Source organism: Marinomonas sp. 5E14-1 (assembly GCF_039939215.1).
Taxonomy (GTDB): Bacteria; Pseudomonadota; Gammaproteobacteria; order Pseudomonadales; family Marinomonadaceae; genus Marinomonas.
Map to the genome: position 1 here is coordinate 115,344 of NZ_JBDXMW010000008.1, position 57,671 is coordinate 173,014.

Sequence of the window (57,671 nt, forward strand, 5' to 3'; positions counted from 1 at the left end):
ATTCCACAACTTAAAAACCTAATTGAAGGCTTTACAAACGCGCTGGAAAAAGCGAAAGCAGAAGAAGCAGAACTTGCGGCGGAACAAGCAGCTAAATCAGCTCGTGCTGAAGAAATTGCAGAGCTAATCGCAAGCAGCGGTTTAACAATGGAAGAAGTAGCACTACTAAGTGTTCCAAAAGCAAAGAAAGCAGGCGCTACAAAAGGTAAAACTGTTGCACCTAAATACCGTCTTGTTGTTGGTGGCGAAACACACGAATGGACTGGGCGTGGCCGCACACCTAAAGTATTCCAAGAATACTTTAACGCAGGTAATAGCCGTAAAAGTGTTGAAATCAAATAATTCACAATTTTATTGTTCATATAAAAAATGGCGCATTTTAAATGCGCCATTTTTTATCTCTCGATCTATTCTTAATTCGGATTTTTTGTATAAATTAAATCCCAAACACCGTGCCCTAAACGCTCACCACGCTGCTCAAACTTTGTCAATGGTCGCCATTCCGGGCGAGGGTGATATTCTCCCTTCTCTGCTGCGTTTGTGTAATTAGCTTGTGCCTCCATGACTTCCATCATGTGCTCGGCATAAGGCTGCCAATCGGTTGCCATATGAAAACTGCCACCTTCTTTCAATACATTCGCCACTTGTTGAGCAAACAATGGCTGAACGATTCGACGCTTATTGTGCTTTTTCTTATGCCAAGGATCTGGAAAAAATAACTGAAAGCCGCTAGCCGTTTTTTCAGGTAAACATTTTGCCATTACTTCAATGGCATCATCACAATAAACTCGAAGATTAGTCACACCTTCTTCGGCGGCCAACATCATTAATTTGGCAACACCAGGAGGGTGCACTTCGATTCCGATAAAATCTTTCTCCGGGGCATTTTTCGCCATTTCGACCAAAGACGCCCCCATACCAAAGCCAACTTCGATCACCACATCAGATTCACGCCCAAAGACGTCTAGATAATCAACTCGACCACTTTCAAGCTCTAAACCATAGACGGCCCAATTCGCGTCATAGTTTTTTTGCTGCCCTTCTGTCATACGACCACCGCGCACAACAAAACTACGGATAGTACGTTTCTTAAAAGGTTCTTTTTCGGTCGTTTCTTGGATTTCTATTTTTTGCTCTGACATGTTTTTGTATCGCTTCGTTTGTTCTCTATTAATAAGCTAAGCAATTAACTGCTTATTAGGCCTAGTCGATGGTTGTTCATTTACATTGTTTAAATAATTGGCGCGCTATCCTACCTGAAAAACCGAATCCTGTCCTTCTTCTTTGCCTACATCACATTTACCATAAGAAGGTTAAACACCTTCTACGGCTTTTTATAACGCCATAGACTCCAGCCTAAGTAAAACCAAGCAATCAAATAGCCGGTTCCACCCAAAGGGGTGACAGCACCCAATATACGAAAATCGGTTAGCGACATGATGTATAAGCTTCCTGCGAATAAAATATTACCCACAAAGAAGAAGCGTAAAATTGTTTTGAGGGAAGGTAAATAATGTAGCAGAGAGGAAGCGATTAAACCTGCTAAGGCGTGATACATAAGATATTGGCTGCCTGTATGCCACCAGCCCAATGCGCTAGCATCCAAAGCATCTGCTAGAGCATGAGCGCCGAAAGCGCCTGCGGCGACAGAAATAGCGGCTTGGAAGGCAAATGCCGCAGACCATTTTGTATAAGAAGTAGCGGTATGTTTTTCTACAGACGAATAATCAGGCGCCGACATAGATTATTCCAAAACATTGAGATAGCCATTGCTGCCTATCGCGTAATATCGATTACCCAGAGCATAAGCAAGCGCCAAAACATTGGTGCCAGATGGTCGTTTTTTCGCAGCGTAAAGATCCCATTCTTTTTGCACAACACCCGTACTGGTCTGAATAAGTGACACTCGGCCATTGGCTTCACCCACTAAGATACTTCGATCCTTAGTTGAAAATACCGCTTGGCTAATTGTTACGTTACGGTACTTCAAAGAACCGGTATCAATGGTAGACAGCTCTACGCCGGTTAAAGTAGACCATATTTTGGCAGTCCCAAGATGCGCAGCGCCAAAAGCGTATTTTCCATCAGCTGATAATGCGACAGTGGAGATTTTATTCCCTAAATTCCATTGATGTTTCTGTTCGCCTGTTAAGATATCCCACAAAATCACATTGCCGTTGTCATCGCCAGTTAAAGCAAATGTCACATCAGGTGTTACATCCACGGCACGAACGGTCGAATTAGTTCTGAAAGTTTGTTTGATGCCACCTCTTTTAATATCAAAGAAGCGAGCTGTTTGGTCGTTTAAACCGAGTAAAGCGTAATCACCATTTTGAGTGAGCTTTACTGATTGAATATCGCCAGGTGTTGTCCAAAAGCCATCTAACTTTCCTGTTAGTGCGCTCCACAATACAAGGGTGCGCGCACTGCCTGTCGCAGCAAACTCACCACTTGGATCGATATCCACACTGGTTAATGTAGTATATTCGCCTGACGCATGATTCCAATTAAAGCTACGCTCGTTTCTGGCGTTTTTCCAATAGCTTCCACCATGTTGAATAGAACCGACAACTGAAGAAGATCCGTCATCGCTCAATGCGGCCGAGTGCAAACCTTGCACTGCATATTGCGCAGTACGCACAGGTGCTTCCACGGAACAAGACAATAACGTCACCGCAGAAGTAATTAGCAAGCCAAATTTAAGCGCTTTTTTCACTGTGCGCTTCATGCAATTCCTCAATCAATTGATCTTCATATTGGAACCTTTCTGCCATCACAAGCATTAATGCCTGCAACGAAAAAGGCAGAGCTTCTAACTGAGCATTACAGTGCTCTTTTGTGTCGTATTTGTCGTTGAATTCTATGGCAATTTCGGTAGTGCTTTCAATCTGTGGCAGTAGTTCACCTAATAAGATAACCGCGCTATCGTCATGAAATTCTTTTGCTTCTAATGCTAATTGCTCATAAACAGTAAAATGGCCAGCAGAAACATAGTCCACCAACATTTCACAGGCCGATTGAATTTTTGGTGTATCCGTCGGGGTAAGGTCGCCACGTTCCCGTATATAAACCAGGGATTCGATTAGCTGGCGGCGCTGCTCTAACCAACGGTCAATGATGTCATGTACACCACCCCATCTTTCTTGTGCTGTTTTACAACCTTCTAGCATTATACAAACTCCCATTAGAGTTAGGCGATAATTGTTATTGAATACCTAGTTCAAGCATATTCCGTTAACTTATCACCTGCAAGGCAATCACCTATGAGGATTTGTAACCGTTCTTTTTGAAACGTTATTCCGAGGCATCGCCCTTAATACTATCGAAATATATGTTTTCGTTTCTTAGAACGTAAAGCAATAATCACATTAATAATGGCCATAAAAACAAACACAACCAATGTCCAACCAGGAATACTCAGCCCTAAAAAAGTCCAGACTACATCGCCACATTCCCCTGTCCCCATAATCATAGCTTGCATAATTTCCTGCCATGGAAAAACTTCAAACATGTAACTCAACCCTGGCAAACAAGCAGGAAGTTGATCCGCTGGAATATTCTGTAAATACAAGTGACGTACCGCCAAAGCAGCGCCAGATAAAGATAAGATCACCACTATCCAAGCAATAAAGCGACGAACACCTAGAGAGCCAGTTAAAGCAGATAGTAGAGACACCACGCCGATGCAGAAAAGCACAATGCGCTGAAGCATACATAACGGGCAAGGCTCTAGCCCCATTTGATACTCCATATAAAACGCCACAACAAGCAATGCAAAAGAAGCCACAGCAACAAGTCCATGGAAACGACGAGCAGTTAACAAAGAGAACATATTTAAAAATTCCTAAACGAAATAAGTTAAATGTAAAGCACGATCAATTAACAGATATATAAGAAAGTACAAATTCCTACTGACAGCAGGCTTTAATGGCAGTTAGTATACTGTTTATTGGAATAAATATGAGAGTCTAACATGTCATTGATGGTACCTTTACGCAATAAGCTATTGCTGTTTTTTTTATTCTTATTTAGCAGCCTAATGAATTCCCATGTTTTTGCAGAAGATGTTGATCCTGCATCAACCGCTTATATTGAGCTAACACCAAGTTTCATTGTCAATAATATAAGCGATGGCTCTAAGCTAACTTATATCAAAACCAACATCAGCCTTAGAACCAGCGAGGCACAACGAGCTTTAATCGAGGCGAATATGCCATTAGTACAAGACGCTTTGGTGATGTTTTTAAGCTCTCGCACCAATGCACAAGTAACAGGCGCTATCGCAAGAGAAGCAACTAGAGCCGCGGGTGCAGTTGCCGTCAATGAAGCGCTACAAGCAGAAACAGGGACTTCACCCATTCAAGACATTTTATTTTCGAGCTTTGTCACCCAATAAAGTTCACCAAGCACCAACAAAAACGCCCTCTGCAAGAGGGCGTTTTTGTTGGAAACTCTATAACCTAGAGTTCAACCATATCATCAGGACTCACGTAGCCAGAGAGTTTATCTGTCGCTTCGTTATTGAAGAACTTCTCCATTTGCTCCATCACATACTTTCGAGATTCTGGCAGCATCAGGTTTAGCTGCTTTTCATTAATCATCATAGTTTGCAGAAGCTGCCATTCTTGCCATGCCTGTTTAGAGACAGTTTGAAGAATCTCTTGGCCTTTAGCTCCTGGCAAAGGAGCACACTCTAATGCTTCCATGTCTTTCTGGTATTTCTTACAAAAAACAGTATTCGACATAATAAAGGTCGTTCTCAATTCAAAAAGGATGTTGTCATAATGGCGCCAATGTAACAGAAATCAAGCCCCAACACTCCCGACAAATATAAATGCAACAATCAGCCAGAAAATGGATGGCTTTTTATACTTTAGCCAAGCAACCCCCGCCACCACCAATATAAGATCCAAAACACTTAGCAGACTCGAGGTACCAATAGGATGATATAAAGCTGCCAACAATATACCTACAACCGCCGCATTCAAGCTGCCGACAATGGAACGAAAACGTGCATTATTAGAAAGCTTTTGCCAAAGACTTTGCGCGCCCAACATAAGCAATAGGCCTGATAAAAAAACACCCAAAGTCGCGACACCTGCCCACACCCAAAGATTCTCTCCTGCTGGCATCGCCGACGCGCCAAGGAAACTCGCCATAGTAAACATAGGACCAGGCACAGCTTGTGCCGCTGCATAACCCAATAACAAGTTGGATTCAGAAACGCTCTCCGATACAAAAGCCGACAACATTGGCAAGACAACATGACCACCGCCAAATACCAAGGCACCAGCTTGGTAAAAATTAGCAAACAAGCCACTCAGCCCATCGGTTAACAAGAAGCTCGCTCCAAATAAAACAAGTGCGATAAGCAAATACACACCAGAGCTTCGCACTTTAGGTAAGGTTTCATTGTTTTTTGACTCAGTACTTGGAAGCATAAGGCCAACGCCTGCCACCAGACATAAAACAATCAAGCTAGACGTACCAAAGGGACTAAGCACAATAAAAAATGCACTGAAAAGCGCAATACAAGCCGTGGTTTTACTTTTACAAAACGAGCGCCACATACCAAAACAAGCATCAGCAACAACGACGACGGCTAGAAGTTTCAACCCATGAACCACACCATCAAACCACACGCTCCCTTGCCAAGCCTCACCAAACATGGCTAGCAAAACCATGAAGACAAACGACGGCAAGGTAAAACCAACAAACGCCGCTAAGCCACCAATAATCCCTGCTCTATGATACCCAATGGCAAAACCAACCTGACTCGACCCAGGCCCTGGGACAATTTGGCTTAATGCAACCCACTGAGCGTATTGGGACTCTGTTGCCCACTTTTTCAGTTTGATGAATTCTTGATTAAAATAGCCTAAATGCGCAGCAGGGCCGCCAAAGCTAGTAAAGCCTAAAAGGAAGAAAGCCACAAAGACTTCACCAAGACGTTTTAAATAAGAAAGTGCACTGCTCTGCAACATGTTTTTTCCAGCTCACGCGATTCATTTAGTTTATGAGTTGATACTTTCTAAGATACTCCGAACAGGGGCTGGCAAGCCGAGCGTCAAAGCATCTTGCGGACCAAACCATTGATATTTCTCAACTTCCATCACAACACTAAGAGCATCGATTGCGATATAGCTTGGAGAGATATCCAAATGGTAGTGACTAAAAGTATGTCGAAAAGATGACAAGGGTGTGACAGTTTGTACCTGCGTAGCAAATCTTTGTTCAACATGCATCACAATGGAATCATCCGAGGCCAGCTCAGGTAAACTCCATAACCCTCCCCAAATACCAGTTTGCGGGCGTTTTTCTAATAACAACTGACCTTGAGGATTCACCAACACCAAAAGCTGAATACTCTTCTCTGGTTTGGCGGCTTTTTTCGGTTTTCGAATAGGGAATTGAGTTGGGTCTGGTGTACGACGAGCTTGGCAATCGCTTTCTAATGGACAAATCAAACACTGAGGTTTTGAACGAGTACAAAGTGTCGCGCCCAAATCCATTATGGCTTGAGTATAATCACCACAACGCTCACTTGGCATATAATATTCCGCTAAATCCCAAAGTGCGCTTTCGGTTTTTTTCTCACCCGGCCAAGTCGGTACAGCATGAAAACGACCTAATACTCGCTTCACATTACCGTCCAAGATGGCAGCTTGAACACCTCGAGAGATAGACAAAATAGCAGCTGCCGTAGAGCGCCCTATCCCAGGCAATTCACACACACCTTCTACGGTTTGAGGAAATTCGCAGTCAAATTCGTCCACCAACATTTTTGCCGCTTTGTGCATGTTTCTGGCTCTGGCGTAATAACCCAGTCCGCTCCAGTGAGCCAACACGTCATCTTGCTCTGCATTGGCTAACGCTTCGGCACAGGGAAACGATGTCATGAACTTGTGGTAATACGGGATCACTGTCGTCACTTGTGTTTGCTGCAACATGATTTCAGAGATCCATACTCGATAAGGGGTTTTGTTCTCTTGCCAAGGCAAGCTCTTACGCCCATGTTCGTCAAACCATGCTAAAACACGGGGCGCAAAATTCTCTACTGGCTGCATGTATGTCTCGCATTTACCACCTGCTGATTCTGAATAATTAAAACAGGTCTTTTAGTTTATTTTTCAACTTTTCTTTCAGAGCCTCTTCTTCCGCTTCTTTCTTGGCTTCTAGTTCAGCTTTAAAACGCGCTTTCTCTGTGGCTACCTTTGCTTCCAGCTCAGCCTTCAACTTAGCTTTTTCTGCTTCAAGTCTTGCTTTCTCGGCAGCCACTTTGGCTTCCAATTCAGCTTTTAACTTGGCTTTCTCTTCCTCTGCTTTTAACTTCAATTCAGCCGACGCCAGATCCAAGAACAAATTACCAAAACCTTTTAGATCCGGGCGACATAAGCTAGCTGGGTCATCACTGAATTGCCCTCGACAGATAATAGGAAAGGTCAATTCCGCAACTTTCTCATTCACCTGGCAAGCATCATCCAAAGTACTGCCAGGGAAACCTACGTTAGTTTGGTAGTTTAAAGAAGAGTCCGTTAAAGAAATAACACCGTCACCTGTCACTTCTATGCCCACTGAGCGAATTTTCAGACCAGGCGTAGACACTTGGCCATTCACGATATGAGCAGGAAAAGTCATGGCTTCAAAAGGTGTATCTTCACCAAATTTCGAACCATCTAGCACGTCTTTTCGAACAGAAGCAATGCCTTCACAAACGGACTTGGTCAGATTGGTTCCAATTAGTGCTCCGTCTTTAATCTCAACCAATAAATCGCCTTGCAATGATGCCATCAGGTCATCAATACGGTTCCCTTGCATCATAAGATCACCGTTTAAATAGGTCGCACCCGCAACTTTATCCATATCCATGAAGTCAATTAACAATGGCTGAATTTGAATAGCATCAATCGAGGGCACAAGCGTAATGACCGGCGTACTGCCCTGAACATTAAGGTTCGCCGTTGTTGAAAAAGTCCCTTCATATAACAAAGCCTCCAATGGGACTACTTTTACAATGCCATTCGATTGAGTAGAATCCAATTCAATTCGGTCGACTTTTAGCTTCTTCACGGTCAGATCGTCAAACACAAAACCTACATGGCCATTTAATTGGCGAATAAGCTCAACAGGAATCAAATCACTTGCTTCGCTTTCAATCGCTTGTTCTGTATTTGCTGGCGCCTCTTCACTTTCCTCTTCAACAGGTGCTGGCAAATAACGATCAAGGTCTAAATTCGCGCCAGCAATACGTAAATCCCAATATAGTGGAGATAAGTCTAGTGCAGCATTGGCTTCTATTTTTGTTTCGTCCAATTGAAGGGACATAGGTTTCACAACTAGGCTATCTAAGCTTCCTTCTACCGACATATTCAGTTGTGCGCTGGTAAGAGCGGTATCGTCAGACATTTCAGGCAATTCAACATTGAGAGCCGATATGACGTCTCTCGGATTGAACTCTCCTACAGAAAAACTCGCCGTAAATTGTGGGTCGCTTAATACTTGATAGGCTTCTAACTTAGCATCTACATTGACACCCAAAGTACTTAACGTCATGCCCTCTAATAGGACGTTTTCCTGCGGCAAGTCAAAATCAATTCGAATGGCATTTAGCTTGGCTTCTAACGGGCTGGCTGGTAATAAATCACTTTCCATTTTTGCCGACAAGGCCAAAGCATCTACAGAAAAGGCTTCACGCTCCGGGAAAACAGATAAGTTGGCGCTTAATTGTACGTTTGCCTTGATTGGAGAATTGCCCTGTAGATCACTTTGCGTCAATGCCACATCCATCGCCATTGGCCAAGCTTTGTCCCACCGAACATCGTTGATTTGTACATTTAACGTTGCGTTAACTAATTGATTCGTTTGTTCATCTCGATATTGAAGCTGCGCATTTTCAATGCGTAATTCGTCCAGTTGTATTTCAGGAATAATAAAAGATTTCGCTTCGGTAGCATCACCTCCCACGATCGTTGCAAGGCTTGTCGCCCCGTCTTCAGATGTTGTTTGAGCCGTTTCAGTGCTGCTTTCTGGAATATCGAGTTCCCAGTTACCTTGACCGTTCTTGTCTTTATTTAAGCTAGCTTTTAAGTTCACAAGGTTGACCTTGTTCACTTCAATTTTTTGCTGAAACAAAGGTTTGATGGCTAAACCAAACTCAGCACGGTCGAACTGTAGAATTTCCGCATCCGAGCCTAACGCGACACCAATGTCTTCCAACTCAAGTCCCAGCCAAGGAAAAAACGACCAACTGATGTCGCCATCCAAACGTAGATTAACATTCGCTTTTTCTAGGGCTACAGTTTTCAGTTCGTCTTTAAAATTATTTGGATTGACAAATAAAATCACTGACGCCAATAACAGTGTCACAAGAACCAATAGGCCACCGATCAAAATGGATAAACGCTTAAGCCAAACCATGTAAAACTCCTTATAAAAACATTGCCCTGCAAACTCTTCTCTTGAGCGAGGAAAACAGCAAATAGATGGACATATCATAACACCCGAAGAGGGTGATTATCGATCCAATAGAAACAACTCATTAAAAAACACTCGGTCAAAGCATAGAAGCCTGAGAGCCCACGTTCTATAATGGGGAACTTATGTCATAAAAGTGACGATCTTTTAACGTCGCAACCACTGTGGAGAAACCAATCAATGTCCGATCGCATTGCTAGCGTAGAGCGAAATACGCTTGAAACTCAGATCAAGGTATCAATTAACTTAGATGGTACAGGTAAATTCAACTGTTTTACTGGCGTGCCTTTCCTTGACCATATGCTAGAGCAAGTGGCTCGCCATGGTTTAATTGACCTAGACATTCATGCGGTTGGCGATCTTCACATTGACGCTCATCACACTGTGGAAGATTTGGGTATTACATTGGGTCAAGCCTTTGATCAAGCCGTTGGCGACAAAAAAGGCATCAAGCGTTACGGGCACGCATATGTTCCTTTAGACGAATCTTTGTCTCGCGTAGTAATCGACTTTTCAGGTCGCCCAGGACTAGAAATGCACGTGCCTTTCACTCGTGGTTCTGTTGGCGGCTTTGACGTGGATTTATTCTCTGAGTTTTTCCACGGTTTCATCAATCACTCAAAGACAACGCTTCACTTAGACAATCTTCGTGGTAAAAACACACACCACCAAGCGGAGACTATCTTCAAAGCATTTGGTCGTGCTTTACGCATGGCATTAGAAGTAGACGAACGCATGGCAGGGCAAATGCCTTCCACTAAAGGTTGTCTGTAGCACTCTCAAACAATTAAGTGAAGCGAATAACTATGAGCGAAGTTAAAAAATCCACCGTTGCAGTCGTCGACTATGGCATGGGTAATCTGCATTCGGTTGCCAAAGCACTTGAACACGTCGCTGATGGCAATACGACTGTTACCGTGACAAGCGATCCTGCTGTTATTGATGCGGCAGACCGCGTGTTACTTCCTGGTGTGGGCGCGATTCGCGACTGTATCGGTGAAATGCATAAAACAGGTTTAGTACCAAGCATCCGTAAAGCCATGGCCGAAAAACCTTTCTTGGCAATTTGTGTCGGCATCCAATCATTGATGTCACACAGTGAAGAAAGCAATGGCGTAGAATGTTTGAATCATTTCCAAGGCAACGCGCTTTTCTTTGGCGAACAACACAAAGACCATGACGGCAGTAAATTAAAAGTGCCTCACATGGGGTGGAATCAGGTCAAACAAACCATCAAACACCCTCTTTGGAAAGGCATTCCAGACAATGCACGTTTCTATTTTGTTCACAGCTTTTACGTTGTGCCAGAACACAAAAAAGAAGTCGCTGGCACCTGTGATTATGGCTTAGATTTTTGCGTCGCCTTGGCTCGGGGTAATGTTTTTGCGGTGCAATTTCACCCAGAAAAAAGCCACAAAGACGGCCTTCAGCTTTACAAGAACTTCATCCACTGGGATGGCAAGCCTTAAAGCGCGCACAACAACCGATATTTGGAGTCATTATGGGCTTAGCAAAACGAATTATTCCTTGTCTTGATGTAGACAACGGACGCGTTGTAAAAGGCGTTCAATTTGTCGACATTCGTGACGCTGGCGACCCTGTTGAAGTAGCCAAACGCTATGACGAGCAAGGCGCAGACGAAATTACTTTTCTTGATATCACCGCAAGCTCTGATGACAGAGCTACAACAGTTCACATGGTCGAAGCCATTGCTAGCCAAGTGTTTATCCCTTTAACCGTTGGCGGCGGTATTCGTACCTGTGACGACATTCGTCGCATGCTAAACGCTGGTGCCGACAAAGTAGGCATTAACACAGCCGCCGTCTTTAACCCTGAATTCGTCCGTGAAGCCGCAGAACGTTTTGGTTCACAATGTATTGTTGTTGCCATTGATGCGAAGAAAGTCAGCGCAGAAGGTGAAACCGACAAATGGGAAATTTTCACTCACGGCGGTCGTAAACCAACCGGTTTAGACGCCGTTGAATGGGCGAAGAAAATGGTCGAGTACGGTGCTGGTGAAATTCTTTTAACCAGTATGGATCGTGACGGTACGAAGAACGGTTTCGACCTTGGTGTCACCTCCGCTATCAGCGAAGCCGTTCATGTGCCAGTGATTGCGTCTGGTGGCGTTGGTAATTTGGATCACCTTGTTGAAGGTGTGACCAAAGGCAAAGCCGATGCGGTATTAGCGGCCAGTATTTTTCATTTTGGGGAATATAGTGTCCAAGAAGCGAAACAACGGATGGCAGATGCCGGTATAGAAATGCGCTTATGATCCAAATAATGTAGGTCGTTTTTTTTGAGGCAAAAAGAAATACATCACCACAAATAACGACCTACAAGTCACTGTGGAACTCTGCATATTTTGTGCATACGCATTCTCTCACTTGCTGTTATTAAGCTCTGCCGAGTACAATCCTGTCTAATTATACTTTGCCTTATCCAACAGAAGGATGACTCTTTTTGACTACTTTAACTCATGCGTTACAAGCGTTAACAGAGCATTACCAGCGAGATTCGTCTTCGTCTGCATTAACCTTTCACCGAGGCGTTGAGCGAGAAGCGTTGAGAGTGAGCCGATCTGACGGTCGCATTTCCCACCTTAGTCACCCTAAAACGTTAGGCTCACCACTCACTCATAGCTCAATCACAACGGATTACTCTGAATCCTTGATGGAATTTATTACCCAAGTTCATCCGACTGTTGAAGGCGTCGTAAAAGAGTTAGAAGACATCCATAATTTAGTGAATCATGAGCTCTACAAACAAGACGAATGTTTGTGGCCAGCCAGTATGCCTTGTTATCTGAATGGTAACGAAGATGTTCCCATTGCCGATTATGGAGAGTCCAATACAGGTCAATTAAAACGCATTTATCGTGAAGGCTTATCGAATCGTTATGGTCGCATCATGCAATGTATTGCGGGCATGCATTATAACTTTTCTTTCGATAAAGACTTTTGGCAATTCCTTGAAAGCTATAAAGGACAGAAGCAGTTAAACACAGAACAGAAACAGGCTTTTCAATCCAATAGTTACTTCGCCCTTATTCGTAACTTCCGTCGCAGCTCGTGGATGTTATCGTTATTGTTCGGGGCTTCGCCTGCCATAGATGAAAGCTTTTTGTCTAAGAAGCCAGACAGTTTAACCACACTGGAAAAGCAAACTTGGTTTGGCGAAAAATCCACCTCCCTTCGTATGAGCGATCTGGGTTATCAAAACAAAGCTCAAGCAGATCTATTTGTTTGTTATAACGAAGTTGATACTTACATCCAAACTGTCAAAAAAGCACTTCAAACACCGTATCAGCGTTACCAAGACATAGGTGTAAAGGTGGATGGAAAATACCGCCAGCTCAACAGTAACCTATTACAAATTGAAAATGAGTATTACAGCGATATTCGTCCGAAGCGAGTGACTCAACCGGGCGAACACCCAAGTGCGGCCTTACAAGCACGCGGCGTAGAATACATTGAGGTACGCATCATGGATTTAGACCCAACGTCATCCATTGGTATGCAATCTTCCACCTTGTACTTTATTGATGTGTTTTTATTGTATTGCATGTTACGTGGAGACGAGCGTCTCGACAGTCCAGAATGCGATCAGTTACGTAAAGTTCAACAAGAAATTGCGTCTCACGGTCGCGAATTGGATCAGGACTTCGATTTTGGCCAAGGCCCTGTAAAACTTCGAAACAAAGCAGAAAACCTTTTGAGCGAATTATCAGAAGTAGCTTCTTTCTTATCGGCTAAAACAGGTAATCCTGCTTATACGCAAGCCATTGAGATGCAAATAGAGAAACTGAAAGATGAGTCTCAACTGCCTTCTGCAAAATTATTGGATCAGTGCAAAACGGAACAAGGTTTTCAAAATGCGATGCTAGGGGTTTCAAAAGCACAGCAAGCGGATTGGATGTCTCGCCCACTTCCAGACGAGATCATTGCGGAGTTTACAGAAAAAGCAGCTCAGTCGCTAATCGATCAAAAAGCCATTGAAGACGCTGATACTGTGGATTTCGATACCTTTTTAGCGGATTACTTACAGCCTCAATAAACAAACCAAATAGCGTAATATTCCGCTCTTTGTTTCAATAAAAAAGCGCCTCATTGAAGGCGCTTTTTTATGTCTATATTTTCAGTAATTAAGCGTTAGGCGAGACAGGAATTTGTTCTAAATTATCGAATACTAGCCACTCTGCTAATTTGATACGAAGGTCGTCCACACCGTCGCCGTTTAGTGACGAAAAAGTTTGAACAGAACCATCAATGCCTTGCGCTTTAATGTTTTTTTGCACGGACAGCATAGTTGATTTTGCTGGGCCACGCTTTATCTTGTCGGACTTAGTCAACAACACATGAACTTTCATACGATTGGATTTCGCCCAATCTAACATCATTTCATCAAACTCTTTTAGTGGGTGACGAATATCCATAACCAAAATAACGCCTGCTAATGAACGACGATTCATCAAATAATCTTGCATGTGGGCTTGCCACACTTTTTTCATTTCAATCGGTACTTTAGCAAAACCATAACCTGGTAAGTCAATCAAACGACGGTCTTCAAGGTTCAAGCCAAAACAATTAATCAATTGGGTTCGACCAGGGGTTTTTGAAGTACGAGCCAATTTTTTTTGGTTGGTGAGCGTATTTAACGCGGTAGATTTTCCGGCATTAGAACGGCCAGCGAAAGCAACTTCGACACCTTGATCTAGAGGGCATTGTGAAAGTTTTTCGGCACTTTTAATAAAGTGTGCAGACTGAAAGATAGAGTCAAAAGGTGTCATAAGTTGATATTCGTCAATAGATTGGAGTAAGCGGTTATTTGGTTTCATTCATTAACTGTCTATAATGCCAGTAAATAGGATTTTTTACCACGCTAAACCTTAAGCGAGTAAAGAATAAGTCCCTAATAACTGCTCGTGAAAGCCTTACAAATAGATTGCAGAAAGTTTATTTAGCAAAGGCAATGAGTTAGCAGCTCATATTAATCTTGAGAAAAAGCGCTAAATAAAAACTTTTGATGTAAACTTTATGTAAAATTGCAGGAAACACGGAACATTCACACTATTAGATAATCGTATTCTATAGCGATTCTGTGCATGATGTACGGATACCTGTTATTTATATTATTAGGAGCAATTCATGATCAAGCTGTTCTCAGCCGTGGTACTTTCTTTCTTTATGTCACTTTCTGCTTTTGCAGCAGAATACAGTGATGGTAATGGTTACACGACAATTAAAACCCCAGTTCGCACAAGTGATCCAAGTAAAATAGAAGTCACCGAAATTTTTTGGTATGGCTGCCCACATTGCAACGCCCTTGAACCTTATGTAAAGGCTTGGAAAAAAGGCCTAACTGATGATGTGGATTTTAAATACCTTCCAGCTGTATTTGGTCGTAACTGGTTAGCTCATGCAAAAGCGTTTTACGTTGCTGATTTATTAGGCATTGAAGGAAAAATGCGTGCCGATATCTTTAATACTATTCATGTTGAGCGTCGCGGTCTAAACTCAGAAGATGCACTAGCAAACTTCTTTGAAAACTACGGAGTTAGTGAAGATGAATTCCGTAAGCAGTTCAACTCCTTTGCAGTGAACAGCCGTTTAAGCCAAGCCGATGCAAAAATCCGTGCTTATGGCGCTCGTGGCGTACCAGGCATCATAGTAAATGGTAAATATCTAGTGTCTGCTCAAACAGCAAATGGTAACCAAAACATTTTTAATGTCGTAAACTTCTTAATAGAAAAAGAAAGACAAAATTAACAAATGAGGCAATATGACGGAATCATCTAATGAAAAACTGATCGAAGCACTAAGGAAAGCAGTCTCCAGAACTAGCATGTTGGCTGAGGGAAATGACCCAGAACTGGACCCTGTTGTCCGTCATATTCGCCATATTATTGCCAAGGGCGCCAATACCGAAGAGATTCTTGGCGCCCTTAGTAATGCAGAACCTCTGCTCATAAAAATTGATGCAGCTCAGCATAATAGAGCAAAACAAGTCAGAAGCTCTCTACAAGATTTAATCGACCTACTTGAAAGACAAGATAACCGACTTGTTCCTCAAAATGAAAAAAAACAGCTAGAAGCACAGATTCGCTCACACTGGAGCTCACCTTCTAAATGGCCAGAACTTTTAAAAGCTTTCCAAGCTCTTGCTGAGCAAACCTTTAACGTTCCTATTGATGAAGCCAGCCAAGCTAAAAGCTCTTTCTTTCAACGCTTACTGAATCAAAAGCGACCAACGGTTCAACAAGCCAATGACAGAGAGCTCATGCTGCAAATTAGCCATGCTCTTTCAGGGTTAATGAATAACTTACAACTACCCAGCCATTACGATGAAGAAGTTGCTCTCCTTAAAAAAGCATTGCTTAAGAATGACAACTTACAAAGGCTCCCAGAGTTGCTAGATGAAGTCATTCACTTCATCATGATTATTATTGGTAAAACTCAAGAGAACTTGACTAACTACCTCAGCCAACTGAACAAGCAACTGGCCAGCATTAACGCGACAGTCGTGACAAGTTATCAATCTCAGAAGTCACTTTCTGAAAGTCGAGAAGGCTTGAACACCAAACTTCAACTACAAGTAGAAGACACTTCTAAAGCCGTTCAAGGCGCAAACAACTTAGACAGCTTAAAAGACTTAATTAACGATCGCCTTACCACCATTTCTGACACTATGACGGAATACCGAACCGGTATGTTGGAAAAGGAGAAGCAAGCGGCTCAATCCATTACCATGCTAAAAAACAAAGTTACAAGGATGGAAAAAGACACCACCTCTTTGCGCTCACTTTTGCAGGAAAGATTGGCTCAAGCCATGACAGATTCTTTAACGGACTTACCGAATCGCACTGCTTACCAAGACACCATTTTGCCGCTTTGTAAGCTCATGCAAAAAAAGCAGCAGCCACTTTGCCTAGCTGTGTGCGATATAGATCACTTTAAACGAGTGAATGATACTTGGGGGCATTTGGCGGGTGACAAAGTATTACGCCTAGTCCCAAAACAAATCCGCACAGTATTAGCAAAAGAGGATTTATTCTTTCGCTATGGCGGGGAAGAGTTTGTGCTGGTGTTTCCAAACACCACCAGCGAACAAGCCATGAAGCGAGCAGAGACAATTCGCCAAGCCGTGGAAAAGACACCTTTTAACATGCAAGGCGAGCCCGTTTCCATTTCTGTTTCTATCGGTGTTGCTCAGCTTGCTCCCGAAGAAGACCCTGAATCTTTATTTTCACGCGCAGACAAGCAACTTTATTTGGCAAAAGAGTCAGGCCGAAATAAAGTTTTAATAGAAAGATAGAAGCAATAAAAAGCGGTACCCGTACTTCACTGTCACGGTTACAATAGCTATTCACATAAAAGCAGTGTTGTTATTTATACACTGCTCTATACCGTCATATAGGATAAAGAAGTAGTTTATGCAAGACGATCAGAATAAAACCACCCACTTTGGCTTTAAAGAAATCCCCACGGATGAAAAAGCCCAAGCCGTTGCACAAGTCTTTCATTCGGTCGCTGCCAAATACGACATCATGAACGATCTTATGTCTGGTGGTGTTCATCGTCTTTGGAAACGTCACACCATTAGCCAATCTGGTGTTCGCGCAGGCAATCAAGTCTTAGACATTGCAGGCGGAACCGGCGACTTAACCCTAAAGTTCTCTCGTTTAGTTGGCAGTGAAGGTCAAGTAATTCTGGCTGATATTAACGATTCCATGCTGAAAGTAGGTCGCGATAAATTGGCCAACCAAGGTGTGGTTAGTAACGTAAAATTCGTTCAAGCTAACGCTGAAGCGCTGCCTTTTCCTGATAACACATTCGACTGCATCACCATTGCTTTTGGTCTCAGAAACGTAACTGACAAATCAAAAGCATTGGCTTCTATGTACCGCGTATTAAAACCTGGCGGCAGATTATTGGTCTTGGAGTTTTCCAAGCCGAAATCAGAGGCTCTGTCTCAGATTTATGACCAATACTCTTTCCGCTTATTGCCAGCAATGGGTAAGTTGATTGCCAATGATTCAGAAAGCTATCGTTACTTAGCAGAATCTATCCGAATGCACCCAGATCAAGAAACCTTAAAAGGCATGATGGATGAAGTTGGCTTCGAGCGCACAAGCTACCAAAACTTAACTGGCGGTATTGTGGCGCTGCATAAAGGGTTTAAATTCTAATTATGTTGACCAGTGTTTTTCGTCTATTGCGGATTATCTTCACTGTAATTCGCTTTCGCCTTGATGTGTTTATTCCATTTTCATTCTTACCTTGGTATATACGCTGCACTTTAGGTGTGATTTGCTCTATCGGCCGTAAAAACGCCAGTAAAAACAAAGGCGAACGCTTGCGCTTAGCACTGGAATCGCTCGGCCCTATTTTTGTGAAGTTCGGACAAATCTTGTCTACTCGTCGGGATTTATTAGATGACGACATTGCTGATGAGCTGGCTAAGCTACAAGACAAAGTCCCTGCGTTTTCAGGGAAAGTGGCTCAAGGAATCATTGAGCGCGATCTAAAAGCGCCAGTATCTGAATTATTTACTGAGTTTTCTGTTGAGCCTTTGGCATCCGCTTCTATTGCTCAAGTACACACAGCCAAACTTCATTCTGGTGAAGATGTTGTTGTAAAAGTCATTCGTCCAAACATCGCAAAGACCATCGGCAAAGACATCAAACTGCTTTATACATTGGCGCATTTAGTAAATAAAATAAGCGAAGATGGCCGTCGTTTACGCCCTGTTGAAGTGGTTACAGATTACGAATACACCATTCTTGATGAATTAGATTTAGCCAAAGAAGCAGCAAATACAGGTCTTTTGCAACGTAATTTCACTGACTCGGATTTACTGTATGTGCCTCAGGTTTATTGGGATTATAGTCATCGCAATGTGATGGTAATGGAGCGCATCTCTGGTATTCCTGTTGCCGATATTCCAGCACTAACTAAAGCCAACGTTAATATGAAATGTTTGGCTGAACGCGGTGTAGAAATCTTCTTCACTCAGGTTTTTTCTCACAGTTTTTTCCATGCAGACATGCACCCTGGTAACATTTTTGTTGATGTAACCAACCCTGAAAGACCGAAGTACATTGCTCTGGATTGCGCCATCATGGGAAGTCTAGATGATGAAGATAAAAACTATTTAGCACGTAATCTTTTGGCTTTTTTCCAACGAGATTATCGCTTAGTAGCAGAGCTACATATCGAAAGTGGTTGGGTACCTAAAGGCACTCCGGTTCATGCGTTTGAATCGGCTATTCGTAGTGTTTGTGAACCCATGTTTGCCAAACCACTCAAAGACATTTCTTTCGGCCAAGTCTTAATTGGCCTATTCCAAACTGCTCGTCGATTCAATATGGAAGTTCAGCCGCAGCTAGTTCTTTTGGAAAAAACCCTCTTAAACATTGAAGGATTAGGCCGCCAACTTTACCCTGACTTGGATCTTTGGGTAACAGCGAAACCCTTCTTAGAACGCTGGATGCGAGAGCAAATGGGATCTAAACGCGTGATGGAAGAAGTCCGTAAACAAGCACCGCAATGGGCCGGGCAGCTTCCTCAAATTCCAAACTTGATCTTCTCTGCTTTGTCGCAAATATCTCAGCAAGAAGGACGCATACAAGCTCAGACTGACGCTATTCATCAGCTTGGTGTTGAAATGAAAAAAAACCGTACCCGTTTACCATTAAGGCTGTTAGGTTTATTGAGTTTAGGAGGCGCTTGGGGCATCACAGATCCAAGCTCACTATCCCATTTACAAGCCGCCGACCTAACCAGTTTCGGGTTAGTTTTACTTGGCTTATATTTAATTGTATTAAAACCGTAACATTTGAGAGACTATAATGAAAAGCGATGTATTGGCTGAATTAGCGGCAACTCTAGAACAACGTAAAAAGGCTGCAGCAGACTCTTCTTATGTAGCAAGCCTACATGCGAAAGGATTAAATAAAATCCTAGAAAAAGTAGGCGAAGAAAGCGTTGAAACCATTATTGCAGCAAAAGATGCAGCGGTTTCGGGTGATAAGTCTGACTTAGTGTATGAAACAGCCGACCTTTGGTTCCATACTCTCGTTATGTTATCTCATTTGGATATTGGCCCTGATGCCATATTGGATGAATTAGCACGCCGGTTTAACTTGTCTGGTTTGGAAGAAAAAGCCAATCGCACAAACTAATCCATGAAAGAACAGACCACACTTTATTAATAAGCAGGAGAAATGCATGTTAGGTGGAATCAGTATTTGGCAATTGTTGATCGTTTTGGCCATTTTAGTGCTTATATTCGGTACAAAAAAACTTAAGAATCTAGGCTCTGATTTAGGCGGCGCAGTAAAAGGCTTTAAAGAAGCCGTTGATAAAGACTCGCCAGAAGATGAAAAAGTAGCTCAGAACAAAGTAATTGATTCTGAAGCAAAAAAAGACGACAAGAGCGCATAATCCGTGTTTGATATTGGTTTTTCTGAACTGGTTGTTGTATCTGTTGTTGGCTTATTAATTCTTGGCCCTGAACGTTTACCGCACGCCGCAAAAACGGCGGGATTATGGGTGCGCAAAATCCGTCGCAGCATTAACTCTGTACAAAGGGAAATTAATGCACAGCTTGATCAAGAAGAGCTGCAACAGAAAATTTCAGAAACAAATCAGCGCATTATCAAAGAAGGCCAAAGCATTCAAAATACCATTACGCCTGTGCCTGAGTCTTACGCACAGGAGCCAATGCGAGAAACTGCAGACCTTCCCGATCCAGAGAAAGCCGAAGAGAAAAAAGAGACATCTCCGGCACCAGAAAAAGAACCAATATCAGAGCCAACACAACCTCGTGGTTAATTAGCATCCATTTTGATTTTTCCAACGACCTGCGGATATAGAACGCATTATGAGTACAAGTTCTTCTAACCAAGCCCCTTTAGTTTCTCACCTTATTGAGCTTAGAAATCGTTTATTGAAAGCGGTTCTGGTTATTCTGGTTCTTTTTCTAGGTTTATACTCTTTTGCCAACGAGCTGTATTTGCTTGTTTCTGAGCCATTACGCTTGTTACTTCCTGCTGGCAGCTCTTTGATCGCAACCGAAGTGGCTTCACCATTTCTGGCGCCTCTCAAGCTAACCTTTGCCGTTGCTGTTTTGTTATCTGTGCCTTATTCATTATTCCAAGCATGGTCTTTTATCGCGCCAGCCTTGTATAAGAATGAAAAACGCATAGCGATTCCTTTACTTATTTCGAGTATCTTTCTGTTTTATGCTGGCGTCTTGTTCGCTTATTACGTGGTATTGCCGTTGATCTTTGGTTTTTTCACCACGGTTGGACCAGGTGAAGTAACGGTAATGACAGACATTAACAACTACCTAAACTTCGTCTTAAAGCTTTTCTTTGCTTTTGGTGTGACGTTTGAAATTCCAGTTGCAACCTATTTGTTAGTTAAAGCAGGCGTTACTACCGTAGCGACTCTATCGAAAAAGCGCCCTTATATATTCCTTGGATGTTTTGTTGTTGGCATGCTCATCACCCCGCCCGATATTTTTTCTCAGACTTTATTAGCCATTCCTATGTGGATGCTATTTGAGTTAGGCCTGCTTGCGGGAAGAACGGTAAAAGCCGTTGAAAGTGATGAAAAAAACAACGAAGAAAATCTATAGTCTGCTACAACGTCAAAATTCACACTAAATCATAAAAAATGCTCCCATTTTTGGGACATTTTTTATGGCATAAGATGTTCATTTAAAGCAATAAATACAGTCATTAAACCCTTCCCCATTCGCTACAACATCATGAAAAATAACGTCTAAATGGTTCAGATAAGATTCTGCTAGCTTAATAAGAAAATGATGTATTACTTAACTTAGTTGATAGCAATTTAACCGTAGAAATGTCGTCAGCGTGCAACAATAAGTCGACTCTGTATCACAGGGTTTCCACGACTCCCCCATAGAATAGGATATAGCCTAAGCTGATATATCAGGTATATTTAAAAATCGGAATTCCTATCTAATTCATTTTACAGGGGCCAAATAATGCATGATGAATACGCACAAAAAGAAGCTATTTTACGTCGTGATTTAGCCGCCGCTTACCGACTGGCTGCCATGTTAGGTTGGGAAGACACTATCTATACGCATTTCTCAGTTCGTTTACCCGATATAGACGATACACCACGCTTTTTAATCAACCCCTTCGGCTTAATGTTTGATGAAGTGAAAGCAAGCGATTTAATCATCATTGATGTGAACGGTAACATTTTGGAAGGTGATTCAGATTACAATCTTGCAGGCTTTACTATTCACAGTGCGGTTCACACTGCCCGCGAAGACGCTCATTGTGTTATGCATACCCATACGGTACCGGGCATGGCTCTAGCAGCCTGTGATGATGGACTGTTAATGCTGAACCAGATCAATACCGAGTTTTATAACAACCTTGGCTATCATGATTACGAAGGTGTGGCTTGGAATCTTGAAGAGCGCCAGCGAATTCAAAAATCGCTTGGGAATAATATTGGTTTAGTTCTACGCCATCACGGACTGCTTACTGTCGGTGAAACTGTCGCCGATGCCTTCCAAATTATGTATTACTTAAATAAAGCCTGTGAAATTCAATTGGCCACGGCTCAAATGGCAAGTTTAACCCCTGTTTCTCCTATTCCAGAAAAGCTTGCTAAACATGTGAATTCTCAATTTAAAGGTGTCGACCACGAACGACATTTTGTCTGGCAAGCGTGGCTTAGAAAGCTAGATCGAATTGATCCGTCTTATAAGGATTGATCCTATGACGACGCCTATCTTATTAGCATCGAATGACATGGATTTCGCTCAAGCTGTTAAAGACGAATTTCAGGCGTCATACCCTGAAATTCCTGTCTGTCTGCCTGATGATAATGGCTCAGAGCGTGCTGAATTAGCGGCTTGTTGGTGCCCTCCTGACTCATTATTAGAGGACTTTCCAAACATCAAAGTGCTGCACGCACTATCAGCAGGAATAGATCATTTAGGCAAAAAGCTGCTTACATCTGGGTTACCTGTATGTCGCATTGTTGATCCTGCCCAAAAACACGGCATGTTGGAATATGTTTTATGGGGAATATTGAACTATCAACGGGATTTTGAGCAGTACCGCCAACACCAAGACAAAAAGCAATGGCAAACTTATACCCAACGTCCTGCATCAGAAACTCGAATTAGCTTACTGGGCTTAGGAGAAATCGGCCGCTATGTGGCGACGAAACTAGCGCAGTTTGGTTATACGGTGAATGGCTGGTCTAAAAGCCCAAAAGAACTCATTAATGTCAATTGCTACTATGGTGAAGAAGGATTAAATACCGTCCTCAATAAAGCAGATGTATTGGTTAATTTATTACCACTCAACTCACATACTCAAGGGATTTTATCCCAGCCAACCTTTCAAAAAATGCCTGCGAAAGCTTATTTAATTAATTGTGGTAGAGGCAAACATCTGATTTGTAATGACCTCATTCATGCCATTCAACAAGGCCATTTGAAAGGCGCGCTTTTGGATGTGTTCGACCAAGAGCCTTTACCGGCGAATGATTTATTGTGGGAAACGCAAGGCATTACTATCACACCGCACATCGCTTCATGCTCTTCAATGAAAACCATCGTCGATCAAGTTGTTCACAACCTGACACTTTTTGAGAAGGGGGAAGCACTTAGCAATGTTGTTACGTAAATGCTGCTTCTACATAAAAATTAAACGTCTATACAAACCTAGTCAAACCCTCTGTGATCTGGAAAAAATCTTTCTATTTTAGGTTCTTTTTGTCGTATTGATGCAATAGAAGGTCGAATGGATATCACAGAGAAAGAACCCTTTTGCCATAAGATTAATTCAACACTCAGACTTTTTACCTCATTTAAATAGGACGATATTATGAGCTTACAGGATACCAACTTAGAAATAGCGTCATTCACACCTTATCCTATCGAGCATCATCCGGTAACGGTGGAATTAAACACAGAGTCGATAACGGTGACTTGGGATCATGGCCATAAAAGTGAATTTCATTATTTGTGGCTAAGAGACAACTGTCATTGTCCTGAATGTATCTCCACTGCGACAAGAGAGCAGGTTTTTGAGATCTGTGATGTGCCTTATACGATCAAAGCACTGAACGCCTATATTACCGATGATCATAGAATCGTGGTTGAATGGGACTATGCTGAACACACCAGTAAATATCATCCCGGTTGGCTTTTATCCCATTGCTATAGTGAAGAAGTCGTACAGAGCAAGTTATGGAAACCAATACTCTGGGACAAAAGCAGCATTGAAAATGAAATACCCAGAGCACAAAGTAATCTTCTTGTGCAAAGCGATACCGAGTTACTCACTTGGTTACGAAATTTAAGAGACTACGGCATTGGTGTGGTTGCTGATGTAGAAACTAAGCACAACGCTTTAAAAGCGGTGACAGATCGTATCGCTTTCATGCGGGAGTCCAATTACGGCACCCTCTTCGATGTGAAAACGACCGCCAAGGCAAATACGTCAGCGAATACCAATATCCGCCTGCCTTTACATACCGACTTATCCGCTCGCGAGTTGCAACCGGGGCTGCAATTTCTGCACTGCTTGGTGAACGACGCAACCGGCGGAGAATCGATTTTTGTTGATGGTTTTAAAATCGCCGAATACATGCGAGAACATCACCCAGAAGAGTTCCGAGATTTAAGTACTATCCCGATGTCTTTTTATAATAAAGACCCATATTGTGATTATCGCTATCGCGGCACAGTCATTGCCACAGACAGCAATGATGAAGTGATTGAAGTACGCCACGCCAACTTTATTAGAGGGCCAGTTGATGTTCCTGCTCATCAGACAATGGCACTTTATAAAGCCTATCAATGCTTCATAAAATTAACCCGCGAACCCAAATTTCAATTATTTTTCCGTCTGACAGCTGGTGAAATGGTTGTCTTTGATAATCGACGAGTTTTACATGCCCGCAATGCATTTGACCTCAAAACAGGCATGCGCCAACTTCAAGGCTGCTATATTGATAGGGATGAATTCCTCTCTCGCATTAGAATTCTAGAAAGAAGCACCGCTCTGAGCTGAAGCCAGTAAACGGTATTGCGTCGCTGTCTTGCCATAAAAAGCTCGATAGCGACGACTAAAATGTGCGGTTGAACAAAAGCCGCTGGCCAAAGCAATATCTGCCACACTTAAACCAGAATCAGATAATAAAGAATGCGCGTGCTCCACTCGCAAGCGCAGATAATATTCTGATGGAGAAGACTTCATATACTGCATAAACAACCGCTCTAAGTGCCTCAATGAAATAGCCAGAACACTAGCAATTTCAGCAGTCGTTAAAGGAACTTCGATGTTAGACGACATAAGTTCCAGTGCTTTGAGTATTTTAGGGTGATGGACATTCAATCTTTTTGACCAACTTGGTCGCTGATTATCAGAATGACTTCTGCTGCCGTTTTTTATCAGTTGCTCACAAACCAAATCTGCCACACTTTCCTGACAATAATGGTGAATAAAATACAACACCATGTCTGAAGCCGCCGTACCACCAGCACATGTAATACGGTTACCACTCACATTAAACAACTCATCACTGACAGTCAGGTGAGGGTACCTTTCATGAAAAGCCGGCTTTGCTTCCCAGTGTAGAGTCACTTCATGCTTATCTAACAAACGCGCTTTCGCCAATAAATAGCAACCCGTATCCACGGCACCGATGACACTACCTGCTTTGTCTAAACGGCGTAACCAATTGATCGTTTTTTCACAAAGGTGTTTTTCGGGATGAAAACTGGCCTGAACAAATACATTTTTCGGTTCCGAGCATGATTCCATTTGAATCGCTTGCTCTAATGCCATGCCATTACTTGCTGTAACAGGCATTCCTGTTGCACTTAAACATTGCCAAGCAAAACGTTTTTTCCCCAAAACTCTATTGGCGATACGCAGTGGTTCAGTAATAGAAAGTAGAGACATCATCGAATATTCAGGCAATAACAAAAGAGATAGTGTAATCACGCCATCACTGTCTGGCAGTAAAGGACCATATTGGGAATCAGATAGTAGACTCATAAAAAAACAAACTCCTTTAGAGATGACCATTAAAAACAATCACTTAAAAGATAGACACCAAAAACAAGTAACGACCTTTACAAAAGGCCGTTACTTCAAAGATTTAATGAACTAAAGCAAATACGCCTTAAGGCATCCATCTTTGAACAATGTCTTGGTTTTCACTTACCCAAGCCTTAGCCATATCTTCAGGATCTTCACCTTCACTCGACATACTAAAGATCCACTCACTTACAAAAGCATCATCTAAAACAACATTACCTAAAAAGGCGGCAACCTCTGGCACTCTTGCCTCTAAAGCCGCAGAATAGCCGATATAAACAGGCGTCATTGGATTCGCACAAGTTATCTCACTGTCTTCTAACCAATTATCAGTGTCCTCATAACTGTAACAACCATTAGGGTTATAGTCTTTATGATCCTTTTTCCTATCATTTGAATAGCCAGTAAACTCAGGTTCCTCTAGCTTTCTAAGGTCATAAGCATAGTGTATCCACTCTGGCGTCCAATAATAAAAGAGAATGCCTTCTTTCTTGCGATAAGCCTTCTTAAGCTGAGCTTTTAAAATGGCATCAGTGACCACAACTGGCTCGAAAAACTCACCAAAGCCATAGCTCTTGGCTTTAATCTGGTTTGTTTTCACAAGTTCCCAACCTGATGCTCCCGGCCAATATTCCCCTAAGCCGTCACCGTCTTTATCAAACAATTTAGCGATCTCTGGTTTTGCTAAATCGTAAACAGACTTCACGCCATATTCATCTTGGATATAACCAGGAATGAAAAATCCATCAGTACCAATATAAGGAACCCTATTTGATCGAACACTCTCTTTGCTGCCTTTGACAACAAATTTCTCCCAAGCCTTATCCTGTAATGTTGTCCAAATATCAGGGAAAACATCGACACTTCCCTTACCTGCATCCATTGCAGACCAAATTGCCGCCTGATCCGCCGCAATAAACTCAACATCAACATCAAAGTTTTCTTCCATAACCACTTTTAAAACATGCTCAATAGCAACCGCACCATCCCAGTTTAATTCACCGATAACAATAGTTTCTTTAGCGGTCACAGCTTGAGAAAAACCTAATCCAATTACTGTACTTAGACTTAAACAACTTAATAACTTTTTCATTCTTTTCCCCTCTTTTATTGAAACCAAAACTCAATAAGCAAAATCAGACCTCTACTACTCACTAATTATCGCTAATCAACAAGTTTAGCTCTCACTTCGCCCTCTAATAATTCGATCCAAAATCATGGCGCACAAAACAATGGCCAATCCAGCTAACAACCCTTTACCTGCATCCAAATGTTGTAAAGAAGACAGTACGTCATAGCCAAGTCCCCCCGCACCGATCAAGGCGGCAACCACCACCATAGACAAACTCATCATGATGCTTTGGTTGATGCCCGCCATAATCGATGGCATCGCTAATGGTAATTGAGCCTTAAAAAGGATTTGTCGTGGACTTGCACCAAACGCCAACATAGCTTCAATCACAGAAGGGCTGACTTGTTGAATCCCTAGCGCTGTCAGTCGAATCATAGGTGGCATAGCGAACACCACGGTCGCTAGAACTGCAGGCGGTTTACCGACAGAAAAGAAGGCAATGGCAGGAATCAGATAAACGAAGCTCGGCATGGTTTGCATCACATCCAAGATGGGATTCAAGATGGCATTAAAACGAGGCTTTTTAGCGGCAATAATCCCCAGAGGCGCGCCGATAATTAAACAAATAAAGACCGATGCGCCAACCAGCGCCATCGTACTCATGGCCTTATCCCAAAAGCCAAAAAAGCCAAGATAAGACAACGAGAGCGCGGTAAAACCTACCACTTTCCACCCTGCTGTTTTCCAAGACAACAACAATAATATCAAGGCCATTACAGGCCAAGGCGTACCAATAAACAACAATTCTAGGAAATCCAGCATCCCTCGAATGGCCCAGGTGATCGAGTCAAACATATCCTCAAAGGTAATCGTCAACCATTCAACAACACCATCAATGGCTTTCGCTGTTGTTGATGCGATTTTTCGGCTAGTAGGGAAGGTTTCTAGAAAGTCTGCAACCGTAGAAGCACTAAACTGATACACAGTAAGAGGCAAAATAGCGAGGGTTAATGTCATACCTTTGATAACCCGCTCCATCATAGAACCATTTAATATATCCGGAGTAATACGCCACTTACTATAAAACTTATAATAAAAATTATTTGCCGTGTAACCTCCGATAAGACGGCCTAGAACAAGTGTAGCAATACCGAGAGTCAGGCTTGCTTCTGGATACTCATCAGCACCCCAGAGATTTCTAGCGATAAAGATACACCCTAAAATATCGGTGATTAATAACGCCCAAAATAACACCCAAATATTTCGACTTGCCGCCCACAAAGAACCAAAAGCGGTTGCGGCTGGATTAAATTGGTACTTTTTACCTTGAATAATTTTTTCAAATGACTGTATGTAATAGCCTGTTGAGCTACCAAGAAAGTGTTTTAAGCTTTCAATTTCTTGTTTGTTTAAAGACAAAGAATTGTCTTTATTCGCATCATCAATCCCGTTTTTGCTCATTGAATCACTCATTAACATCTCTCCCTTGTATGCCTCTTAAAAGTTGACGTTTAGTAATGATCCCGACTTTCTCATCACGGTTCGCTACAAGGATAGGATGTTCGTGATCAATCGCTAGATTAATAAGCTCATCGATATCCGCATCAGGAGGAGCAACAGGACAAAGGGTAAGGTCTAAAGGGTTTTCTTCTAAATAATCCGCAAGAGGGATCATGATGGATTGAGCCGACACCAATTTTAAACGCGAAATGTCTTTCACAAACTCTGCAACGTAATCATTCGCTGGCGATGTGATAATTTGCTCAGGTGTGCCGATTTGCACTATCTCGCCATCTTTCATAATGGCAATACGATTACCAATTCGAATGGCTTCGTCCAAATCATGGGTAATGAAGAGTGTGGTTTTCTTTAAATCTCTAGCAAGTTCTGAAAATTGATCTTGCAGTTGTCGCCTGATAAGTGGGTCTAAAGCGCTGAAAGGTTCATCCATTAACAAAATAGAAGGGTCTGCCGCCATTGCACGAGCCAACCCTACCCGTTGCTGCATACCACCTGATAATTCAGAAGGCATTCGATTTTCCCAACCGTCTAACTGCACTAAAGCAAGTTTCTGCTCTGCAATTTTAAGCCTGCGAGATTCATCAACATGACGCAATTCCAGCCCGAGGGCAACATTCTCACGAACAGTACGATGAGGCAGTAGCGCAGTATGTTGAAAAACCATCCCGATTTTATCCGCTCTTACCTTGCGTAAATCCCTATCGTTTAGGTGATTAATGTCCCGCCCTTCAATTAAAATATCTCCAGCAGTTGGCTCAATCAATCGGTTAATATGTCGCACCAACGTGGACTTACCACTTCCTGATAATCCCATGATGCAGAAGATTTCTCCCTCCATGGCTTGGAAACTGGCGTCTGCAACACCAACGACACAGCCAAACTCTTCATGGACTTGATCTTTGGTTAAGCCTCTACTCTTGATTGCTTGCAACGCTTCAACCGATCGATTACCAAATATTTTCCATACATTTAGGCACTCTATCGCAACCCTTTTCTTTTTTTCTTTTAACATCTAATCTAGCCCGCCCACTTTTCATTTTTTGATGAGAAACCATCAAAGATTTATTAGAATGTCTAACTAGCTTCTGCTTTCTGACGCTTAAAACGTTTCCATCCTCTCTCTTCAAAACTTAACGTTTAATACCTTTTTCAGTACGATATTCATTTAAAGTCTGCATGATGCGAATCAAGCAATCGTCCCTTTCCTGAACGAGTTCATCAATCGAAGCGCCATTGGCTTGATTTAAACAACCTTGCACCATGTCATCTTTTAATTCTTGAGTTAATTCTGGCGCCTTCAACCGAGTCCATGGTGCGTCTAAAGAATCTTCAAAGTGGTCCAATAAATATTCCATGCCACCTTGGCCACCACCTAAATGAAAGGTCAAACAATGCCCCATAATGGCCCAACGCAAACCCATTCCATGGATAATGGCTTTATCAATGTCTTCGACAGTGCACTCTTTATTTTTCACCATGTACAAAGCTTCTCGCCATATTGCCTCTTGCAAGCGATTGCCAATAAAGCCCGGAAGTTCTTTGTCCATTTTGGCCACTTGTTTTTCCATGGCTTCATAGAATTCAGCCGTCCAATCCACAACATCCTGACTGGTTCTTTCTCCACCACAAACTTCACAAAAAGGCATGAGATAAGGAGGATTAAAAGGATGCCCAACCACAAAGCGTTCGGGCTGTTCTTGTAAATCGACTGCCATTTCAGTCATGGGAAAGCCTGATGTGCTGGAAATAATCACCACGTCAGGTGGTGTTATTCGATCTAGCTCTGCAAACAAAGCACGTTTTGCGCCAAGCCTCTCTGGTGTATTTTCTTGGATCACTTGAACACGCAACACCATGTCTTCTAATGAAGAAACAAAATGTAAATTTTCAATACTCGCGCCTTCTCGTAACCCAAGTTTTTCAATGGTTGGCCAGACATTTTCAATCATGCTCATTAATTTTTCTTTGGCATTAGGCCCTGGATCATAAGCAACAACCTCCATGCCCATACGTAAGAAATGCAATGCCCAACCACCACCAATAACACCTGTACCGATGACACCAATCTTTGTTACTTCATTTGGATTTGGACGAGCCATAACGTTTCTCCAACAATTATTGAGTGCCACGTAAATTAAGTTTCTTACGCGCTTGCTCAGGACTAAGAACCCGCGACCCCATGTTTTCAATAATATTGACCGCTCGCTCTACAAGCTGGCCATTCGTCGCCAACACGCCCTTACTAAGATACAAATTGTCTTCTAAACCCACTCGTACATGACCGCCCAATAAGGCAGACTGAGCGACCCAAGGCAATTGATTACGACCCAAGGCAAATGCCGCCCAATTGGTACCTTCTGGCAACATATCTACCATGCCTTTGAGCAACGCTGCATTTGGCGGTGTTCCCCATGGAATGCCCTGACAAAGTTGGAACATGGCGTTGTCTGCTAGTAATCCTTCTTCTTTCATTTGTAAGGCAAACCAAAGATTGCCCGTATCAAAAATCTCTAACTCTACTGTCACACCAAGCTCTTTTATGTGCGCAGCCCCTAATCTCAGCATGTCCGGTGTTGATATATACACCAGATTGCCATCCCCAAAGTTCAGCGACCCGCAGTCAAGTGTGCAGATCTCAGGCTTCAATAACGCAATATGTTCAAGGCGAGCAATAGCGCCAATCAAGTCTGTATCTTTACCGAAATCAGCAGGGTTTTCTTCAGGCCCGACATACAAATCGCCTCCCATACCGCCAGTTAGGTTAATCACGATATCGCAATCAGAAGCACGCAAGATCTCGCAGACTTCAGCGTATAAATCGACTTGTCGAGACGCTTGAGTTGTTTCAAGATCCCGCACATGAATATGAGCGATGGCGGCACCAGCGTTCCACGCTTCAATAACAGAGTTGGCAATTTGTTTCGGTGTCACTGGGACATTCGGATTACGCGCCGCGGTATCGGCAGCACCATTGACTGCGCAAGTGATAATGACATCTTGATTCATTATAAAGACTCTCTAAATTGGACGAATAAGCACTAGAAAAGTCCAAATATTAATGAACTCTAGAAACTAAGCCCTTTTTAAACTACACGTCGAAAGAGTTTTATTTTGTCAAAATACGATGTTTCTTTGCCTAAAAATGACATTAAAAGTCCTTTGTCGCAATTAGGCATATAGCGTTTTATAGAGGGGAAATCTTATTTTTAAAATAAGAAGAGGTTAAAAAAATGATGACATATCTTTAAAAAATACGATATTTCTAGAGGCAAAGGAAGAGCCTAACTGGTCATTATTGACCCCTCCTTCTCACCTTAAAGTACGGTAATAATACTTTCTTTTGGTAATCTGGATTTAGGCAACCCTGCATTAAAGTCTAAATCTTTATCGTTGTACCCCATCGCCAACGCGACATCACATTGATACCCTTCAAGCTCTGTTTCAAACAATTTTCCAACGAGCTCTTGGTCAATACCTTCAAGTGGCGTAGAGTCAATTTGAAGGCGGGCAAGCACATGCATAATATTGCCTAACGCAATATAAACCTGTGCTTTTGTCCAAGCGACATTGCAACCTTGCTCATCGGCATTCATTTCAGCAAAGGCAAACGAACCAAAGGCTTTATCTCGTTCTTCTTCTGTAATTCGCCCAATATCAACATTGATATCAACAATTTTTGAAAAGTCTTCGCGCCCATAATGCGTTTTATGAGCGAACAAAATAATGTGTGACGCCGTTTTAGCATGCTTTTTATTGAATTCGTATTTATTGGCAAAAGTGTCATAAAAACGTTGCTTCGCCGCATCGCTTTCGATCACGATGAACTTCCAAGGCTGGGAGTTTATTGAAGATGGCGACAAACGTAACGCTTCATAAATAACCTCTAAATCCTCTTTTGAAATGACTTTAGAGGCATCGTAATGCTTAGCCGTATGGCGACTCTCTAAGTCTTTAATAATCGGGTGTGACATGTCTAATATCTCCATAATATTTAACTTAAAAACAGTGAACTCACTAATGATAAATACCGTGCTCCTCAGGTTTAACATTGCCTCGAGGAGGCGAACCTATTACGCACAACTTATCCTGCATAATGCCAAAAGTAAAAAATTTCTAAGTGAACCTTTACCTTTCTTGGCTTGGTTTTTTCCCATACAGTTGCTGATAAGAGCGGGTAAAATGCGACAAAGAAACAAAACCACACGCCACCGAAACCTCCGTCACACTCTGTTTTGTTTGTTGGAGCAAGTTTCGTGCTTTTTCAAGTCTTAGTTGACGATAAAACGCTTTCGGTGACTGATGAACATTCTTTTTAAACAAACGCTCCAACTCTCTACTCGAAATGCCAATGTGATCTGCTAGTTCAGATATGAGCAACGGCTCTTCGATATTCAATTCCATTAATTGCACCGCCTCAGTCAAGTTTTTATTACGACTATCAAGGCGAATTTGCAATGAGCGCCGTTGCGGCCCTTTGTGGTCCCTTTGATGGGTGTAAATAAGCTCGTCTGCCACTTGAGTGGCAAATTGTTTGTCATGCTGAGTCGTAATGAAATACAGCATCATGTCCAGCCCAGATAAACCACCGGGGCAAGAAAAGAACGTCCGATCGATCACCAGCAATTCTTGTACAAAATTCACATTAGGGAAAAGTGCTTGAGTACTTTCATGGTTTTCCCAATGCACTGCCGCTCGATAACCGTCTAGAATACCTGCCGCCGCGGCAATATAAGCCCCCATATCCTGACAACCAATCATGGCACCAAAATAGCTTTGTTGACGAATAAAGCTCAATACAGAAGGCGTAGAAACAGTTTGAGGGTCAGTGCAGCCTGCACAGATAATCAGCGTTTCGCATGTCGGACTGTCTTGAATGCTCATGTCCGTCATGATGTCGATACCATCACTGCTGGTAATCAAGCCCCCAAATTCCGAAATCAGCGCCCACTCATATAAGGGTAAAGCACTGATATCATTGGCATGACGTAACGCACCAAGCATAGAACTCAGACCAAATAGTGACGTGTGAGGCGTCAGTAAAAAATGAATTTTTTGTGTGTTGGTACTTTTCAGATTATGCGGAATCATTTATCTATTTCCATGAATGAAAGAAATGCACTGGTCGTTTAATAGCAATAAGTATGCGACTTCAATCAATTCAATAGCATTTTTTATGCCTATTATAGAATCCATCAATAACGTTTTAGGTGACACTAACGCGCTTATTACTTAAACCCAAGACAGACCATTGAATTTATATGGCACATTTACTAGGTGAGAAATGACGTCAACTTGCGCGAACGCAGCATCACAAATAGAACAGCCAATCACTGTGTTTGAAAGCCCAGTTTTAACAGAATGGATTGATTACAACGGACACATGAATGATGCCTGTTATGTGGTTGCTTTTAGCGAATCGGTAGAAGGCTTCATGTCGAAAATTGACCTACACGAGGCTTTTCGCTCAGAGCACAGTGTGTCGATTTACACACTGCAAAGTATGGTGAGTTATTTACAAGAAGTGTCCGAAGGAGAAAATTTAATCGTTAGAGCGCAACTGCTGGAAAGCGATACCAAAAAATTACGTTTATTTTTAACCATGTCTCATGCAGACAGTGGCGACACTCTCGCGACTATGGAAACCTTGCTGCTTCACATGGATATGAAAAACCACAGAGCCGCACCTTTTTTGCCTCACACCCAGTCTTTAGTTGATAAAATTCAAGCGGCTCACGATACATTAGACACGCCGGATAATGTAGGGCAAGCGATTCGTCTTAAGCGCCCAAAGTAAGGCGAACCTCCACCGAAGTGTCCATGAAGAAGCCTGACAAAAACTAGTCGAGCATAAAGGTAACAGGGCCATCGTTCATAAACGCCACTTTCATGTCGGCACCAAATCGCCCTGTTTCGACTTTTCCATACTGAGCGCGCACTTTACTCACGAAATCATTAAATAAGCGTTCGCCTTCTGCTGGAACGGCTGCACTAGAAAAACCTGGTCGTAAACCTTTTTTAGTTTCTGCGGCCAAGGTAAATTGCGAGACCAATAAAACACCACCGCCTGCTTGTTGTACGTTCAGATTCATTTTTCCGTCATCGTCACCAAACATGCGATATTTCAGTAATTTATCCGCAAGACGTTGTGTATCGGCCTCTGTGTCGCCTTTTTCAATACCAACCAAAACAAGCTGTCCGTGATCTATGGCGCCAATCACTTCACCCTCTACCGTAACACTGGCATTCACTGCTCGCTGTACCAATACTTTCATCATGACTCCTTTTCGGTTTGGCTTTGTATCAACCTAGCGATTATCTCAACATAATCTGCCAATCTGCACATATCAACGCCCAGAAAAAACAAAAGCGCCCGAAGGCGCTTATGTCGCTCCTGAACCTATTTGCATAGGCTCATTTGCTGCTGCTCTGTTAAAACGATTCGCGGAATCGTTTTATGCAACGACTTACTTACGACCGTTACGTTTACGTTCGTTTTCAGTTAGGAATTTCTTACGAACACGAATGCTTTCTGGTGTTACTTCTACCAATTCGTCGTCTTCGATAAATTCAAGCGCTTGTTCTAGCGTTTGTTTAATTGGCGGCGTAAGTGTTAACGCTTCATCCGTACCAGAAGCACGTACGTTAGTCAGCTGTTTACCTTTAACTGGGTTAATCGCCAAGTCGTTATCACGTGAGTGAATACCAATGATTTGGCCTTCATACACTTCAACACCATGACCTAAGAACATACGACCACGGCTTTGCAAGTTAAACAACGCGTAAGCGGCAGTTTTACCCGTTAGCATACTCACCAACACACCGTTTTTACGGCTCTGTACTTCACCGTCTTTCACTGGACCATAATGGTCAAAGACACTGGTCAAAATACCAGAACCAGATGTCAAGGTTAGGAACAAACCACGGAAGCCGATCAAACCACGAGAAGGCATCATGAACTCAAGACGCACACGGCCTTTACCATCTGGCTCCATGTTCGTTAGTTCACCTTTACGCAAACCAAGCTCTTCCATGATCGCACCTTGGTGCTGTTCTTCTACGTCAATAACAACCACTTCGAATGGTTCAGACTTCACGCCGTCAATTTCTTTCACAACTACTTCTGGACGGGATACACCCATTTCGAAGCCTTCGCGACGCATTGTTTCAATCAACACAGATAGGTGCAATTCACCACGACCCGATACAATAAACTTATCTGGTGTATCACCTTGTTCAACACGCAACGCAACGTTGTGGATAAGCTCTTGGTCTAGACGGTCTTTGATGTTACGAGTCGTAACGAACTTACCTTCTTTACCAGCGAAAGGAGAGTTGTTTACGATGAAGTTCATGCTTACTGTTGGCTCATCAACGCTTAGCGCTGGCAATGACTCAACACATGTTGGATCGCACAAAGTATCAGAAATACTTAGCTTATCGATACCATTGATACAAACGATGTCACCCGCTGTCGCAAGTTCTGTATCGATACGATCAAGACCAAGATAGCCTTTCACGTTAAGGACTTTACCTTTACGCTCAGAGCCGTCGGCAGATTTGACCACAACTTGTTGGTTAGGAGACAAACTACCGCGTGTGATACGGCCTACACCGATTACACCAACGTAGCTATCGTAGTCCAATGCAGAAACCTGCATTTGGAACGTGCCTTCAGGATCAACGTCTGGCGCAGGTACGCTATCAATAATCATTTGATAAAGCGGTGTCATGTCTTCTGCCATGTTATCTGGGTCTTCACCCGCAATACCATTGATTGCAGAAGCATAGATAACAGGGAAATCTAATTGATCTTCTGTCGCGCCAAGGCTATCGAACAAATCAAAAACTTGGTCCATAACCCAATCAGGACGAGCACCCGGACGGTCAATTTTGTTGATAACAACGATTGGGCGCAAACCTTGTTCAAACGCTTTTGAAGTTACGAAACGTGTTTGAGGCATTGGTCCGTCTACGGCATCAACCAATAGACATACGCAATCAACCATAGAAAGTACACGTTCTACTTCACCACCAAAATCGGCGTGTCCAGGTGTGTCTACGATGTTGATACGGTAATCATTCCATTTAATGGCAGTGTTTTTTGCCAAGATGGTGATGCCGCGCTCTTTTTCTTGATCGTTAGAGTCCATGATGCGTTCTGCACCTTCGTCTTTACGATCTAGTGTGCCTGACTGGCTTAATAGCTTATCAACTAGCGTTGTTTTACCGTGGTCAACGTGCGCGATGATCGCGATGTTGCGTAACTTACTGATATCATTAGACATTTATAGTTTCTCTGCATTTAGAGTGAGCAAAAAGACAAACGCCGCTTGATTTAGCGGGTAAGCTCTTCAAGCGTCTCGAATCTTGGTGCGGGATAAAATTCGCGCAATTATACTCTTATATTGATCAACATCTCCATTAAAGTAGATAAAAAAATCCACAAAAAGACGGCCATATAACAGTCATACGCGTTAATCAAAAAACAATAGCATTGATATACTACAAAAATGCTACTGCTTTCTTGTGCTTTTTAAGGCTAAGTCTATGGCAAATAAACGCCAATATTCTCGTAACCTTTACCAAGCAAATAAGAGGCATGCATTTTACTCATCACACCTTTACCACAATACAACAAGTGCATTGTGTCTTTGTCCATTTCCGCCCAGTTTGATTCTAGCGCGAAGAAAGGAATCACCTTGACAGGTCGACCACTGACTTTAAGAGGACGATGGCTGGCTTCGTCAGGGTGACGAATATCAACAATCACTTGCTCACCAACGGGCATACGTACAATAGGCACTTCCCCTTGATATTGCTTCGCCACATCATCCATGACATTCTGGATCGACATTACATTGGCGTTTTCTACTGCTTTATCTAGCACCGAAAAGTCAAAGTTCGACTCTTGTTTCTCTACTCGATGCATTTTCGCTCGAGTGGTTGGCTTCACAGAAATCACACCACAAAATTCTGGCATGCTGGCCGCAAAAGGAGCGGTACCAATGTCGATGGCTTTATCAATAATTTCTTGCTTGTTCATAGTGACCAAAGGGCGCAAGACCAATTCTTCCGTAACCTGATCAATGACTTTAAGGTTGATCAAGGTTTGACTCGACACTTGCGCCACACTTTCCCCTGTCACTAAGGCTTTTGCACCTACTTGCTCCATTACTTGGGAAGCGGCACGCAACATCATGCGTTTTAAAATCACACCCATTTCAGCATTATCAACTTTAGTAAGGATTTCCCCTACTACGGCTTCAAATGGCACAGTAATAAACTTCACATTAAGAGAAGATCCATACTTTTCCCAGATATAATGGGACACTTGCTTCACACCGATTTCATGGGCATCACCGCCTAAATTGAAAAAGCAAAAATGCGTTTTTAATCCACGAGCCATGGTTAAATAGGAACTTACCGTAGAGTCATAGCCACCTGACATCAACGACAAAACGGGATCCTGTGAACCCAATGGATAACCACCTAAACCTTCAACGCGCTGTTCAATCATCCACACACGATCATCGCGAATATCAATCGGCACTAACACTTCAGGATTTTTTAAACGAACGGCCAATGCCCCCGAACGCGCTTTTAGACAACCACCAATGTGTCGTTCAGCTTCAACTGAAGTGAAATCGTGATGCTTACCAACACGTTTTACGCGCACCGCAAAAACGGCATTTTTAAGAACGTCACCATAAGACACAAGCGCTTCATCAACAATGCCATCCAAATCCACTAACGGAAACTCACGAACGTATTGAAAATGGGCAATGCCAGCGATGTTTGTGAGCGCCTCAATAAAGATTTCACGCAGCTCATCACGCTCAGAATAAATCTCAATAAAATCCCAGTTCCCTGAAACCGTCACCTCTGCATCGTATTTTTTCAGGACCAGTTTTACATTGTGGCGCAGTTGTTTAATAAAAGTCTTTCTTACAGGGCGACTTTTAACGGTGATTTCAGCAAAGAACTTAACAATAAATTTCATAGGGATTGAGCTACGTATCTGTGATTAGAAAAAAGGCGCACAGTATAAAGAAAAGACTTTGGATACGAAAACATTAAATGCGCACCAAACCAAAACAAAAAACACAAATTCCGCACCAAAATAAAGCAAAAATGTTTTTTTAATGTATTTTAAAAGCTACTATTAAGTGCACCCTAATATGCAAACCTTTTAGGACATTGTTATAGAAGGATTTTTCACTTCGCACAACATTCTGGCACAAGTTGTGCTTTCTGATACGACAAAATGGCGCTTTATTAAAAAGCATATTTTCTATTCTAAAGTGATTTCACTTTTAACGACGACTGGAGAACAACTATGTCAAACAAGACCCTTGCCTTGATTGCTGAGCATGACGCGAAGTGGGTTGACCTTCGCTTTACTGATTTTAAAGGTAAAGAACAACACGTATCTATTCCAGCTATTACGGTAGACGAAGAGTTTTTTGAGACTGGTCAGATGTTTGATGGTTCATCCATCGCAGGCTGGAAAGGCATCAACGAATCCGACATGATCATGATGCCTCAGGACGATACGGCTATTATCGACCCTTTCACTGAAGAAGCGACTGTTATTGTTCGTTGTAACATAATCGAGCCTTCTACTATGCAAGGTTACGATCGCGACCCTCGTTCTGTTGCTCTACGTGCAGAAGAATTCCTTAAATCTACAGGTCTTGGTGACACTGCATTCTTCGGTCCTGAGCCAGAATTCTTCGTATTTGACGATGTTAAGTGGAAAACTGACATGTCAGGTTCTTGTGTTGAAATCAACGCAGAAGAAGCTGCTTGGGCTTCTAACAAGAAGATTGAAGGCGGCAACATGGGTCACCGCCCAACAGTAAAAGGCGGCTACTTCCCAGTACCACCAGTTGATTCTCACCACGATCTACGTGGCGCAATGTGTGGTGCAATGGAAACAATGGGCTTAGAAATTGAAGTTCATCACCACGAAGTAGCAACAGCTGGCCAAAATGAAATCGGCGCTAAATTTAACACTCTAGTTAAAAAAGCTGACGAAGTTCAAATCCTTAAGTACTGTGTACACAATGTTGCTCACGCTTACGGCAAAACAGCGACATTCATGCCTAAACCAATCGTTGGCGATAACGGTTCTGGTATGCACGTTCACCAATCTTTCTGGAAAGATGGCGTTAACCAATTTGCTGGTGACCAATACGCTGGACTATCTGAAACGGCTCTTTACTACATCGGTGGTATCATCAAGCACGCTAAAGCATTGAACGCGTTCACTAACGCTTCAACAAACTCTTACAAGCGTCTTGTTCCAGGTTTTGAAGCACCAGTTATGCTAGCTTACTCAGCTCGTAACCGTTCTGCTTCTATCCGTATCCCTTACGTTGCTAGCCCTAAAGGTAAGCGTATTGAAGCACGTTTCCCTGATCCAACCGCTAACCCATACCTAGCTTTCGCAGCTATGTTGATGGCTGGCCTTGATGGTATCAAAAACAAGATTCACCCTGGCGATGCAGCAGATAAAGATTTATATGACCTTCCAGCTGAAGAAGCAGCGGCTATCCCTCAAGTAGCAGCAAGCTTAGAAGAAGCTCTTAAGTGCTTAAGTGAAGACCGTGAGTTCTTAACTCAAGGCGGCGTATTCTCTGACGACATGATCGATGCTTACATCGACCTTAAAGCAGATGAAGCTCAACGTGTTGCAATGACAACAACTCCTCTTGAGTTCGAACTTTACTACAGTGTTTAATCTTTAAAACTGTTCAGTAAAAACGAAAGCCTCGATTTAGATCGAGGCTTTTTTTTTGCACTTAAAAAATGCACGCCACATGACGCACCACAATTGTGCGTATTATTTTTTGTTTAAAACAGATACCTTATATATATAAGCCATTTCAAAGTGCCCAATGTTGGTTCGCTTTTTGCACATAGTGAATGGTCAATAAAGAGGCTTTGTTTTGTATAGTTTATTAATCGATCATCTATCTACCGCTATCATTCAAGTGAATAATAAATTAGAGATAGAATACTTAAATCCTGCCGCAGAAATGCTGCTTGCAGTTAGCCGTCGCCGAATTTATGGCAACGACTTAAGCTCTGCTTTTCGTGAAAACGAGAACAGCATCAGTGCCTTATATTCTGCTATTGAGACAAGTCATGCCTTTACGAAACGTGAAGCGGAAATTGAGCGGGTCAATTCAAAAAAGCTGTTCTGTGATTACACTGTGACGCCAATCATGGGGTCATCAAATGCGACAAAAAGCCTCATAATAGAACTCTACCCTCGCGATAGAATGAAGCGAATTTCCCAAGAAGACGAAATTATTGCAAACCACGAAAGTAGCAAAGAATTGGTTCGTGGACTTGCCCATGAAATTAAAAACCCATTAGGCGGAATTCGTGGTGCTGCACAATTAATCAGCCGTGCATTTACTGACGAGGCTTTAAATGACTACACCCAAGTCATTATTGAAGAATCCGATCGGCTACGAGACCTTGTTGATCGTTTGCTCGGCCCAAGACAAATCCCTAAAAACAAACCATTAAATATTCACAAAGTACTTGAGCGTGTTCGACAGCTCATTTCTGTTGAAACAGACAACAAAATTAAATTGATTCGAGATTATGACCCGAGTATTCCAGATTTAATCGGCGACGAATCTCAGCTAATACAAGCGCTGCTGAACATTACTCGGAATGCCATGCAAGCATTGATGGAAGATCAAGACAGCCAGAAAAAGACGATTCGCATGGTCACTCGTACCTTGCGCCAATTCACTATCGGCTCAAAACGACACCGTCTGGTTTGCAAAATCAGCATTATCGACAATGGCCCAGGCATACCTGAATCCATTATGAAAACGTTATTTTATCCCATGGTTAGTGGCAGAGCTGACGGAACCGGACTGGGCTTATCTATCTCTCAATCGGTTGTTCATCAGCATCATGGCATCATCGAATGCAATAGCCACCCACAACACACCGAATTCAACATATTAATTCCCATTGAGACATCAGTCCAAGGCGAGGAGAAAAACACATGACACAAGATGAAACTGTATGGATTGTTGACGATGATCGCTCTATTCGCTGGGTATTGGAAAAGACTCTAGAGCAAGAAGGCATCCAATGTCGTTTATTTGACTCGGCCGAAAACCTCGTCAACATGATAGACAAAGAGCAACCAAACGCTATCATCAGTGATATTCGTATGCCTGGCATGGACGGTTTAGAGCTTCTTGATAAGCTACAAAATGATCACCCTTACCTACCTGTTATCATCATGACGGCACACTCAGATCTTGAAAGTGCCGTTGCCTCTTATCAAGGCGGTGCATTTGAGTATCTACCAAAGCCATTTGATGTAGAAGAAGCAGTAAGCCTTGTAAAACGCGCCATGCTGCACCACAAAAACTCACGACCTAGTACGGATGATATGCCAGAGGAAGAAACTATTCCTCAAGTAGACAAAGAGATCATTGGTGAAGCACCGGCTATGCAAGAGGTTTTCCGTGCCATTGGACGACTTGCCAATTCCAATATCACCGTCTTAATCAATGGTGAATCTGGCACAGGTAAAGAGTTGGTTGCTCAAGCACTCCATACTCACAGTCCTCGCTCAACGAATCCTTTCATCGCCTTGAACATGGCGGCCATTCCACACGATTTAATCGAGTCCGAATTATTTGGTCATGAGAAAGGTGCATTTACTGGTGCAAACACACAGCGTCGCGGGCGCTTTGAACAAGCAAATGGCGGCACACTGTTTCTAGATGAAATTGGTGATATGCCAGCTGAAACACAAACTCGTTTGTTACGCGTTTTGGCTGATGGAGAGTTTTATCGCGTTGGCGGTCACACACCAGTAAAAGTAGATGTACGCATTATTGCCGCGACTCACCAAAATTTAGAAACCTTGGTGCAAAAAGGCTCATTCCGTGAAGATTTATTTCACCGCTTAAACGTGATTCGCATTCATTTGCCTAAACTTGCTGAACGCCGCGAAGACATTCCTAAGCTTGCCCGTCACTTCTTGAGCCGTGCAGCAGAAGAATTATCTGTAGAGCCGAAAATACTCACTAAAGAAACAGAAAACTACCTTACTCAACTCGATTGGCCAGGTAACGTTCGTCAGTTAGAAAACACCTGTCGTTGGCTAATTGTTATGGCGTCTGGCAGAGAAGTGCTAGTTGAAGATTTACCACCAGAGTTGCTGACTTCCGTCCCTCAAGAACAACCTTTTGCTTCTTGGGAAGACGCGCTTAAGAACTGGGTAGACAGTACTCTAGCAACAGGTCAAAAAGGCATTCTTGATCAAGCTGTCCCTAAGTTTGAACGCATTATGATAGAAACCGCTTTGGCGCATACTGGCGGTCGTCGTCGTGATGCTTCTCTTCTATTAGGGTGGGGACGAAATACGCTTACCAGAAAGATCAAAGAATTGAATATTGATCACGCAGAGCAAGACGAAGATTAATTACCTCCAATTAAGATGAGATAGCATAGACTGTGTTAATACGTCATTGTCTGTGCTATCTCAACTTTCTACGCATTTTGACTTGCTTTTATACGTGCAATCCCATACTAATAAAGTCTGTTAACTGATTATTAATGAAGGGAAATAGTTATGTATCCAACACTTCAATCCATGGGCATCACAAGCATCCAGGATATTGAAAAATTCACGCTTCGCTATGAAGGTGGAAACGACGTTTTAAAAATTTATTACCGTCGCGAAAAAGGCTCTCTGCTTCCAAAAAGCAAAAAGTTCAAATTTGGCCGTTCTACAAAAACCGTACTTGCTGACGGTGGTCAACAAACTTATCGTCAGGTACAAGAACCTTCCTTAACTGTTTTACGAGCAATGGAAGAGCTAGAAAAAATCGTTGGGAGACAGCACGAAGAGAAAGCTTCCAAAGAAGATCTAGTGAAAGAGCTTGAGCACCTAGAAAGAGTCATGACGAACAAAATTCAAGAAATTAAAGAAAAAATTGACGCCATGTAATTTGGCTTTCTTGAAACATACATACCTAGTTTCTGCTCACATTGGCTGACTAACACAGTCAGCCAATGTCTCACTAGCCCCACCCAATATATCCCGCTACAATTCCCGTTTTACTATTTCTTTTTGAGTGTTACTTTTATGAATCTTGTTCGTTCGCCTTCTGAGCTTGCCATTATTCTCAAACAAGGTGGGGTTATTGCCTACCCAACAGAAGCGGTTTGGGGTCTAGGCTGTGATCCTTTCAATGAGTCTGCCGTAAGGCGAATTCTAGATCTTAAGTCTCGACCAGAATACAAAGGGCTCATTCTTATTGCAGGAGCTAAACAACAATTAACACCTTGGTTAAATACCTTAGAGCCGAAGGTTGCCGATCGACTCCTTAGTATTAATGAAACACCAACTTCTTGGGTTGTACCAGACACAAACATCGCTCCAATTTGGGTCAGAGGCGAGCACCAAAGCGTTGCTATTCGCTTATCTCAACACAAACCAGTCCAAACACTTTGCGAAGCATTCCAAGGCACGCTTGTATCGACATCAGCCAACCCTGCAGGATTAGACCCAGCAATGACAGCAATAGAAGTAAGCACTTACTTTGGCAGAAAAGTCGATGCTATTTATGATGCACCCTTAGGCGGTGCTTCCCAGCCATCACAAGTTAGAGACATCCTTTCGGACACACTTTTCAGAGCATGACACACAGATAGCTTGTGTAAAACAACATAAGTTATTCACAGACATAAAAAACGATCCTTTGTTACTAAACAAGGGATCGTTTCCAGTAGTTTCAATGAAAGGATTTTAAAAGAGCAGAAAAGCAGTTACTAATGACCACCTAAGTAGGCTTCTCGCACATCAGGATTCACTAATAGCTCATCACCAGTTCCTGTCATGCGAATTTCACCATTCACCATTACATAGCCACGATCAGCCAACTTCAATGCATGATTGGCATTTTGCTCAACAAGAAAAATAGTCATTCCTGTGCTTGCAACATCTTTAAGAATTTGAAAAATTTGCTTAACAATAATAGGGGCAAGACCTAAGCTAGGCTCATCTAATAGAAGCAGCTTTGGACGACTCATTAACGCACGCGCAATGGCGAGCATCTGCTGTTCGCCACCAGACATGGTTGAGGCTCTTTGATTACGCCTCTCCAATAATCTAGGAAATAGCTCAAACATTTTTTGCATATCTTCTTCCGCATGATCCATACCAATCGGAATGGTTCCCATCAGTAGATTTTCTTCTACTGACATACTCGGGAAAATACGCCGCCCTTCTGGGGATTGAGCAAGACCATTCGATGCAACATAGTGCGCTGACTTTTGTGAAATATCTTCACCACGATAAATAATCTGTCCAGAAGAAATACGTGGCTGACCGAAAATCGACATTAATAAGGTAGATTTACCTGCCCCATTTGCGCCAATCAAGGTAACAATTTCACCTTCATTGATTGATAAAGAGATTTTCTTTAAAGCTTGAATCGGTCCGTAATGAACGTCTACGTCTTTAAACTCCATTAAAGTACTCATAACGTTATCTCCTCACCTTCTTCTGCACCAAGATAAGCAGCCACCACTTTTGGATTACTTTTAATATCTTCAGGGCCGCCTTCAGCAATGACTTGCCCATGATCCAAGACAACAATGTAATCAGAAATATCCATGACCATTCCCATATCATGCTCAATCAACAAGACAGTTGTATTATGCTCATCACGTAATACACGAATCATCTTGGTTAGCGCTTCTGTCTCTGAAGGATTCAAGCCTGCAGCCGGTTCATCCAAACAAACAATTTCAGGGTTAGTACACATAGCACGAGCAATTTCTAAACGACGCTGTTGCCCATAAGAAAGCTCACCCGCTAGACGGTTTGCAGAGTCTTCTAAATCAACAACCCCTAACCAATAGAAAGCACGCTCTAAAGCCTCTTCTTCTGCTGCTTGATATGCCTTGGTATTCAAAATACCAGCGATCATGCTGCGATTCACTCTCATATGCTGAGCCACGAGCAGATTCTCAACAACCGACATTTCTTTAAATAAACGAATATTTTGGAAAGTCCGAGACAAACCTGCGCGATTCACCAAATGCGAACCACCAAACATTTTATATTTCAGGCGGCTAAAAAATGCGATAGGAGAAAAGAAATCGGATACTTCAAATGGTTCACCAAGCACTTTAATAATGCTGGTTTCTTTACCTGCTGCAGATAAAAGAATATTCCCGCCAGTCGCCTTGTAAAACCCTGTTAAACAATTAAATACCGTTGTTTTACCAGCACCATTAGGCCCAATCAAAGCAGAGACAGAACCTCTTTTTATATCAAAGGTCACATCATTTAAGGCTTTGATACCACCAAAATGCATCACTAAGTTTTCAACTTTTAAAATATTTTCCTGGCTCATTTAACGACTCCTTTTCTTGCTGAGAAGCCCGTTCGCGTGACACGAACAATACCGCGAGGTTTCCAAATCATCATAACCACCATCAAGATACCAAACATCAAGACACGATATTCAGCAAACTCTCTTAAGATTTCAGGCAATACTGTTAAACAGAACGCAGCAATAACAACACCAAGCGTCGAGCCCATGCCACCTAGAACAACAATGGCCAAAATCAAAGCAGACTCAAAGAAAGTAAAGGAGGATGGATTAACAAAACCTTGATAAGTTGCGAAGAACACTCCAGCTAAACCACCGGTTGACGCTCCAAGCATAAAGGCAGAAAGTTTAACTAACACATGGTTCAAACCAAGAGAACGACACGCGATTTCATCTTCACGAAGCGCTTCCCAAGCACGACCAATCGGCATTTTTACTAAACGGTGCTTGATGAATAGAACCGCCCAAACAACCGCGAATAAAACCAAATAGATAAACATGTATTTATAAGCAGAATCGTACGGCAAACTGAAGAATTCATGGAAAGTTTCACCATCCCGTGATCGGCGCTTAAATTCTAATCCAAACAATGTAGGCAACGGAGCAGAAACACCATTAGGGCCATGGGTAAATGAAGCCCAGTTAGTCAAAACAAGGCGGATGATCTCTCCAAAGCCCAAAGTGACAATAGCCAAATAATCGCCATGCATTCGCAATACTGGGAAACCCAAAATAGCACCTGCAATAGCGGCTAATATCGCAGCAATTGGCAACATAGACCAAAAACCTAAACCTAAGTTCTCATAGCCCAAAGCCAATCCATAAGCACCTATTGCATAAAAACCAACAAAGCCTAAGTCTAATAATCCCGCCAAACCTACAACGACATTAAGACCTAAACCAAGCAAGACATATATCAGCCCCAAAATAATCACAGTAAGAACATACTTAGAAGCAATAAAAGGTACTAAAAGCCCAATAGCTATTACTAACGGAATGATCCAGATCATTTTTGATTTGTGATCAGGAGAGAGGACTTTGACCCCCTCGTCATGGTTAGCGTATTTAAATGACAAAGCCACACCTTTTTCAGTCTGAAAAAAGCAGGAAATGACAAAGCGACCAAGCGCTACAATTGCAACCATCCAAGCAACACGATCAAACTCAGCAGTAAAGTCATAGCCATTAAGTAACACCCCAACAATAGGGCCAAATAAAATTAAGGCTAGAAAACCTGCAATAAGAGAATCAATGCCGCTTTTTTTAAAATCTATTCCTGTTGTTTGGCTCATTTATACTTTCTCCACTTCAGGTTTGCCAAGCAGTCCACTTGGGCGAACAATTAAAATGAGTACTAATAAAGAGAATGAGAATACGTCTTTATAGTCAGAGCTGATTAACCCAGCAAAAAGCGCTTCAGAAAGCCCAAGAATCAAGCCACCCAACATCGCTCCCGGTAAAGAGCCTATACCGCCTAATACCGCAGCAGTAAATGCCTTAATACCAATAATAAAACCAACATAAAAATCAAATGCGCCATAATCCAATGTAATAAGCACACCTGCTAATGCCGCCATCATGGCGCCAATGACAAAAACAGTAGAAATCACTTTATCGGTATCGATACCTAAAATAGAAGCCATTTTCCTATCTTGTTGAGTTGCACGACACATGCGCCCCAGTTTTGTCTTCTGAATAACATAGGTGAGTACCCCCATTCCTAGGAAGGAAATAAATAAAATAAGCAGTTTCATATAAGTGATTTGCACAAAACCATCACCTACTGTGAAGCGAATAGCACCAGTCAGAAGAGTAGGAACACCTTGCTGGTTCGCTCCCTGACTAAGCTGAACATAGTTTTGTAAAATAAGAGACATACCAATCGCAGAAATCAAGACAGATAATCGACTAGAATTTCGTAATGGCCGATATGCAATACGTTCAATAGCCCAACCATAAACACCAGTTACGGCAACCGTAAGAAATAACGTGCCTATGATAATAATTGGAAAAGATTCGATGCCAAAAAATGTAAGAAGAGCAATAGCAATAGCTGTAATATAAGCAGAAACCATATAAACATCACCATGGGCAAAGTTAATCATGCCAATAATGCCGTATACCATGGTGTAACCAATTGCGATTAATCCGTAAACAGAACCTAGAGTAAGACCGTTTACCAGCTGCTGGAGAACGATATCCATGTAAAACCTCGTGGGGGTGTTAGAAAATACAGAGAGGACGCTTACCAACTTAGTTTTCGTTGGTAAGCGTAATTACTAGATTGAAAAGTTAGTTTACTTGGCTATATTTACCTTCAGCATCCCATTCATACATAACATAATCAGAAATAGTCAAATCGCCTTTTTCATCAAAGCTTTTCTTACCCATTGCTGTGCTAACAGAGTTAGACTTCAACCACTCAGCACCCTTGATTGGGTCAAGATCATTCTTAGATAAAGCTTCAACAACAACTTGCATCGCTGTGTAAGAATAAAGCGTATAACCTTCAGGCTCATAACCGCTATCACGGAAGCCTTGAACAACTGTTTTACCTGCTGCGTAAGAGGTTGGATCCGCACCAAATGTCATAAGTACACCATCAATATATTCTGGTGATCCAGCAACAGAAACAAACTCGTCAGACACAATACCATCACCGGACATAAAGATAGCTTTGGAACCCTGCTCACGTAATTGACGAACTAAAGGACCCGCTTCTGAATGAAGGCCACCAAAGTAAACAACATCTGCATCGACAGAACGGATTTTGGTAATAAGGGCGTTAAAGTCTTTCTCGCCACGTGTTAAACCTTCATACATAACTTCTTTTGTGCCGTAAGCATTAAGCGTCGCTTTCATTGCATCAGCAAGGCCTTTACCGTAAGTGTCTTTGTCATGAATAACCGCAACACGTTTCGCACCTAATTGATCAATAATATAGCTTGCAGCCACATCACCTTGTTGATCGTCACGTCCACATACTCGGAAAACGTTTGGTAAACCTTGATCAGTTAATGTTGGGTTAGTAGAGGCTGGAGTAACCATTAATACACCCGCTTCTTCATAAATTTTTGATGCAGGAATAGAAGAAGAAGAGCAGAAATGACCAACAACAGCAACGGCATCATCTGAGTCTACTAAGCGGTTAGCAACAGAAACAGCCTGCTTTGGCTCACAAGCATCATCCGCTTTCACCAACTTAATCATTTCCCCATTAATACCACCACTGGCATTAATATCAGCTGCTGCTTTCTCAGCCCCTTTCCAAAGTTGCTCACCAAATGCTGCATAAGCACCTGTATGAGGACCAGCAACACCTATGACGACATCTGCCTGAGCCACAGTTGCAGCACCTGCAATAGCAAGAGAAAGTAACGTTCTTTTAACCACTGTATTTGACATAAGAAAAGCCTCTACTTGTTTTGGATTTTATCGTTATTACCTAAAAGCAAGAAGTGTTCCAATCAATACAGGCGTTAGAAAAGCAGGGGGATGAAAAAAAATACTCATGAAAGCTCAAATAATGTGCACCATCTCAATGCTACAAGCTGAACTCATGATTAAAAATTGCTCAACGCTAGTGCGCCAATAAAACACAAAAAAAAGAATTATATTTTGCCTTATGAAAAAGATGAGAAACAAATCACTAGATAAAGACCCTCAAGCAGGATTTGTCACTTAAATAGAACAGAATTTTCTATTTATTTGAGGACTCCGCTAAATCAGGAGTCAATAGAATCCTCGATAGAGGAACGAGAACAACACCGTCTTGCTCTAAGCTTTCTAAACGTTTTTTAAGATAGGACGTTGTTTCTGGATAAGGATGACCAATTGCCAGCGCACTACCATGGCGTCGAGCAAGCTTTATCAAACGAGAGAACTGCTTATCAATCGCTTGTTCAGTACGAATATTGTCTAGGAACACATCTCGTGTCACTGTTTTCAAACCATGCTCTTTCGCTATTTTTTCCGCGACACTTTTTGAGCTAGTTAAACTGTCGATAAAGAAAAGCGAACGACCTTGTAACACCTCCATTACCCACGTCATCGAGTCTGCTTTCGTTGTGAGTAAACTTCCCATATGATTATTAACACCCTGAACTCCAGGCAAACCATCAAGATTTTGTTTTAGTGTCGTCTTCAACTCTTCTTTTGTCATCTTTGCATATAAGCCGCCGGGGCCAAGCGCCAACTCTCGCTGGTTTTCCATAGGAGCGTGCAATAAGGTAATGCGTTGCTGCTCCTGAGAGGTAATAGCCGTTTTTTGTGCATAAGGTGTCTCTGGCAAGATCGCGAGAGCCACTTCTTTAGGTAATGCGAGAGAGGTTTCCATACCTTGTCGGTTGTAACCCAAATCATCAATCAAAATGGCGATAACAGCTTGCTCTGGGTAAATATCCACAGCCTCTGTATCAGGAGGCAAAATCTTTTCTTGATCCACTTCAACCTCAGCCTCAGAAGCAATAACTGGCTCTGGTGCTGAGTTTTGTGGCCCTTCTACTAATGGTAGCTCATCAGTCGATTGAGCCTTGGGTAATGCATTTTTCAACGCCTCATATTTCAGCTGCTCATCCAAAAAAGGCACAAGCGCTGGTTGCCAAGGCTTAGTAGCGTAAATAATTGGCTCACCAAAAAACTCCACGTCACCTTGAGACTTTCCTATGACAGGGCCAAGCGACTCAGGATGCACAAGAGTAGAGGTTTCATCATTGAATTCTGCGGCGGCACAGGTAACAGAAAAAAATAAAAAAAGCCCCCCAGTAAACCAAGTTTTGCAGGAGCCTTTTAACGCGTAGAGAGGCATAAATTGTTTTGAATAAGAAATCACTGGATTTGAACTAACTTCGGCAAGGTTTTCAAAATACTCACAGCTTGAAATAACTGAAAATCCGAGCTTGCTAGCTCACCAATCTCGGGTTGAGCGTCAGCGCTTGTTCGCTCTTCACCACCAGTACCATTGCTTAAATGACCTTTTAACTCGGCTTCTTTGACGAAGAACTGACCTTTTTCCACAGACAAAGTCGCCTGCGGCACAATGAGATCAGGCGTAATGCCTTGAGCTTGAATAGAGCGGCCATTTGGCGTGTAATAAAGCGCTGTCGTTAACTTCACGGCATCGCCATTTGATAGAGGAATAACTGTTTGAACGGAACCTTTACCGAAGCTTTCCGTTCCTAAAACCACCGCTCGATTATGGTCTTGCAAAGCACCCGCAACAATTTCAGATGCAGAAGCGGAGCCTTCATTAATCAAAACAACTACCGGAACTTTTCCTAATAAGGTGTTTTTCTCAATGGCCGTAAATTCACTTCTAGAAAGCTCGTGCCTGCCTTTTGTGTAGACAATTAAGCCTTTATCAACAAAAGCATCAACTATGCCCACCGCACTTTGTAAAACACCGCCTGGATTATTACGAAGGTCCAAAACAACCGCTTGAATGGGCCTCTCTTTGGTCATCGTTTTAATCTCATTAGAAAATTCTCGACTACTGTCACTTTGAAACTGGCTGATACGAAAATAGGCAATACCATTGCCTAACCATTTACTCGATACACTTGCGTCTTCCACCAGTCTACGAGTCAGCTCATAATTTTTGATTTCGCCCTCACGCTCTATTGCCAACTTCACTTTAGAACCAACATCCCCACGCATTAAGCCAACAATGTCCTGCATACTTAAATCGGAAATCAATGTGCTGTCGATTCGGATAATAACGTCACCGGGTAAGATACCGGCTTCTGCCGCGGGAGAGCCATCAATCGGAGCAATAATCGTCAAGATCTTATCTTTCATCTCGACTTCTACGCCAATACCAGCGTAATTCCCTGATGTAAGCTCATCAAAGTCTGCCAGTTCGCTTTTGGTGAAATATTCAGAATGAGGGTCAAGGCCAGACACCATGCCTTTCAATGCTTTGCGTAGTATGTCTTCGTCAGAAAGCGTTTCAACGTAGCCTTCGTGTATGGTTTCAAAAGTCTCAACGAAAGACTGAATCTCGGCCGTAGGTAAAGCGTCTTTTGCCTGAATACTAGAAAACAGAATAGGCAACAGCATCAGAGCCATGAACAGACTGGAAATTCGTTGACACAAACTTTTGATCATATTTATACCTGTTACTGTTTATATGTTTCTAGCCAATTAAGCGGCTGCGAATTATCGAGCATAAGTCTCGTTAAAATAGCTCATCAGACCAATGCTAAATGTATTAGATATGGAAACCGCTAACCAGACACAACCCAAGAAAGAGGTGTTAAAGGTGTTCCATTATGACGAATTGCAAAAAATAGAGCCGAATCTTGTCGTCCACCTGAACTGCCAGTCATAGCAACGACATCATTAGCGCCAACCCACTCACCAACATCTTTCAGTAAGCTTTGGTTGTAGCCATATAGTGACATATAACCGTCACCATGATCTAAAATTAGCAGAAAACCAAAACCTCGCATCCAATCAGAGAAAACAACTCGTCCTTGAAAAATTGCACGAACTGGCTCCCCTTCTTTCGCCTTCAATGTCACACCACCCAAATTAATACTGCCATCTGAAGGCAAGCGAGTGATCTTATTTAAAGGCCGAACTAACTTTCCTCGCTGTGAAGCAAAAGGCACATCTGGGTCAGGAATTTGAATATCGACTAACGCTTCTTCCAAACGTTTTAACATATTTTGTAGGTTTTGCTGATCTTTCAATAGCTGCTGGGAGCGTTTATCTCCATTTGCTAAATCTTTATTCAATTTAGCCAATAAACTATGTCTTTCTGCTTGCTGCCCTGTCAGCCTTGTCCTTTCTTCTTTTAGAGCGACTTCTTCTCTGGCTTGCTGAGCACGATGACTGCGAATGCTTTTCTCAACGAGATTTAAATCGCTTACCTCATTTATAAAACCATTTATCAAAGACTGACGAGCCGTGGAAAAGTACCTATTGTATTGAACCAAACGCTCTGAATCTTCTGAGTCATCACCATTCAGTAAGAGCTTAATACTTTCTTCATCACCGGAACGATAAACCGCCCTTAATTGGGCGGCTATTTGCTCGTTTTGTTGCTGAATACTCAGTTGAAGTGACCGCTGCTGGACGCGTAACTCGCTCAGCTGCTTTTCTCCTTTCTTGAGACTTTCTTGAATCGTCTGGATCTTTTTCAGTAGGTCTTGAATCTCTTTTTCTTTGCCTTCAAGTTGATTTTCTACACTAGATCGTTCTGATTTAAGACTCTTCAGCCACGAGTTCAGTTTTTGCAGATCTTTTTGCAAAGCCTGAATTTGCTGTTTTGCTTCCGCGGGCGTTTGTGGCTCACCTGCAGCCCAGCCAAAGCTGGACAACATCATCAAACACAATAAAAAGCCGCGAGTTATTACTTTCATTTTAACCTCATGAGCGGGTAAGTAAGCTTACGCCTGTCATTTCGGCTGGCTGCTCAAGACCCATCATATCCAACAATGTTGGAGCAAGGTCACACAAGGCCCCTTCTTTTAGAGCCAAACCTTCTGTTGGAGATACCAATACCAATGGCACAGGGCCAATAGTATGAGACGTTAATGGTTGCGAGCCATCTTCGCTTAACATCTGTTCAACATTACCGTGATCCGCCGTAATCAAACATTGGCCGCCATTTACTTTTAGAGCGTCAAGAATACGACCCAGACAAGCATCTACCGCTTCAACAGCTTTTACCGCCGCATCAAAAACACCACTGTGACCAACCATGTCACCATTCGCAAAGTTACAAACAATCGTGTCGTATTTACCAGCTTCAATTACTTCAACTAACTTATCTGTTACCTCAGGGGCACTCATTTCTGGTTGCAAGTCATACGTTGCCACATCTGGCGAAGCAATCAGTTCGCGCTCTTCACCTTCAAATAGAGACTCTTCACCGCCATTAAAGAAGAAAGTAACGTGTGCGTACTTCTCAGTTTCCGCAATTCTCAATTGTTTCTTGCCACTCTTAGCCAACACTTCACCATAAGTATTGCTCAAAGCGATAGGAGGAAAAGCCACATCCGCCGCAATATCAGATGCAAACTCAGTAAAGGTAACAAAGCCCGCTAAACTAGGTGTCGCCGCTCTCTCAAAACCAGCAAAACCAGCGTCAGTGAAAGCACGAGTTAATTGACGAGCACGGTCTGGGCGGAAGTTAGCGAAGATGATTGAATCGCCATCTTCTAGAGGAACCGCATCACCAATCACACTGGCTTTAACAAATTCATCATTTTCATCACGGTCATAAGCCGCTTGAACGGCTTCTTGGGCACTCGCGGCTTGGAATTGACCTTTACCCAGCACAATCGCATCGTAGCAAGTTTGCACTCGGTCCCAACGATTATCACGGTCCATGGCAAAGTAACGACCAGTAAGCGTTGCAATTTTACCCACACCTAACTCAGCCAATTTTGCTTCTAATTCAGCAATAGGAGCTTGAGCCGAACGTGGTGGCGTATCTCGACCATCAGTAAAACCGTGAACGTATATTTTTGTTGCGCCACGTTTTACAGCCAATTCACAGGCTGCCATGATTTGCTCATGATGACTATGAACACCACCCGCTGATAATAGACCTAAGATATGAACCGCTTTATCCGCTTTAACCGCTTTATCGACAGCGCTAACCAATGCATCATTTTCGAAGAAAGAACCATCTTCAATCGCCTTACCGATACGCGTAAAGTTTTGATAAACAATACGACCTGCACCTATGTTCATATGACCAACTTCAGAGTTACCCATTTGTCCATCAGGAAGGCCAACCGCCATACCTGATGTTTTAATCAAAGAGTGTGGGCGATCATTCCAAAGCGCATCCCAATTCGGCGTATTGGCCGCTGTAATCGCATTAGATTTAGACGTTTCGCTGTATCCCCAGCCATCAAGAATAAAAAGTGCTGTCGTTTTTTTGTTCATAGTAATCTATCCCGCAAATTGATCGTGATTATCATTTGATACTACCACAGGCTTGTAATTTTGTTACAGCACACCTTGCCTATTCAGATTATTAATTTTAGTTATGACGCCTTCATTTTCGCCAACAACCAGTCACGGAAAATCATGACTTGCTCTAAATCCGCTTTATCAGCAGGGTAAGATAAAAGGTATTCATGGGGTGTTATCACTTGCTCGCCAAACGGTGCAACCAGATCCCCAATTTGTAAGCTTCTTTCAGCCAAAATACTCGGCAAAATGGCAATCCCCATGCCATTTTTGGCGGCTTCCAATACCATATGAAAATGCGCAAAAGATGCGCCTGAAAACGATCCACTTTCTAATCCTTGCGCCACCATCCAATCAGGCCATGCATTAATGCGTGACGACAGATGCAAAAAAGGAAACAAGGTAACGTCTTCAACATGCCATTCTTTGCGCTCTTCGCCGCCGACTCTCATTAATAACTCAGGAGAACAAACAGCAACCACTTGCTCGCGTATAAGCTGATGAGAAACGGCTCTCGGCCAATGATCGCCGCCGTAATGTAAAATAATATCGATATTGTCAGGGTCGATTTTCGCTGCATCATCTAGCGATTGGACTTTGACTTGGAACTGAGGGTATTCCGCTTGGAACCCAGCAAGACGAGGCATTAACCAATAAGAAGCCAATGTCGGTAAGGAAGAAATTGTTAACGTGATTTTCTCATCTTCTCGATGCAACATACGCAAACATGCGCTTTCCATTCCATCAAGCAAAGGCACCACTTCTTTGTAATAAGCCGCTCCAGAACCTGTCAACACTAGCCTCTTATTAAGCCGAATAAACAAGTCCCGTGCGAGAAACTCTTCCAAGTTACGTATTTGGCGGCTGACAGCACTTTGAGTGAGATAAAGCTCTTCAGCCGCTTTGGTAAAACTCAAATGACGAACGGAGGCTTCAAAACATTTTAAAGCCGTTGATGATGGGATATAGCGGCGCATCCAGACGTTACTCATAAAATCCAATACAGAAGACCACCACTTTATCCTATATTAATTGTATTCCCAACCGCTTAATACTCTGAAATATGCCCGATACACCTAACCTAAAGCATGAGTTTGTTGCCCAAGATGATAAGTACGAGCACCTACTTCGTAACACATTCGCTTCAGTTCTCTAAAAGGTATGTCCCTTAATAAGGTTGTTGGAATTGATAAGTCCTCTCGTTGTCCTGTTAACCATTGAGCTAACTCTGCGCCAATAACAGTACCTGGACCAATGCCTCGTCCACTGTAGCCAGCCACACTAAACAAGCCATTTTGTAGTTGCTGACAATGGGGTAAGTGATCTTCACTGTATGCAATTTTACCCGTCCAGCAATAATCCCATTCCAATTTACCTAAAGCAGGAAACATCTCTGTCACTCGCTGAGAAGCCCAATTAGATAAAATATTACCCTGACCTCCCATTCCTCCGAAAATAAACCGTCCTTGTTTGTCTAAACGAAACGAGCTCATCACAGTACAAGTATCCCAAACGCCTTCTTTATTGGGTAAAACCTGAACAAGTTGTTGCTCTGTCAGAGGCTTACTTGCCAGTTGAGAATAAAAGATAGGCACAAATTTTCGCGCCTGATCTTTGATTCCATATTCGCAATAAGCATTAGTGGCCAAAATAACTTTACCTGCCTGCACCTCCCCTTTTTCTGTTTGAAGCGACCAGCCATCTTGAGTTGGTTCAATTTTACTTACAGGAGAATAATCAAATAATTGAGCACCTTCTTTTATCGCCGCGTAAGCTAACCCTCTTGCATAAGCCAAAGGTTGAATCGTGCCTGCTCTTGGGTCAAACAAAGCTGAATTAAACTTTTCTGATCCAATCCGAGATTGAGCGTCAGCAGCATTCAACAAGGTGACAGGAGCACCACGGCGAGCCATTTGCTCATAACGGCGCTCTAGTTGTGCCAGCCCTAACTTGCCTACACCAGCATGCAAAGTGCCATGACGGACAGCCTCACAATCGATATCGTATGCATCAATTAACCCAAAGACATAATCCGGTGCTACAGCCAAAGCATCGTAGAGTGTTTTACCAGCTTCAGCACCAATCGCCTTATCGAGTTGATCTGGCTCAAGCCACAGCCCAGCATTCGCTAACCCTACATTCCGCCCAGAGCCACCAAAACCAATCTCTTGCGCTTCAACAACAACAACCGAGATGCCCTGCTTTGCCAAATGCAAAGCTGCAGACAATCCAGTAAAACCACCACCAACAATGGCAACATCAAAAGACAAACGGCCTTCTAACTGCGCTAACTCAGGTGCCTTTACGGAACTAGCACGCCACAAGGAATCACATAACTGTTCAGGCATATCAAAACCCTCTTACGCGATTGCATATCATTATTATTAAAAAAACACCTACCTAGAGATCGCCCACATAGAACTTTCACCCATTCTATTAAGCAAAAACGATGCCTTGAGCCAAAGGTAAATCACCACCATAATTCACCGTATTCGTTGTTCGGCGCATGTAATTTCTCCATGCATCGGAGCCCGATTCGCGACCACCACCTGTTTCTTTTTCACCACCAAATGCACCACCAATTTCCGCTCCCGATGTACCAATGTTGACATTAGCAATACCACAATCAGACCCTACAGGAGACATAAACAACTCTGCTTCACGCATGCTCTCCGTAAAAACAGCAGACGATAAGCCTTGAGGAACTTCATTCTGGATATCTATCGCATCTTCAAAGGATTGGTACGTCAAAACATATAAAATAGGTGCGAAGGTTTCTTCATGAACAATAGGAGCATCGTGAGCAATACGTACAATGGCAGGCTTCACGTAAAAGCCACCCGTTGGCACATTGTCTATTACTCGCTCACCACCACAAATAATGTCTCCACCCTGTTGTTGCGCCGACGCTAATGCTGCTTGCATACGATTAAAACTATTCTCGTCAATCAGTGGACCAACCAAGTTACCTTCGATTAATGGGTTACCGATAGGCAAAGAAGCATAAGACTTCGCCAAACGCTCAACCAAACCATCCACAACAGACTCATGAACGATCAGACGGCGCAAAGTTGTACAACGCTGCCCAGCCGTGCCCGCAGCGGAAAAGACAATGGCTCGTAAAGCTAGATCGAGATCTGCACTTTCAGACACTATCATGGCATTGTTCCCA

56 protein-coding genes (2 of these 56 cut by a window edge) are annotated in these 57,671 nt (G+C 42.6%); 23 read left to right on the forward strand and 33 right to left on the reverse strand.

Annotation, left to right across the window (positions count from 1 at the left end; translation table 11 throughout):
* On the forward strand, positions 1–342 hold the 3' portion of the coding sequence (locus ABFY09_RS09265) for an H-NS histone family protein (RefSeq protein WP_347984027.1). Its footprint begins 66 nt before the window's first position; the window shows 342 of its 408 coding nt (coding positions 67–408); its start codon lies beyond the left edge, outside the window; it ends in the stop codon at positions 340–342.
* Between the two features lie 71 nt (positions 343–413).
* On the opposite strand, the gene trmB is transcribed toward ABFY09_RS09265, so the two are convergent.
* From trmB to ABFY09_RS09290, 5 genes are all read right to left on the reverse strand, one after another.
* Positions 414–1,142 (reverse strand): tRNA (guanosine(46)-N7)-methyltransferase TrmB, encoded by a 729-nt coding sequence (gene trmB / locus ABFY09_RS09270; RefSeq protein WP_347984028.1) that lies wholly within the window; start codon positions 1,140–1,142, stop codon positions 414–416.
* 182 nt (positions 1,143–1,324) lie between these two features.
* On the reverse strand, positions 1,325–1,741 hold the full coding sequence (locus ABFY09_RS09275) for a DUF423 domain-containing protein (RefSeq protein WP_347984029.1): 417 nt from the start codon (positions 1,739–1,741) through the stop codon (positions 1,325–1,327).
* 3 nt (positions 1,742–1,744) lie between these two features.
* Positions 1,745–2,728 carry a hypothetical protein gene (locus tag ABFY09_RS09280; RefSeq protein WP_347984030.1) on the reverse strand — a complete coding sequence of 328 codons (984 nt, stop codon included), beginning with the start codon at positions 2,726–2,728 and terminating at the stop codon, positions 1,745–1,747.
* Positions 2,700–3,170 (reverse strand): sigma D regulator, encoded by a 471-nt coding sequence (gene rsd, locus ABFY09_RS09285; protein ID WP_347984031.1) that lies wholly within the window; start codon positions 3,168–3,170, stop codon positions 2,700–2,702. The genes ABFY09_RS09280 and rsd overlap by 29 nt, the downstream gene beginning before the upstream one ends.
* Before the next feature lie 149 nt (positions 3,171–3,319).
* Positions 3,320–3,832 carry a disulfide bond formation protein B gene (locus tag ABFY09_RS09290; protein WP_347984032.1) on the reverse strand — a complete coding sequence of 171 codons (513 nt, stop codon included), beginning with the start codon at positions 3,830–3,832 and terminating at the stop codon, positions 3,320–3,322.
* A gap of 141 nt (positions 3,833–3,973) precedes the next feature.
* On the opposite strand from ABFY09_RS09290, the gene ABFY09_RS09295 reads away from it, so the two are divergent.
* The gene (locus ABFY09_RS09295; RefSeq protein ID WP_347984033.1) at positions 3,974–4,396 is read left to right on the forward strand and encodes a flagellar basal body-associated FliL family protein; all 423 of its coding nucleotides are present in this window, start codon (positions 3,974–3,976) and stop codon (positions 4,394–4,396) included.
* Positions 4,397–4,460: 64 nt separating this feature from the next.
* Here the strand turns inward: ABFY09_RS09295 and ABFY09_RS09300 are convergent, their stop codons facing one another.
* Genes ABFY09_RS09300 through ABFY09_RS09315 form a run of 4 tightly spaced genes read right to left on the reverse strand, consistent with a single transcriptional unit; the run spans position 4,461 to position 9,417 of the window.
* Complete coding sequence (locus tag ABFY09_RS09300) at positions 4,461–4,745, reverse strand: oxidative damage protection protein (protein WP_347984034.1); 285 nt, start codon at positions 4,743–4,745, stop codon at positions 4,461–4,463.
* Positions 4,746–4,805: 60 nt separating this feature from the next.
* A complete protein-coding gene (gene chrA, locus ABFY09_RS09305; protein WP_347984035.1) occupies positions 4,806–5,984 on the reverse strand; it encodes a chromate efflux transporter in 1,179 nt (392 codons plus the stop codon).
* 30 nt (positions 5,985–6,014) lie between these two features.
* Positions 6,015–7,067, reverse strand: coding sequence for an A/G-specific adenine glycosylase (gene mutY / locus ABFY09_RS09310; protein ID WP_347984036.1), 1,053 nt, complete (start codon positions 7,065–7,067; stop codon positions 6,015–6,017).
* Positions 7,068–7,104: 37 nt separating this feature from the next.
* Positions 7,105–9,417, reverse strand: coding sequence for an AsmA family protein (locus tag ABFY09_RS09315; RefSeq protein ID WP_347984037.1), 2,313 nt, complete (start codon positions 9,415–9,417; stop codon positions 7,105–7,107).
* A 237-nt stretch (positions 9,418–9,654) separates the two neighbouring features.
* Between ABFY09_RS09315 and hisB the strand changes: the two genes are divergently transcribed.
* From hisB to gshA, 4 genes are all read left to right on the forward strand, one after another.
* Complete coding sequence (gene hisB / locus ABFY09_RS09320; RefSeq protein WP_347984038.1) at positions 9,655–10,248, forward strand: imidazoleglycerol-phosphate dehydratase HisB; 594 nt, start codon at positions 9,655–9,657, stop codon at positions 10,246–10,248.
* Between the two features lie 32 nt (positions 10,249–10,280).
* Positions 10,281–10,943, forward strand: a complete 663-nt coding sequence (gene hisH / locus ABFY09_RS09325; protein ID WP_347984039.1) for an imidazole glycerol phosphate synthase subunit HisH — start codon at positions 10,281–10,283, stop codon at positions 10,941–10,943.
* Positions 10,944–10,975: 32 nt separating this feature from the next.
* Positions 10,976–11,749 (forward strand): imidazole glycerol phosphate synthase subunit HisF, encoded by a 774-nt coding sequence (hisF, locus tag ABFY09_RS09330; protein WP_347984040.1) that lies wholly within the window; start codon positions 10,976–10,978, stop codon positions 11,747–11,749.
* 188 nt (positions 11,750–11,937) lie between these two features.
* Positions 11,938–13,530, forward strand: a complete 1,593-nt coding sequence (gshA, locus tag ABFY09_RS09335) for a glutamate--cysteine ligase (protein ID WP_347984041.1) — start codon at positions 11,938–11,940, stop codon at positions 13,528–13,530.
* An 88-nt stretch (positions 13,531–13,618) separates the two neighbouring features.
* Here gshA and yihA read toward each other — a convergent pair whose 3' ends face one another.
* On the reverse strand, positions 13,619–14,263 hold the full coding sequence (gene yihA, locus ABFY09_RS09340; protein WP_347984110.1) for a ribosome biogenesis GTP-binding protein YihA/YsxC: 645 nt from the start codon (positions 14,261–14,263) through the stop codon (positions 13,619–13,621).
* 358 nt (positions 14,264–14,621) lie between these two features.
* Here yihA and ABFY09_RS09345 point away from each other — a divergent pair, with 358 nt between their 5' ends.
* From ABFY09_RS09345 to ABFY09_RS09395, 11 genes are all read left to right on the forward strand, one after another.
* Entirely contained in the window at positions 14,622–15,242 is a 621-nt protein-coding gene (locus tag ABFY09_RS09345) for a thiol:disulfide interchange protein DsbA/DsbL (protein WP_347984042.1), read from the forward strand.
* Between the two features lie 13 nt (positions 15,243–15,255).
* Positions 15,256–16,788 carry a GGDEF domain-containing protein gene (locus ABFY09_RS09350; RefSeq protein ID WP_347984043.1) on the forward strand — a complete coding sequence of 511 codons (1,533 nt, stop codon included), beginning with the start codon at positions 15,256–15,258 and terminating at the stop codon, positions 16,786–16,788.
* A 118-nt stretch (positions 16,789–16,906) separates the two neighbouring features.
* Positions 16,907–17,662, forward strand: coding sequence for a bifunctional demethylmenaquinone methyltransferase/2-methoxy-6-polyprenyl-1,4-benzoquinol methylase UbiE (ubiE, locus tag ABFY09_RS09355; RefSeq protein ID WP_347984044.1), 756 nt, complete (start codon positions 16,907–16,909; stop codon positions 17,660–17,662).
* A 2-nt stretch (positions 17,663–17,664) separates the two neighbouring features.
* Positions 17,665–19,308: a ubiquinone biosynthesis regulatory protein kinase UbiB gene (ubiB, locus tag ABFY09_RS09360; RefSeq protein WP_347984045.1), complete on the forward strand. Its 1,644-nt coding sequence runs from the start codon at positions 17,665–17,667 to the stop codon at positions 19,306–19,308.
* A 16-nt stretch (positions 19,309–19,324) separates the two neighbouring features.
* Positions 19,325–19,657 carry a phosphoribosyl-ATP diphosphatase gene (locus ABFY09_RS09365; RefSeq protein WP_347984046.1) on the forward strand — a complete coding sequence of 111 codons (333 nt, stop codon included), beginning with the start codon at positions 19,325–19,327 and terminating at the stop codon, positions 19,655–19,657.
* A gap of 46 nt (positions 19,658–19,703) precedes the next feature.
* The gene (gene tatA, locus ABFY09_RS09370) at positions 19,704–19,919 is read left to right on the forward strand and encodes a Sec-independent protein translocase subunit TatA (protein ID WP_347984047.1); all 216 of its coding nucleotides are present in this window, start codon (positions 19,704–19,706) and stop codon (positions 19,917–19,919) included.
* A gap of 3 nt (positions 19,920–19,922) precedes the next feature.
* Positions 19,923–20,309: a Sec-independent protein translocase protein TatB gene (gene tatB, locus ABFY09_RS09375; RefSeq protein ID WP_347984048.1), complete on the forward strand. Its 387-nt coding sequence runs from the start codon at positions 19,923–19,925 to the stop codon at positions 20,307–20,309.
* 49 nt (positions 20,310–20,358) lie between these two features.
* Complete coding sequence (gene tatC, locus ABFY09_RS09380; RefSeq protein ID WP_347984049.1) at positions 20,359–21,117, forward strand: twin-arginine translocase subunit TatC; 759 nt, start codon at positions 20,359–20,361, stop codon at positions 21,115–21,117.
* Positions 21,118–21,492: 375 nt separating this feature from the next.
* Complete coding sequence (locus ABFY09_RS09385; RefSeq protein WP_347984050.1) at positions 21,493–22,239, forward strand: class II aldolase/adducin family protein; 747 nt, start codon at positions 21,493–21,495, stop codon at positions 22,237–22,239.
* A 4-nt stretch (positions 22,240–22,243) separates the two neighbouring features.
* On the forward strand, positions 22,244–23,161 hold the full coding sequence (locus tag ABFY09_RS09390) for a glyoxylate/hydroxypyruvate reductase A (protein ID WP_347984051.1): 918 nt from the start codon (positions 22,244–22,246) through the stop codon (positions 23,159–23,161).
* A 201-nt stretch (positions 23,162–23,362) separates the two neighbouring features.
* On the forward strand, positions 23,363–24,553 hold the full coding sequence (locus tag ABFY09_RS09395) for a TauD/TfdA family dioxygenase (protein WP_347984052.1): 1,191 nt from the start codon (positions 23,363–23,365) through the stop codon (positions 24,551–24,553).
* On the opposite strand, the gene ABFY09_RS09400 is transcribed toward ABFY09_RS09395, so the two are convergent.
* The 8 genes from ABFY09_RS09400 to ABFY09_RS09435 all read right to left on the reverse strand — a co-directional run bounded on the left by ABFY09_RS09400 (position 24,527) and on the right by ABFY09_RS09435 (position 33,266).
* Positions 24,527–25,543, reverse strand: coding sequence for a GlxA family transcriptional regulator (locus tag ABFY09_RS09400; protein ID WP_347984053.1), 1,017 nt, complete (start codon positions 25,541–25,543; stop codon positions 24,527–24,529). The two genes, ABFY09_RS09395 and ABFY09_RS09400, sit on opposite strands and share 27 nt — an antisense overlap.
* 127 nt (positions 25,544–25,670) lie before the next feature.
* Complete coding sequence (locus ABFY09_RS09405) at positions 25,671–26,678, reverse strand: glycine betaine ABC transporter substrate-binding protein (RefSeq protein WP_347984054.1); 1,008 nt, start codon at positions 26,676–26,678, stop codon at positions 25,671–25,673.
* A gap of 84 nt (positions 26,679–26,762) precedes the next feature.
* The gene (locus ABFY09_RS09410) at positions 26,763–28,130 is read right to left on the reverse strand and encodes a proline/glycine betaine ABC transporter permease (RefSeq protein ID WP_347984055.1); all 1,368 of its coding nucleotides are present in this window, start codon (positions 28,128–28,130) and stop codon (positions 26,763–26,765) included.
* On the reverse strand, positions 28,123–29,190 hold the full coding sequence (locus ABFY09_RS09415) for a betaine/proline/choline family ABC transporter ATP-binding protein (RefSeq protein WP_347984056.1): 1,068 nt from the start codon (positions 29,188–29,190) through the stop codon (positions 28,123–28,125). The genes ABFY09_RS09410 and ABFY09_RS09415 overlap by 8 nt, the downstream gene beginning before the upstream one ends.
* 118 nt (positions 29,191–29,308) lie before the next feature.
* Positions 29,309–30,277 (reverse strand): 3-hydroxyacyl-CoA dehydrogenase NAD-binding domain-containing protein, encoded by a 969-nt coding sequence (locus ABFY09_RS09420; RefSeq protein WP_347984057.1) that lies wholly within the window; start codon positions 30,275–30,277, stop codon positions 29,309–29,311.
* 16 nt (positions 30,278–30,293) lie between these two features.
* Positions 30,294–31,184, reverse strand: coding sequence for a 3-keto-5-aminohexanoate cleavage protein (locus tag ABFY09_RS09425; protein WP_347984058.1), 891 nt, complete (start codon positions 31,182–31,184; stop codon positions 30,294–30,296).
* 308 nt (positions 31,185–31,492) lie between these two features.
* On the reverse strand, positions 31,493–32,149 hold the full coding sequence (locus ABFY09_RS09430; RefSeq protein WP_347984059.1) for an NAD(P)H-dependent oxidoreductase: 657 nt from the start codon (positions 32,147–32,149) through the stop codon (positions 31,493–31,495).
* Positions 32,150–32,303: 154 nt separating this feature from the next.
* Entirely contained in the window at positions 32,304–33,266 is a 963-nt protein-coding gene (locus tag ABFY09_RS09435; protein WP_347984060.1) for a GlxA family transcriptional regulator, read from the reverse strand.
* Between the two features lie 193 nt (positions 33,267–33,459).
* On the opposite strand from ABFY09_RS09435, the gene ABFY09_RS09440 reads away from it, so the two are divergent.
* Positions 33,460–33,972, forward strand: coding sequence for a thioesterase family protein (locus ABFY09_RS09440; RefSeq protein ID WP_347984061.1), 513 nt, complete (start codon positions 33,460–33,462; stop codon positions 33,970–33,972).
* Between the two features lie 43 nt (positions 33,973–34,015).
* On the opposite strand, the gene dtd is transcribed toward ABFY09_RS09440, so the two are convergent.
* The 3 genes from dtd to thiI form a co-directional block, all read right to left on the reverse strand.
* Positions 34,016–34,450 (reverse strand): D-aminoacyl-tRNA deacylase, encoded by a 435-nt coding sequence (dtd, locus tag ABFY09_RS09445; RefSeq protein ID WP_347984111.1) that lies wholly within the window; start codon positions 34,448–34,450, stop codon positions 34,016–34,018.
* Between the two features lie 192 nt (positions 34,451–34,642).
* Entirely contained in the window at positions 34,643–36,463 is a 1,821-nt protein-coding gene (typA, locus tag ABFY09_RS09450) for a translational GTPase TypA (protein WP_347984062.1), read from the reverse strand.
* A 260-nt stretch (positions 36,464–36,723) separates the two neighbouring features.
* Positions 36,724–38,178, reverse strand: a complete 1,455-nt coding sequence (gene thiI, locus ABFY09_RS09455) for a tRNA uracil 4-sulfurtransferase ThiI (RefSeq protein ID WP_347984063.1) — start codon at positions 38,176–38,178, stop codon at positions 36,724–36,726.
* A gap of 336 nt (positions 38,179–38,514) precedes the next feature.
* Between thiI and glnA the strand changes: the two genes are divergently transcribed.
* The 5 genes from glnA to ABFY09_RS09480 all read left to right on the forward strand — a co-directional run bounded on the left by glnA (position 38,515) and on the right by ABFY09_RS09480 (position 43,872).
* Positions 38,515–39,921: a glutamate--ammonia ligase gene (gene glnA / locus ABFY09_RS09460; RefSeq protein ID WP_347984064.1), complete on the forward strand. Its 1,407-nt coding sequence runs from the start codon at positions 38,515–38,517 to the stop codon at positions 39,919–39,921.
* 208 nt (positions 39,922–40,129) lie between these two features.
* Positions 40,130–41,215 (forward strand): nitrogen regulation protein NR(II), encoded by a 1,086-nt coding sequence (gene glnL, locus ABFY09_RS09465; protein WP_347984065.1) that lies wholly within the window; start codon positions 40,130–40,132, stop codon positions 41,213–41,215.
* Positions 41,212–42,648 carry a nitrogen regulation protein NR(I) gene (gene ntrC, locus ABFY09_RS09470; RefSeq protein ID WP_347984066.1) on the forward strand — a complete coding sequence of 479 codons (1,437 nt, stop codon included), beginning with the start codon at positions 41,212–41,214 and terminating at the stop codon, positions 42,646–42,648. The genes glnL and ntrC overlap by 4 nt, the downstream gene beginning before the upstream one ends.
* Before the next feature lie 150 nt (positions 42,649–42,798).
* Entirely contained in the window at positions 42,799–43,176 is a 378-nt protein-coding gene (locus ABFY09_RS09475; protein ID WP_347984067.1) for a DUF3461 family protein, read from the forward strand.
* A gap of 138 nt (positions 43,177–43,314) precedes the next feature.
* Positions 43,315–43,872 carry a Sua5/YciO/YrdC/YwlC family protein gene (locus tag ABFY09_RS09480; RefSeq protein ID WP_347984068.1) on the forward strand — a complete coding sequence of 186 codons (558 nt, stop codon included), beginning with the start codon at positions 43,315–43,317 and terminating at the stop codon, positions 43,870–43,872.
* 128 nt (positions 43,873–44,000) lie between these two features.
* Here ABFY09_RS09480 and ABFY09_RS09485 read toward each other — a convergent pair whose 3' ends face one another.
* The 12 genes from ABFY09_RS09485 to ABFY09_RS09540 all read right to left on the reverse strand — a co-directional run.
* Positions 44,001–44,714 (reverse strand): ABC transporter ATP-binding protein, encoded by a 714-nt coding sequence (locus ABFY09_RS09485; RefSeq protein WP_347984069.1) that lies wholly within the window; start codon positions 44,712–44,714, stop codon positions 44,001–44,003.
* A complete protein-coding gene (locus ABFY09_RS09490; RefSeq protein WP_347984070.1) occupies positions 44,711–45,592 on the reverse strand; it encodes an ATP-binding cassette domain-containing protein in 882 nt (293 codons plus the stop codon). Before ABFY09_RS09490 ends, ABFY09_RS09485 begins: the two co-directional genes overlap by 4 nt.
* Complete coding sequence (gene livM, locus ABFY09_RS09495; RefSeq protein ID WP_347984071.1) at positions 45,589–46,863, reverse strand: high-affinity branched-chain amino acid ABC transporter permease LivM; 1,275 nt, start codon at positions 46,861–46,863, stop codon at positions 45,589–45,591. The genes ABFY09_RS09490 and livM overlap by 4 nt, the downstream gene beginning before the upstream one ends.
* Positions 46,864–47,775 (reverse strand): branched-chain amino acid ABC transporter permease LivH, encoded by a 912-nt coding sequence (locus ABFY09_RS09500; RefSeq protein ID WP_347984072.1) that lies wholly within the window; start codon positions 47,773–47,775, stop codon positions 46,864–46,866.
* A gap of 88 nt (positions 47,776–47,863) precedes the next feature.
* Complete coding sequence (locus ABFY09_RS09505; protein WP_347984073.1) at positions 47,864–48,976, reverse strand: branched-chain amino acid ABC transporter substrate-binding protein; 1,113 nt, start codon at positions 48,974–48,976, stop codon at positions 47,864–47,866.
* A gap of 295 nt (positions 48,977–49,271) precedes the next feature.
* Positions 49,272–50,378 carry a divergent polysaccharide deacetylase family protein gene (locus ABFY09_RS09510; RefSeq protein ID WP_347984074.1) on the reverse strand — a complete coding sequence of 369 codons (1,107 nt, stop codon included), beginning with the start codon at positions 50,376–50,378 and terminating at the stop codon, positions 49,272–49,274.
* A gap of 20 nt (positions 50,379–50,398) precedes the next feature.
* Complete coding sequence (locus ABFY09_RS09515; protein WP_347984075.1) at positions 50,399–51,676, reverse strand: S41 family peptidase; 1,278 nt, start codon at positions 51,674–51,676, stop codon at positions 50,399–50,401.
* Positions 51,677–51,795: 119 nt separating this feature from the next.
* Entirely contained in the window at positions 51,796–52,935 is a 1,140-nt protein-coding gene (locus ABFY09_RS09520) for a peptidoglycan DD-metalloendopeptidase family protein (protein WP_347984076.1), read from the reverse strand.
* Between the two features lie 7 nt (positions 52,936–52,942).
* Positions 52,943–54,472, reverse strand: a complete 1,530-nt coding sequence (gene gpmI / locus ABFY09_RS09525; protein ID WP_347984077.1) for a 2,3-bisphosphoglycerate-independent phosphoglycerate mutase — start codon at positions 54,470–54,472, stop codon at positions 52,943–52,945.
* A 101-nt stretch (positions 54,473–54,573) separates the two neighbouring features.
* Complete coding sequence (locus ABFY09_RS09530; protein WP_347984078.1) at positions 54,574–55,491, reverse strand: LysR substrate-binding domain-containing protein; 918 nt, start codon at positions 55,489–55,491, stop codon at positions 54,574–54,576.
* Between the two features lie 84 nt (positions 55,492–55,575).
* Positions 55,576–56,847 carry an FAD-binding oxidoreductase gene (locus tag ABFY09_RS09535; protein WP_347984079.1) on the reverse strand — a complete coding sequence of 424 codons (1,272 nt, stop codon included), beginning with the start codon at positions 56,845–56,847 and terminating at the stop codon, positions 55,576–55,578.
* Positions 56,848–56,935: 88 nt separating this feature from the next.
* Positions 56,936–57,671: the 3' end of an aldehyde dehydrogenase family protein gene (locus ABFY09_RS09540; RefSeq protein ID WP_347984080.1), read on the reverse strand. The gene runs 809 nt beyond the window's last position; the window shows 736 of its 1,545 coding nt (coding positions 810–1,545); its start codon lies off the right edge, out of view; its stop codon occupies positions 56,936–56,938.

What these genes read in the sequence shown, in the direction of transcription:
- trmB (WP_347984028.1), bottom strand. Translation starts at nt 1,142, where the DNA reads ATGTCAGAGCAAAAAATAGAAATCCAAGAAACGACCGAAAAAGAACCT.
- tatA (WP_347984047.1), top strand. Translation starts at nt 19,704, where the DNA reads ATGTTAGGTGGAATCAGTATTTGGCAATTGTTGATCGTTTTGGCCATT.
- dtd (WP_347984111.1), bottom strand. Translation starts at nt 34,450, where the DNA reads ATGAAAGTATTGGTACAGCGAGCAGTGAATGCCAGTGTTACGGTAGAG.
- ntrC (WP_347984066.1), top strand. Translation starts at nt 41,212, where the DNA reads ATGACACAAGATGAAACTGTATGGATTGTTGACGATGATCGCTCTATT.
- ABFY09_RS09535 (WP_347984079.1), bottom strand. Translation starts at nt 56,847, where the DNA reads ATGCCTGAACAGTTATGTGATTCCTTGTGGCGTGCTAGTTCCGTAAAG.
- ABFY09_RS09295 (WP_347984033.1), top strand. Translation starts at nt 3,974, where the DNA reads ATGTCATTGATGGTACCTTTACGCAATAAGCTATTGCTGTTTTTTTTA.
- ABFY09_RS09475 (WP_347984067.1), top strand. Translation starts at nt 42,799, where the DNA reads ATGTATCCAACACTTCAATCCATGGGCATCACAAGCATCCAGGATATT.
- ubiE (WP_347984044.1), top strand. Translation starts at nt 16,907, where the DNA reads ATGCAAGACGATCAGAATAAAACCACCCACTTTGGCTTTAAAGAAATC.
- mutY (WP_347984036.1), bottom strand. Translation starts at nt 7,067, where the DNA reads ATGCAGCCAGTAGAGAATTTTGCGCCCCGTGTTTTAGCATGGTTTGAC.
- ABFY09_RS09290 (WP_347984032.1), bottom strand. Translation starts at nt 3,832, where the DNA reads ATGTTCTCTTTGTTAACTGCTCGTCGTTTCCATGGACTTGTTGCTGTG.
- ABFY09_RS09515 (WP_347984075.1), bottom strand. Translation starts at nt 51,676, where the DNA reads ATGATCAAAAGTTTGTGTCAACGAATTTCCAGTCTGTTCATGGCTCTG.
- ABFY09_RS09410 (WP_347984055.1), bottom strand. Translation starts at nt 28,130, where the DNA reads ATGAGTGATTCAATGAGCAAAAACGGGATTGATGATGCGAATAAAGAC.
- ABFY09_RS09400 (WP_347984053.1), bottom strand. Translation starts at nt 25,543, where the DNA reads ATGAGTCTACTATCTGATTCCCAATATGGTCCTTTACTGCCAGACAGT.
- ABFY09_RS09280 (WP_347984030.1), bottom strand. Translation starts at nt 2,728, where the DNA reads ATGAAGCGCACAGTGAAAAAAGCGCTTAAATTTGGCTTGCTAATTACT.
- ABFY09_RS09365 (WP_347984046.1), top strand. Translation starts at nt 19,325, where the DNA reads ATGAAAAGCGATGTATTGGCTGAATTAGCGGCAACTCTAGAACAACGT.
- ABFY09_RS09530 (WP_347984078.1), bottom strand. Translation starts at nt 55,491, where the DNA reads ATGAGTAACGTCTGGATGCGCCGCTATATCCCATCATCAACGGCTTTA.
- rsd (WP_347984031.1), bottom strand. Translation starts at nt 3,170, where the DNA reads ATGCTAGAAGGTTGTAAAACAGCACAAGAAAGATGGGGTGGTGTACAT.
- ABFY09_RS09390 (WP_347984051.1), top strand. Translation starts at nt 22,244, where the DNA reads ATGACGACGCCTATCTTATTAGCATCGAATGACATGGATTTCGCTCAA.
- ABFY09_RS09520 (WP_347984076.1), bottom strand. Translation starts at nt 52,935, where the DNA reads ATGAAAGTAATAACTCGCGGCTTTTTATTGTGTTTGATGATGTTGTCC.
- tatC (WP_347984049.1), top strand. Translation starts at nt 20,359, where the DNA reads ATGAGTACAAGTTCTTCTAACCAAGCCCCTTTAGTTTCTCACCTTATT.
- ABFY09_RS09395 (WP_347984052.1), top strand. Translation starts at nt 23,363, where the DNA reads ATGAGCTTACAGGATACCAACTTAGAAATAGCGTCATTCACACCTTAT.
- ABFY09_RS09505 (WP_347984073.1), bottom strand. Translation starts at nt 48,976, where the DNA reads ATGTCAAATACAGTGGTTAAAAGAACGTTACTTTCTCTTGCTATTGCA.
- glnA (WP_347984064.1), top strand. Translation starts at nt 38,515, where the DNA reads ATGTCAAACAAGACCCTTGCCTTGATTGCTGAGCATGACGCGAAGTGG.
- ABFY09_RS09385 (WP_347984050.1), top strand. Translation starts at nt 21,493, where the DNA reads ATGCATGATGAATACGCACAAAAAGAAGCTATTTTACGTCGTGATTTA.
- thiI (WP_347984063.1), bottom strand. Translation starts at nt 38,178, where the DNA reads ATGAAATTTATTGTTAAGTTCTTTGCTGAAATCACCGTTAAAAGTCGC.
- ABFY09_RS09350 (WP_347984043.1), top strand. Translation starts at nt 15,256, where the DNA reads ATGACGGAATCATCTAATGAAAAACTGATCGAAGCACTAAGGAAAGCA.
- ABFY09_RS09430 (WP_347984059.1), bottom strand. Translation starts at nt 32,149, where the DNA reads ATGTCACACCCGATTATTAAAGACTTAGAGAGTCGCCATACGGCTAAG.
- ABFY09_RS09300 (WP_347984034.1), bottom strand. Translation starts at nt 4,745, where the DNA reads ATGTCGAATACTGTTTTTTGTAAGAAATACCAGAAAGACATGGAAGCA.
- ABFY09_RS09490 (WP_347984070.1), bottom strand. Translation starts at nt 45,592, where the DNA reads ATGAGCCAGGAAAATATTTTAAAAGTTGAAAACTTAGTGATGCATTTT.
- hisB (WP_347984038.1), top strand. Translation starts at nt 9,655, where the DNA reads ATGTCCGATCGCATTGCTAGCGTAGAGCGAAATACGCTTGAAACTCAG.
- ABFY09_RS09420 (WP_347984057.1), bottom strand. Translation starts at nt 30,277, where the DNA reads ATGGCTCGTCCAAATCCAAATGAAGTAACAAAGATTGGTGTCATCGGT.
- ABFY09_RS09345 (WP_347984042.1), top strand. Translation starts at nt 14,622, where the DNA reads ATGATCAAGCTGTTCTCAGCCGTGGTACTTTCTTTCTTTATGTCACTT.
- ABFY09_RS09405 (WP_347984054.1), bottom strand. Translation starts at nt 26,678, where the DNA reads ATGAAAAAGTTATTAAGTTGTTTAAGTCTAAGTACAGTAATTGGATTA.
- ABFY09_RS09275 (WP_347984029.1), bottom strand. Translation starts at nt 1,741, where the DNA reads ATGTCGGCGCCTGATTATTCGTCTGTAGAAAAACATACCGCTACTTCT.
- ABFY09_RS09480 (WP_347984068.1), top strand. Translation starts at nt 43,315, where the DNA reads ATGAATCTTGTTCGTTCGCCTTCTGAGCTTGCCATTATTCTCAAACAA.
- ABFY09_RS09415 (WP_347984056.1), bottom strand. Translation starts at nt 29,190, where the DNA reads ATGTTAAAAGAAAAAAAGAAAAGGGTTGCGATAGAGTGCCTAAATGTA.
- ABFY09_RS09425 (WP_347984058.1), bottom strand. Translation starts at nt 31,184, where the DNA reads ATGAATCAAGATGTCATTATCACTTGCGCAGTCAATGGTGCTGCCGAT.
- ABFY09_RS09440 (WP_347984061.1), top strand. Translation starts at nt 33,460, where the DNA reads ATGACGTCAACTTGCGCGAACGCAGCATCACAAATAGAACAGCCAATC.
- ABFY09_RS09435 (WP_347984060.1), bottom strand. Translation starts at nt 33,266, where the DNA reads ATGATTCCGCATAATCTGAAAAGTACCAACACACAAAAAATTCATTTT.
- yihA (WP_347984110.1), bottom strand. Translation starts at nt 14,263, where the DNA reads ATGACACCTTTTGACTCTATCTTTCAGTCTGCACACTTTATTAAAAGT.
- ABFY09_RS09485 (WP_347984069.1), bottom strand. Translation starts at nt 44,714, where the DNA reads ATGAGTACTTTAATGGAGTTTAAAGACGTAGACGTTCATTACGGACCG.
- ubiB (WP_347984045.1), top strand. Translation starts at nt 17,665, where the DNA reads ATGTTGACCAGTGTTTTTCGTCTATTGCGGATTATCTTCACTGTAATT.
- typA (WP_347984062.1), bottom strand. Translation starts at nt 36,463, where the DNA reads ATGTCTAATGATATCAGTAAGTTACGCAACATCGCGATCATCGCGCAC.
- ABFY09_RS09510 (WP_347984074.1), bottom strand. Translation starts at nt 50,378, where the DNA reads ATGCCTCTCTACGCGTTAAAAGGCTCCTGCAAAACTTGGTTTACTGGG.
- ABFY09_RS09500 (WP_347984072.1), bottom strand. Translation starts at nt 47,775, where the DNA reads ATGGATATCGTTCTCCAGCAGCTGGTAAACGGTCTTACTCTAGGTTCT.
- ABFY09_RS09315 (WP_347984037.1), bottom strand. Translation starts at nt 9,417, where the DNA reads ATGGTTTGGCTTAAGCGTTTATCCATTTTGATCGGTGGCCTATTGGTT.
- hisH (WP_347984039.1), top strand. Translation starts at nt 10,281, where the DNA reads ATGAGCGAAGTTAAAAAATCCACCGTTGCAGTCGTCGACTATGGCATG.
- gpmI (WP_347984077.1), bottom strand. Translation starts at nt 54,472, where the DNA reads ATGAACAAAAAAACGACAGCACTTTTTATTCTTGATGGCTGGGGATAC.
- hisF (WP_347984040.1), top strand. Translation starts at nt 10,976, where the DNA reads ATGGGCTTAGCAAAACGAATTATTCCTTGTCTTGATGTAGACAACGGA.
- livM (WP_347984071.1), bottom strand. Translation starts at nt 46,863, where the DNA reads ATGAGCCAAACAACAGGAATAGATTTTAAAAAAAGCGGCATTGATTCT.
- chrA (WP_347984035.1), bottom strand. Translation starts at nt 5,984, where the DNA reads ATGTTGCAGAGCAGTGCACTTTCTTATTTAAAACGTCTTGGTGAAGTC.